Genomic DNA, 57671 nt, shown 5'->3' with positions numbered 1-57671 from the left:
TGACGCAATCCAAAGGCCGTAATTCACCGTGAGAGTACATCAATACAGCAATGCCTTCTCTACATCTCATTGCGCTTTATTGGATTCTATCAATGCAAATCCGCAATCAATGCATTGACACCCCGCAAGTTACCCCGCTGGTTCCAACTTAATGTATCCAGAACGGATGCAACGGATGTTACAAAAAGAAAGTCACAACCATTCATGTGTAAGATTTTGGAAGGAAAAAAAAGCCCCCGAATCGGGGGCATAGCGGGACATCAATTATGAAATAGAACAACTCCAACAATACGAAGCTCTTGCAATACGGGTCTCTTTCGCCACTAGTGGATCCGGCCTTGGGATTGACGGTTGCACAATATCACCATCAAGGCCGGATCAATGTATTAACAATAGCGGGGATGATGCACACACCTAAATGCGATCCTTGCATCACTTATCGGATATCTCATACGCACCACATCATCAAATGTATCTAGGTACGTTTGCAAACCCTATATCCACTAACGTTTCTTCTCTAGAAACTCATTGCGAACCTTAACGATACAAAGTTCCTCACTGGAAAGATGCGTCAGCGCACTATTGTCTTTACGATTGCCAGTGCCAATATCAACCACAGACACTTGACGGCTACCACGCTTCTTGAATGATGCTATCGCCAAATTAGTGTTCTTCAAAAAAGGCACAACGGTATCGTTGTCAGAACCACACAGCAGTGTTGGAGTACGTGGTGCCCAATTCAGCAGATCATTGCGTACTAGATCTACAAAGAATGGATTCTTCCGATTCTTTGGAAAGTCGCTATAGAATCCAGGTTGAAAATACTCTTTGATCTGATCAATCGCCGGCAAATCATCACCTAAGAAAAGATCAGTAGTATCTTTCTTGCCAGGGAACAATGCCTCAACCTGGTTAGCCCAAGGATCCTGGAAAACCTGACTAGGATCAGAGTAGATGTTTCGGTAAGTACGCTGCATCCCAACGATCGCATAAGTGCCTAAAATGATAGCGAAATTGTTTTCACCAACTTCGTTCCGGCCAGTCCAAGTGTCAAGAAACGTTTGACTGAGTGCGTAAGGACCAGAGATGGGCGCGCTGGCAACAAGGCTGAATTCATTTGACAGATGCGCTTCAATTTCACGCTGAGTCGCCATTGCAGTATGACCACCTTGCGAAAAGCCAGACAACATCAGCTTGTTCGATAATGGCGTATTCAAATGCTGTAATACAGTACGAGATGCACGTAAGGCATCAATCAGCGCAGAGGCTTCTGAATTCGCATGCAGATATGGATGATACGGGTAATTAGATCCACCCAATCCAAGATAATCGGTGCTGACAACCACGTAACCTTGGCTCGCTAAACGCGTGACCAACGGATCATCGCCATTGGCAGAAATAATGCCTTAGCCTGTTCGGCACTACGTAACGTCTCTGTCGCACTGCCCCAACCAAGCACAGGATAAGGTCCTGGACACTGTGGCCCGTCTGGAACAAGCACTACCCCAGATGCCCTGGCCGGTTCACCAACCACACCAACCGTTGTATACGTCATTTCAACCACTCGAACGTTGCATTTGGGTTGCTCGGATGGCGGCTCATCAGTAAGCAGAGCAGCAATCTGACGCTGCGTATAGCTACCAATAATTTTTCTGTTAATCACCATCCCACGTGAAGGCCAAGCAGCTGCAACACAGGGGAACAGAGCACAGATAAAAATAAAGTAACTCAGGATAAGAAGCACCGGTTTTCGTTGAGAACCATACATCATTGTCAATCACCTCTTTATCTAACTTATTTTGAATGGAAAGAAATAAAACATGAGATTTAAATTCATTACATGCATCGGATGAATTAATAGCACGATTCCAAATCTGAAAACATGCAGAAACTCTCAAAAAATCATGATAATTAATTTAAAAATTATTCAATGACATCATGATTAAATATTAATATAGAGGTAAGTATTGATAGAAATCACATTAAATACTCATAGATTACTAGCCACTCCAAACTCCGATCTCATTGTATCCACTACATAATCTACTTATTTCGGCTGCTAGCTATATAGTGGATGAATAACCCCACGTACTCCATTTCTCCAGACGTACGCCCCAGCGATCTGCACGCATGGACAGGATGAGATGCAACATCAGTGCATTACGCGATCGTGCATGCACTACGCCTGCCGCTGTGTAACGATATTTTGGCATGGTGGCACTTCTTTAAAAACGTCCTAGATATCGTCAGGCATTGCCAAGCAATAGCTTCATGAACTGACGCGATCCAAAGGTCGTAATTCACCGTGAGAGCACATCAATACAGCAATGCCTTCTCTACATCTCATTGCGCTTTATTGGATTCTATCAATGCAAATCCGCAATCAATGCATTGACACCCCGCAAGTTACCCCGCTGGTTCCAACTTAATGTATCCAGAACGGATGCAACGGATGTTACAAAAAGAAAGTCACAACCATTCATGTGTAAGATTTTGGAAGGAAAAAAAAGCCCCCGAATCGGGGGCATAGCGGGACATCAATTATGAAATAGAACAACTCCAACAATACGAAGCTCTTGCAATACGGGTCTCTTTCGCCACTAGTGGATCCGGCCTTGGGATTGACGGTTGCACAATATCACCATCAAGGCCGGATCAATGTATTAACAATAGCGGGGATGATGCACACACCTAAATGCGATCCTTGCATCACTTATCGGATATCTCATACGCACCACATCATCAAATGTATCTAGGTACGTTTGCAAACCCTATATCCACTAACGTTTCTTCTCTAGAAACTCATTGCGAACCTTAACGATACAAAGTTCCTCACTGGAAAGATGCGTCAGCGCACTATTGTCTTTACGATTGCCAGTGCCAATATCAACCACAGACACTTGACGGCTACCACGCTTCTTGAATGATGCTATCGCCAAATTAGTGTTCTTCAAAAAAGGCACAACGGTATCGTTGTCAGAACCACACAGCAGTGTTGGAGTACGTGGTGCCCAATTCAGCAGATCATTGCGTACTAGATCTACAAAGAATGGATTCTTCCGATTCTTTGGAAAGTCGCTATAGAATCCAGGTTGAAAATACTCTTTGATCTGATCAATCGCCGGCAAATCATCACCTAAGAAAAGATCAGTAGTATCTTTCTTGCCAGGGAACAATGCCTCAACCTGGTTAGCCCAAGGATCCTGGAAAACCTGACTAGGATCAGAGTAGATGTTTCGGTAAGTACGCTGCATCCCAACGATCGCATAAGTGCCTAAAATGATAGCGAAATTGTTTTCACCAACTTCGTTCCGGCCAGTCCAAGTGTCAAGAAACGTTTGACTGAGTGCGTAAGGACCAGAGATGGGCGCGCTGGCAACAAGGCTGAATTCATTTGACAGATGCGCTTCAATTTCACGCTGAGTCGCCATTGCAGTATGACCACCTTGCGAAAAGCCAGACAACATCAGCTTGTTCGATAATGGCGTATTCAAATGCTGTAATACAGTACGAGATGCACGTAAGGCATCAATCAGCGCAGAGGCTTCTGAATTCGCATGCAGATATGGATGATACGGGTAATTAGATCCACCCAATCCAAGATAATCGGTGCCGACAACCACGTAACCTTGGCTCGCTAAACGCGTGACCAACGGATCATCGCCCTTGGCAGAAATAATGCTCTTGGCCTGTTCAGAGCGGCGGAATGTCTGTCCATCACGGCCCCAACCAAGCACAGGATAAGGTCCTGGACACTGTGGCCCGTCTGGAACAAGCACTACCCCAGATGCCCTGGTCGCTTCACCAACCACACCAACCGTTGTATACGTCATTTCAACCACTCGAACGTTGCATTTGGGTTGCTCGGATGGCGGCTCATCAGTAAGCAGAGCAGCAATCTGACGCTGCGTATAGCTACCAATAATTTTTCTGTTAATCACCATCCCACGTGAAGGCCAAGCAGCTGCAACACAGGGGAACAGAGCACAGATAAAAATAAAGTAACTCAGGATAAGAAGCACCGGTTTTCGTTGAGAACCATACATCATTGTCAATCACCAATTTATATTGAATGGAAAGAAATAAAACATGAGATTTAAATTCATTACATGGATCGGATGAATTAATAGCACGATTCTAAATCTGAAAACATGCAGAAACTCTCAAAAAATCATGATAATTAATTTAAAAATTATTCAATGACATCATGATTAAATATTAATATAGAGGTAAGTATTGATAGAAATCACATTAAATACTCATAGATTACTAGCCACTCCAAACTCCGATCTCATTGTATCCACTACATAATCTACTTATTTCGGCTGCTAGCTATATAGTGGATGAATAACCCCACGTACTCCATTTCTCCAGACGTACGCCCCAGCGATCTGCACGCATGGACAGGATGAGATGCAACATCAGTGCATTACGCGATCGTGCATGCACTACGCCTGCCGCTGTGTAACGATATTTTGGCATGGTGGCACTTCTTTAAAAACGTCCTAGATATCGTCAGGCATTGCCAAGCAATAGCTTCATGAACTGACGCGATCCAAAGGTCGTAATTCACCGTGAGAGCACATCAATACAGCAATGCCTTCTCTACATCTCATTGCGCTTTATTGGATTCTATCAATGCAAATCCGCAATCAATGCATTGACACCCCGCAAATTACCCCGCTGGTTCCAACTTAATGTATCCAGATTAGCCAGCCTCAAATGCGGCAGACGCTCCAACAACACGGTCAATGCGCATTCCAACTCAACCAATGCAAGTCGATATCCAAGGCAATGATGAACGCCTGCGCCGAATGACTGGAGGCGTCCTTGCTTGCGTGTGATTTCCAAATGGTCCGGATCCGTGAATTGCGCCGGATCACGGTTAGCAGCACCAAGCATCAAAAACACAATCGTGCCACGAGGCACTACATCACCTTCAATACTCACATCATCCATCGCCGCGCGTATCGTGAACTGTACTGATCCGTCGTAACGTAAACATTCCAATACCGCTTGCGGCATCAGCGACAAATCACTCTTGAGTCGTGCAAGCTGCTTCGGATGACGATGCAACGCAATCAATGCATTGCCAATCATGTTGGATGTGGTCTCGTAGCCACCCAATAACAACAAAATCACATTGGACACGATTTCATCATGCGTCAGTTTCTGGCCCTCCTCCTCAGCACGCAGCAACATGGAAATCAAGTCAGTTCCATGCTGCGCGCGGCGCAGCTCAATCAACCTTGTGAAGTAATGCGCTAGTTCTTCGTAGGCAGCACTTGCGTGCACCAATTCATCGGGCGACATCGGCGCAGGGTCAAATACCTTGGCAAGGTTGCTCACCGCCACACTTAGACTGATAGCGTCGCTGATATCCACATCCATCATCCTGCAAATGATCCGCATGGGAAGTGGAAAGGAAAATTCAGTAACAAGATCGACCGATGATTTCTGCTCAAAATCATCAATCAATCGGTGCGCCGTATCGATCGCAAGAGGGCGCATTGATTCACTCTCACGTCCAGTGAATGCTTGCATTACCAAGCCGCGCAGATGCGTATGCACGGGCGGGTTGAGCATCAGAAACATTCTGTTGAATCCCTGGAACAATGGCATATCAAGCGCATCATCTCCGTACCGTACTCGGATACTCTCCATGTAGCTTTTTCCCATGTTCCGGTTGTGGAGTAGTCCATCAACGATGCTGTAGCGTCCCGTCATCAATGCATTCGGTCCGATGCTCACAAAGGGTCCCTGCCTGCGCAGAGTTTCATACAGTGGATAGGGGTTTTCTAAGAACGCAGGGCTGGATAGGTCGGCGAGTTTCACGAGATGGTGCGGGGGAAGGAGGGACCTGCATTATGACGTTCCAATGAGAGCGTGGATGTCGTGTCATGCATGATTCAAACTGAAACAATTTTTGAACGCGATTTATCAAACATCAGTCACATTTAAATCGGATTAATATCGCGATATTTCACAACTCTGCGGTGCTGTGGCTCCAATCAACAAGGCAGTTGTATGGATTTTGCAAATCGAAAATATTCTTCTCCCGCAACACGTCTAAAGAACTGTGTTGCTCATTGATCCTAGTCAAACTTAACCAAACGTTCGAGTGAACACGCATATGATTTTTTCTGGTGATTGCTCTTTTCAGAAGACGCTAAAACCGCAGTCACCCACCTTGAGCGTTAGCGCCGCAACACAATGCCAGTAAATAACGCAGCAACCAGCCTCTTGTACTCAAGAGCAACAAAACTCTTTAATCTTGCTGCAATAGGTGTATCACTAAGCAAAACAGCAACACCAACAGCATTGAGTGCGGTACCAGGCGACACTCAACGTTGCTAAAAGCAACGAACGTATCCTCTGGGACAGAGAGATCAGTGATACGTGCAATAGATAACAGGCATCAGGCGGATGCATAACGCACCGCACTACCAATCCAGCGCGCAATCACTTGATCAGCTAACTGTGGCGATTCGTCAAGCAACATGTTCGCCAACGAATACACGCGGGGCAGCAGATGGGCATCGCGGGCAAGGTCAGCAACACGAAACGCTGCAAGACCTGTTTGACGTGTCCCCAACAATTCGCCGGGACCACGTAATTCCAGATCTTTTTCAGCAATCGCAAAACCATCGTTCGTCTGGCGCATGATTTGCAGACGCTGACGCGCCAGCATCGACAGTGGGGGCTGATACAACAGAACGCAACTTGACACAACAGAACCACGTCCGACCCGACCACGTAACTGATGGAGTTGCGCTAAACCCAAACGCTCAGCATTTTCGATAATCATGAGCGACGCATTGGGGACATCGACACCCACCTCAATCACCGTGGTAGCAACTAAGACATCAATTTCGTTGCATTTGAACGCACGCATTGTCCGCTGTTTTTCCGCTGCCTTCATGCGCCCATGCACGAGTCCGACACGGACACCAGGCAATTGTGCAGACAGTGCTTCATAGGTGGCCTGTGCCGCCTGTACCTCGCTGCGATGCCCAATATCGTTACTGCTGGGGGGTGCCTGTTCTGCTTCCGTTTGGCTTTCGTCGATCAGCGTACACACCCAATAAACCTGGCGCCCCTGAGCACAAGCCAGACGGATACGTTCCACCAATTCCGGGCGACGCTCAGCACTCAATACATTCGTTTGCACCGGGGTACGGCCAGGCGGCATTTCGTCAATCACCGAAACATCCAAATCAGCATACGCAGCCATCGCTAAGGTGCGTGGAATCGGTGTAGCGGTCATCACTAACTGATGCGGCACAATGCCATCAGTAGCCCCTTTGTCACGAAGCAACAAGCGCTGATGGACGCCAAAACGGTGCTGTTCATCGACAATGGTCAGTGCCAAGTCATGAAACACCACAGACTCTTGCATCAGGGCATGTGTACCGACGACCACCTGCGCATCACCAGAGGCCACATCATTCAGCGCTTGGAGACGGGCCTTGCCGGTCACCTTGGCAGCCAACCAATACACACGCACGCCCAATGGCTCCAGCCAGTCACGCAGGTTGATAAAGTGTTGCTCGGCCAGTAACGCTGTCGGTGCCGCCAGAGCCACCTGCTTGTTTTGCTCAACAGCAAGTAATGCGGCCAATGCTGCAACCACGGTCTTACCGCTGCCAACATCACCCTGCACAAGACGCAGCATTGGGACCGGCTTGGCCACATCAGCAGCAATCTGGGCGAATACCCGTTGCTGCGCAGCAGTGAGGTGAAACGGCAGTGCGTGCAACAAAGAGGCCACCAAAGCCGCTCCATCAGGCAATGCGGGGGCGGAATGACGTTGCAATGCAATGCGCTGGCGACGCAGGCTGAGTTGGTGGGAAAGCAATTCTTCCAACGACAAGCGCTGCTGCGCGGGGTGAGTGCCCACCATCAATCGGGCAATATCCGCATCCAGCGGGGGCCGGTGCATGATAAGTAGGGCTGTACGCAGCGTTGGCAGGCCAAGGTCACTCAACCAAACGTCTGGCAAGAGTTCTAAGGCTGCATCCGTAGGTAAATGTTCCAACGCTTCGCGGATGAGCTGACGCACGATGGCAGGCCCCACGCCATCAATCACCGGATACACAGGGTCCAAGCAGTCATTGAGGCTGACAGCTTCACCAGGGGCAAGAATGCGGTAGCTGGGATGGACAATCTCCCAACCATATTGGCCAAGTTTGGGTACGCCATACGCACGCACCCGTGTGCCGACAGTAAACCGTGCAATCTGTGCGGCGCGAAAATGGAAAAAACGCATCGTCAGTATGTGATGTGCGTCGTCGGACAACACCACGCGTAATAGCGGCCGGTAACGGAAACTACGCTCCACCGCTTCCACTCGGGCCTCAATCTGAACCGCAACCCCATCCTGAAGCTCGGCAATCGGGGTTAGCCGGGTACGGTCCTCATAACGTAATGGGAGCAGTAGCCACAAATCCTGCAAGGTGAAGATGCCACGTGCAGCGCATTTTCCAGCTAATACCGGCCCAACCCGCGGCAGCACCGACAATGGGGCATTGCCAGCTACGTTCAAGTCGATGGCATGCGAACGTGCACGCGGCATAGCAGGGATCAGTCAATCACCATCACTGCATCCACCTCGAAATCCGCGCCCTTGGGTAAACCGGAGACCTGAATGGTGGAGCGTGCTGGGAAGGGGGCCTGAAAGTATTCCTGCATCACCGCATTGACCACAGAAAATTGCTCCAAGTCAGTCAGGTAAAGCCCTAAACGGACGATTTTGGAGAGGGAGCCGTTAGCAGTCTCAGCAACTGCTCTGAGGTTATCGAATGCACGACGGGCTTGGACCGCGAGGTCGCCAGCGACAATGGTACCGGTGGCTGGATCCAATGGAATCTGGCCTGAAAAATACACGGTGTTGCCAACACGCACGGCCTGAGAATACGGGCCGATCGCAGCCGGCGCTTTTTCGGTATGGATGATCTGGAAGGACATTTGAATGTGGAGTCGATGGAAAATAAAAGTGCATTGTATCGGTGCCCGCTCAAGAGCCAGCAATCTCAGCATCTAGGTACGAATCACAAGTCAGTGGTATCAATGCTCCAGTTGCAGAAGAAAGCCAGTGGAGAAAGAGTGCATGAGGTGCAGGTCTCATCTACTAATACCTTAGTCAAAACGCTGGTATCAAGGACGGAAGCTATTGACGATATACGCTCTGTACTGCAGGCAAGCGGCGTAACCGGCGCATCACTTCGGCTAGGTGACGGCGGTCACGCACCTGGATACTGAAGCGCAGTAGGGCTGCATTAAAGTCGCGCTCCAGGTAGTCAACATGTTCAATATTGGAATGGCTCTGCGCGATCGCCGCAGCTAATTGGGCCAGTACGCCAGTGCGATTCTCAGCTTCGACGAGTAACGAGGCATCGTAATCACCAGAAACGTTTAAATCCCAATCGATCGGCACCCAACGCTCAGGTGATTTACGCAATTCATTCAGGTTTGGACAATCCAGGCGATGGACAACAATCCCCTTTCCAGTGGTGTGGTAGCCCATCACATCATCACCAGGAATTGGTTGACAACAGTTTGCAAAGCTGATGACGCCACGCTCGCTACCATTGATCAAAATTTTCTCGCGTGAGTGCTCAATCGGCGTGTTGCCAAGCAATTCCGTGTAAGTCAGCAATGCTTGTGCAGTCTGATTAGGCATCCAGTTACCCAAGGCGATGTCAGCAAGCAAGGCCTCTAAGCGCTGAAAGTGATGTTCAGCCAGGAAGGCATCCAGTCGGCCCTTTGGCAGACGTTCCAACGAGCTGTCCATGGCTTCCAACGCACGATCAAGCATTCGGTGACCCAGTTGTACGGCATCCTCGTGTTGAAGCTGTTTGAGTTGATGGCGGATTGCAGTACGTGCCTTGCTGCTGACTACGAATTCCAACCATTGCGGTTTGGGTAAGGCAGAGCGTGCCGTGATGATTTCCACAGTTTGTCCACTAGAGAGTTTGGTACGCAGTGGCATCAGCTGTTTATCCACCCGAGAGGTCACGGCATGATTGCCAATATCGGTATGTACCGCATAAGCGAAATCAAGAGCAGTGGAATTTTTTGGCAAAGCAAAGATCTTGCCCTTGGGCGTGAATAAATAGATCTCATCTGGAAATAGATCAACCTTGAAGTTATCCAAGAATTCCATTGAGGAAATCGCGGTGCGCTGTGATTCGAGCAATTCGGCAATCCAGGCATGAACGCGGCTCTGCGCGCTATTCGGCGAATCGCTGCCACACTTGTAGGCCCAGTGTGCGGCAATGCCGCGTTCAGCAATCATATCCATCTCTTCGGTACGAATCTGCACTTCGATCGGGGAGCCGTATGGGCCAAATAGAACAGTATGCAGCGACTGGTAGCCATTTGTTTTGGGAATCGCGATGAAATCCCGGAACCGTCCATCTAAAGGTTTTAAAGTGCCATGCACGATACCCAATGCGTGGTAACAATCAGCAACGCTCTTAACAACCAATCGAAATCCGAAGACATCCATCACTTGGTCGAAAGATTTGTTATCGTCGTGCATCTTGTTGTAGATGCTCCACGGAGTCTTGATCCGACTCACTACACGGTGCTGCACTCCCTCTTGTATCAAGCGCCCGGACAACTGCAATTCAACGCGTTCCATCGCCTCACGGCGCACCACGGGTTGGTTGAGAATATGTTTCTCAATGATGGCGTGGCGCCACGGATGCAATGCACGAAATCCAAGGTTTTGAAGCTCGGATTTCATCAGTGCCATGCCAAGACGCTGAGCAATCGGCGCGTAAATCTCCAGCGTCTCACGTGCAATGCGGCTACGCGCCTCAATACTCTGCGCGCCAAGGGTGCGCATATTGTGCAAGCGATCAGCCAATTTGATCATGATCACACGCAAATCACGCGACATCGCTAACAGCATTTTACGGAAGCTCTCAGCGGCTGCTTCCTGACGATTCCGGAACTTCAGTTTGTCTAACTTAGTGACACCATCCACCAAATCCGCAACGGTCTCGCCAAACTCGGCAGCGAGTATTTCACGGGTCACTGAGGTGTCCTCAATGGTGTCGTGAAGGATCGCCGCAATTAATGTCTCTACATCCATACCTAAGTCGGCCAATACACAAGCCACAGCCACAGGATGGGTGATATACGGCTCACCAGATTTACGTGTCTGCCCAGCATGCGCAGCCATACCCATCACCCAGGCGCGACGCAGCGCCATCAATTGCTCATGTGTTAAATGAGCAGCCATGCGCTCCAGCTGCAAGAAGTAATCAGGTAACTTCGTATCAGCCAACGGGAGTGCGGCGTGATCTGTCTGGATCAAGGAAACATGGGTCATATTCGGAAGACTATGCCACCCTATGAGCAACAGCAAATAGCATCTAATGCGACAGGCCGCGACGATAAAGCCTATCCAGGTTCACAATCATAGAGATGCGCGGATCACTTCACAGTTCATGGTTCCCCGCATCAGGAGGGAGGATCGTTTAATCGAAAGAGAATATCAATCGTGTGCATAGATAATGCACATTTCAAATGTTTTTTCGTCACCATTTCGAATAATGAGCTATCGCCTGGATCAGGCGGAACGGTACTCAATTAAGAGATGGTGTTTTTTATGCATCACATTTGCAATGGCATCGTTCGCTGCGCATCGGGTCAAAAGGAATCAGAACTTCTGAGCTAAATTTATATCAATCATCGTGTGTGTAAGAATCACTCAAGCGTACTCATTACCCTCAAGCAGCAATATTCTGCAATCAATGGAAGATAGCGGTGCTCTTCATGACTCCGGATCACCCTATGAATGTATTGCGTAATCGACCCGGAAGACCGTGAGGACACCGTATGGAAGCACTCTTCAAGGAGTTATCAGCACGTAAACACTAGTGTAACTGGACACTGGCATCAATCATATTGAAGCCAGTATTGCGATACGGATCGCGATTCAAATGGAAAAAATCAAGTTGTAATCCCGGCATAGCTTTACCAGAAACCCATGTTGCTATTGCCGAGAAAACGCATCAAGCACCTGTAGATGATGACTGTATGAGCGCTTAATTGATGAGGTAATGCATTCGTTGCAATCAAAGGCGATTTGATAATTGAGGTATTGCATTTTCATGCCTGCTACACATGTACAAGTAAGCGAAGCCAACACAAGATTGCTACTAAGACACTTGTCATCACAGGTCACGATTCAAGGGAAATAGTTGATGCGATCTCAAGAAGTCATACACTCAATGATGTGGTTACATTCCCCTCCCCCAACTGCGGCAACAGTGCAACCTACTGGTGGGAACGTAGCCAGATAACACGCTGTGCATTGCAAGATTTTTACATCCCCCCTGTATAACAAGTGCCGATCTTCTAACACCTATCGGCAATGAGTCGTTTGGCAGGCAGTGGATCAATTCCATCTGATGCTTTACAAATGCCAGGGGCCACATCTGCGATGCGGATCACACCATGCTGTTTTTCATTGAGTTCATCACTCTTTAAATCTCAAAAGCCTACGGACATGCCTGTGCATATGGACAACATATTCGATCCTTTGAATGCAATGGATTGCGAAAATGATTCCACAAAACAGACTCCAATGAATCAGCCTTGCTGCTGGCATGAAATGGATACTCTTTTTTCTAACCACGATGTGTTGCTCTGTTCCTGATGACCACTCAATTGCCCGATGTACTGATCACTACTCTGTCCACTCTCCTGGGCCCGGAAGGCTGGCGCCTTGATGCCATCAGTCGCCGCCAGTACAGCGAAGACGACTCGCAGTGCTTTGCCTGTGCCGATGCAGTGGCGCTGCCACGTGACCTCAACGAGGTAGTGGCAATCGTACGTGCCTGCCATCAACATCGCGTGCCAGTGATCCCACGAGGTACCGGGACTGGCACCGTGGGTGGTGCAGTGCCGCTCCATGGCGGCATCGTTCTGTCATTGGCACGTATGAACCGTATCGTCGCACTGCTGCCAAATGATCGCTGCGCAGTGGTACAGCCTGGGGTGATCAACAATGACTTACAACAAGCACTGGCACCACATGGGCTTTTTTGGCCACCAGATCCGTCCAGTACAGCGATGTGCAGTATCGGCGGCAATCTTGCAACGAATGCCGGTGGCCCGCGTACGGTGAAGTACGGTGCCACACGAGATAACGTGCTTGGCGTCGTCGCAGTGACCGGTGTCGGCGATGTAATCCGCTGTGGCGGTGCTTATACGAAGAACGCCACCGGTTACGATCTGGCACATCTGTTGATTGGCAGTGAAGGCACATTAGCAATCATCGTCGAGGCCACGTTAAAGCTGGCACCACAACCACAAGCTATCGCTGGACTGCGTGCGTTCTATCAAGATACGGCCGCTGCGGCTGCCGCAGTGTCACGACTGATGTCACAACCGGCAATACCAGCAACGCTGGAGTTCATGGACCACAAAGCAATCGAGCTGCTGTATCGCAATGGCAGCAATATTCCTATGGCCGGCGCGATGCTGCTGATTGAAGGAGACGGCAATCACGACACGCTTCCCTATGTATTACAAGCACTGGCGCAGGCCGCTTCGGGTGAGGGGCTGATAGACCTTGACATGGCCATGGATGGAGCCGCACGCGATCAACTATGGGCAGCACGCAAGTCACTATCGCCAATGCTTCGCACGATTAAACCTGGAAAACTAAACGAAGACGTTGTTGTTCCCGTCTCGCGTATTCCTGATTTGGTTGCTGGCATAGAAGTATTGGCTACCGAGAGCGGATTACCCATTGTCACCTTTGGGCACGCCGGTAACGGAAATCTACATGTGAATATCATGTATGACGATCAGGATGCGGAAGACATTATGCGGGCGCAGGCAACGCTACCAAAGCTATTTAAGTTAGTTTTGACTCTTGGAGGCACCCTGTCAGGTGAGCACGGGATTGGCGTAGCCAAACGTGACTTCATGACACAAGCATTCGACACACCAACGCTAGCAGCAATGAGTGCGATCAAGGCCGCATTCGATCCAGACGGTATTCTCAATCCAGGTAAAGTGCTACCCAGAGTCTAAGAAACATATTACCCCCAGAACTCTCCTGAGACGTTTAAACAGGTGAAGACTGAGGCGGTAATGCTTGAGTCTAACGAAATACCACATCACGCATGGAGATCGGGCACATATACGCAATACATTCAAATGAACGTGCGAGAAAATTGCACGTGCCATACACTGCGACAACTATAGCAAGGGCGGTTCGACTTGCGGTTCCAGTAGAACACAATAAAAACCATCGGTAACCGCTACATCAAATCAGCCGCATTCAGCGCGTTCCATGACTGCCCTCTGCGCTTATCGGCAATGGCAGTTTTGACATGTAGATGGTCGATGTGATTTTACGTACCCCAGATGTCCTGGGCTTGTGCTGCGCTGAGAATCAACCATAACCAGCTTACTTGAAACATCTCACTGGCAAATAAATCACTAAAACTTTATAAATCACTAAAGCTTTTTGATGAGATATTCCAAGGCCCAGGCTAAATGCTAATCCATACCCACGATGATCGGAACGATGAAAAAATGTTCGATATCGGTCACCTCTATCATCACAAACGAAATACGTAGCAAGACACTGTGTCATCACCCATCGGGAAGCACGCACAGAAAGCACAAAAAAAAGAATGTGACATGAACCAAGTTCCGTTGACCAGTATGGTTACGGGGATCTAGACGCCCCTTCATCGCATTCATTTAGAGTAGCCTAGGCAGTTCACTGCCGTTGGACATTAGTCACATTTCAAACTCAACACTATCCGTTCAATCTGCTTGCGTACTTCACTTCGTCAGTCATCGGCATCACAAGCATTACGAAGTATTTCGTGCAATAAACCGCATGACAACACATGCACATGCACATGCACATGCAAAAATCACCTAAACAATGCAGATATCGCACCATTGCGATACAACACAGCTTCGATAAATAAATAGTTATCTGACACATTCACGCCACGATAGCCACGGAGCGCTACCCAGCAGAGTTCAATCTGTTCCCATGAGTATTCACAAAAAAATCACAACAACACTAATGCATAACCATATCGGCCAAGAAGTCACCATCACATCGGATGCATTGAATTTTATTACGCCTCCTAAAACAAGAAGTCTGCTATCAACTATATCAGGCTCCACCAATCACATAACATCGCATTGACCAAGCTGATTTCAGATCAGCTCACCTTGGTATACATCGTTGAGTTTTCCAAGAAACAAACCAAGCAACACATGGGCAATGAGTCAGTAACCATAACGACCTTCTTTCGTATTCCTAGACAACTGAAGCAGTCGGGAAAACTCTGTGATATTCGAGCAATCTTCATAATTACAAAAATGCTGGAACAGGGTATGCAGTAATACAGGTAACCTGCTTCAGCCTTAGAAAAACTCTAGGCCTGCCAGATCAATACACTTATAAAAAATAAATTTTCTAAAAACTCAAAAACAGAATTGGATTCCGTCGAAATGACCACGAATATTAGAATGCTGAAATTACCTTCAAGCACCGCAAAACAAAACGAAGGTACAAATAGAAGGAAGTTAGAAGCAATGCTTGGCATGCAATTAATGCTACAATTCCAAAAGCTTTTGCGTAGATTGCGATTATCAGCTTGAAAAAACCTGAACCATCCCTACTTGCTTAAGCCATGGGTGATCCTCTGTAATCTGTAAGTCGAGAAGTTTTTTAAGAAGTAATATGGTTCTCCTTTGATCGATATCCAACTCATGCATATATGAACCCGGGGGAGGCGATTGAGGAGCAAGTTCAATATTGGGGCAGGATATGGATTTACATGTTATATGACTGTTAACATAGTCTTCACGTGGCTGGGCTTACTCTGCGCCGCCAATGGTGTGTGGGACTGCTGTCTGGATGTGACAAGCATCATGTACTAACACAACATGCCCTGCAGTTTTTTATATCCCTTGACTCAAGGAGCTGTTATGAAAAAGAAAATCCTTACTGCTGCGCTGCTGGGTGGTATAGCTATCATCCAAGTTGCTTCTGCACAGGAATTCGATGACCGGTGGTATCTCGCTGGTTCCACCGGGTTTAACTTCCAAGATAAGCGTCGTCTTACTAACGATGCTCCTTTTTTCGCTCTTGGAATTGGTAAGTTCATCAATCCAGTTTGGTCGATCGACGGCACACTGAACTATCAGAACCCGCAGTTCAAAAGAAACAAAGATCTAAACTGGAGCCAATATGGCTTCTCTGTCGATTTTCGTCGCCATTTCATCCAGGATAACCGCGGCTGGAATCCTTACTTATTGTTAGGAGCGGGGTACCAACGTTCAGAGGAGGAATTTGATAACACCCCAAACGTAAACTCCCCTGGCGAACGTAAGAAAGGCGGCTTTGCTGCTAAGGTAGGCGCTGGCTTGCAGACAACATTCAGAAGCCGTGTCGCCGTCCGTGCTGAAGTAGCTTATCGTGGTGACCATGATAAGGATAGCGTGCGTCAGCCGGTGGCTGGTGTTGCGGCACCTTCCAGCAAGAAATGGTTTGGTGATACCTTGGCTTCGATTGGTGTCGTGATCCCATTTGGTCCAGCCGCTTCCTCACCAACGCCACCACCTGCTCCGCCTGCTCCAACACCGCCGCCGCCACCGCCTGCTCCAAGCTGTGCTGAATTGGATAGCGATGGAGATGGAGTCAACGACTGTGACGACAAGTGCCCGAACTCACAACCAGGCCAGACGATCGGACCAGATGGATGTCCGGTGCCAGTGTCGATTGACTTAAAAGGCGTAAACTTCGATTTTGACAAGTCTAAGCTTCGTCCTGACGCCGTTGCGGTTCTTAAGGAGGCTACCGAAATCTTGAGACGCTACCCTGACTTGCACGTAGAGGTGGCTGGCCATACCGATTCGACAGGTCCGGCTGCTTATAACAAAAAGCTATCGGAACGTCGCGCTAAAGTCGTGTATGACTACCTGCGTAACAATGGTATCGACGCATCTCGCCTGATTGGGCCAGTCGGATATGGGGAGACCCATCCAATTGATACAAACAAAACCCCAGCAGGTCGTGCGAAGAACCGCCGTACTGAGTTGAACGTTCAGAATTGATCTGAATTGTAATGTGCTCCATAGCAAAGCCTGGCTTATGCCAGGCTTTGTTTTAGAAAGAAAAAAACGCTGTAACGCATCTTCTATACGGGAATCTTTCCCCATAAGTCATTGATTTTATAGATAACTCGATAAATCTCAGAAGCTTTGGCCCGATCTCGGCGCGCAGTTGCTTGCTTGGATACAACCGTTTCCAATTCACTGTCACCTCACATCGTCAGATTTACCAAAATATTCGCTAAACCAAGACACAAAACAGGGCATATAAACCCGTGTCATGCAGTTCCTGTAGCTACTAGCTATATCCCTAACGTCTGCGACATCTTCTAGAAAACACCTTTATTGCACCAGCCTCAACGTAGATAAGCCATGACTCGTCTGAATAATAAAGGCGCTCATTACTTGAAATATATACCACCAAGTTACCAACCACTGCACCGCAGCTTCAACATCCTCATGTAACTGCACTACCACATCAAACGAAATACTTTCTTTTCTCATGTCATGAACAAAAGAATCCACTGACATTTCCAGGCTTGGTTAGTATCGATCGAAAATGAATCAATGCATATGAGAATATCGCTCTACTCTTCCAGGGAATGGTGATCAAACGAATAACCAGATCCATTCATGGCGTAGCCAAAGTTATAATTCATACACAAACGCTCATGACATTGCTCTATAACATAGAAAAACGTTATCTACTACATCAATGAAATTAATAATAAAAATAAATAATTCATAAAAAATATATAACACCGTATAGACCTAAGCCGCAGTATCACTTAATGTGGCAAAGCTTTACGGTGATTGCAGTCTTTTAGCATCATCAATAGACCTAGCATGACAGAGCCAGTGTAGTACAGGATCATCACCAACTTGACGAATGCATGCAACTTAAGTAATTGCGCGAACAACATCCCATGTATCCACGATACTTTCCGTGAGCAGTAATCAATGAATGCTTTGCAGTGGAGTTTCAGAGCTCAATGCTTAACAGGCTTTTTATTTTGTACCGGATTGCTGGCATACGCGATTTTTCTGCAACTGCATCAAGGTCTGGAACCATGCCCACTATGCATCTTCCAGCGCATCGCCTTTGCCGTGCTGGGTATCCTGTTTCTAATCGCAGGACTGTACAACTCCAGCAACGTATATACGCGCAAAGCATACGGCCTATTGATATTTCTAACAGCAATAATCGGTACAGGCATCGCTGGTCGACATGTTTGGGTACAACTCATGCCACACAATACAATCTCCTCCTGCGGTTCGCCGTTGAGCTTTCTCAGTGAAACGATGGGGCCGTTTGAAGTGTTCCGCACAGTGCTCACAGGTACCAGCAACTGCGGCAATATTGATTGGCGATTTCTGGGACTATCCATGCCAATGTGGAGCATGTTTTGGTTCGTTGCACTGGCCCTGCTCGGGCTATTAGTCGGCTTCAAAGCTGAGCGAAGGAAACCTCTATTCAGCTGAAACAGCTAAATAACAAAGACAAAGTTTTTCTGCAGCCACACTCAAGTGAATCAACCTAACTACTTCCTCACCCCTACATACGCCCTCACAATGCTGCTATTGAACATTAAAAACATCCTACCAATCCCAGATCAAAACTCTGGATACCTATTCCAACAAACTCCTGACAACCTAATCAGTCAAGCATATAGCCGTTTCATAAACTCCATCTAGACTGATGGATCGGACCCCTGCAGTCCACTGAAATACACCCACCTAGGTGTCTCCTACCACTCAACACAGTAGGACTAATGTGCCTTATACACATCGGCACAAAAAACCCCCAGTCTAAATGACCGAGGGGTTTTCGGGTCTAACAAACCACCAATTACTTAAAGGCGTAGCGAGCGCCAACTGTGAAGAAGCGACCAACCGCACCCGCAGAATCCAATGGATTATAGTTCAGTGCCCCACCGGTCAACGGATCAAGTGGAGCGATTCGGTCAAACAGGTTCTGCACTGAACCAAACACTGCCAGTGCTTCAGTGGCCTGCCAATTTGCTGACAAGTCCACGGAGGTAAACGCGTTCAAACGGCAATGATTTGGAGCATCACTTCCATCAGCAAAATGGCTGACGCAAGCACCACCTTTAAACAGCCTATTTTCCATCGGGCCACGGTAATGGCCTAACGCACTCACACTGATGTTGTTCAATTTCCAAGTCGCCCCAAAATTAATCCGGTCCTTCGGAGTACCAATGCAATTGCTTACATCGCAATTACCATGCGTACCGGCATACTCACTGATGTTGCCATTAGCTTCCTCGCGCTGAAACTTAAGCATGCGACTCCACTGCAAATCCAGGATCAAATCACCTAGTCCACCAATGGCAATACGATGCTGTACGTCAGTATCCACACCACGTGCTGTAGTGGCGTTGAGATTGACGTATTTGGCCTTGACCCCAAGCAACTGACCAGTGCCGGCAACACCTTTCAACAGGTTATCGTCACGTATTACATAACCTGCATTGATCGCATCAACTGTGCCGATCTGAGCAATCTCTTTAGTACGCTTGATTTGCCAGCCATCCACCGTCATAGATGTACTGCTAGTCGGCTGGAACACCATGCCAAGCGTATAACTATTTGACTTCTCAGGCTTAAGATCTGGATTCGGGCTAGTGATAACTGAAACGAGACGAGGCGCACATTCAGCGCCACTCCCCCCTGCAGCGGCACAACGCACTGGGTCAGTTATGCCCGCAAACGCAGCTAAACCACCTTTACCGGACTCAGCAGTATTCGGTGCACGGAAACCCTGGGCATAAGTGCCACGTAGCGCAAACCAATCAAAAGGTTTCCACTTCACACCCAACTTCGGAGTAATGGCGGTATTGCCACTACTGTAGTGGTCAACACGACCAGCCACAGTCGCCTCAAAAGCTTTGGTAAACGGCGCGGCTAATTCAGCATACGCAGCACTCACCTTTTCTTCACCACTATAGGCCGAATACCCCGCACCAATGATGTCGCCGATATCGGTATAAGTCATTGGAGTTAACGAAGCTTGATCGCGGCGGTATTCCACACCCATCGCCAAGCCCATAGCACCACCGGATAAGTCAGCCAATGCACGCGAGACCCTTGCATCAAACACATCCAGCTTAGTTTTGGCCTGCGCGCTAAGTACAGGTGAAATGAAATCGTACAGCGACCGCGGGTTAGTTTCGGAGCCATTACCAATATTCCATACACCAGCAGGGCAGGCTAAGTTTCCAAGCACACAACGCACAGAGCTATAGCGCAAGTAACCAGTGAACTTCCTGTCCATTTGTGACTGAGAATGCAAGGCACTGACATCATAATCCCAACTGGCAACACTTCCCTTGATCCCCAACACAACACGCATAAAGTCATTTGTGTTTTCTTTCACACGAGGACCAACGTCAAACGCTGCATAACGCAGGCGCGCAGGTACGTTGTACGGGTTGTCCGGATGCCCGGGGGCCAAGACCGTAGCACCGTCACCACTACTGGCATTGACCGCACCGCCTGGAGAGCCCCAAGCACCTGAAACGGGAGATGGTAAATTACTGAACTCGGACTTTTTCTTAGAGTAGCTCAGCTCGGTATATAACTCAGTGGTATCGAACAGAGTGAAAGTGCCACGAGTGAAGACGTTGGCGTATTTCTCATCCGGAGTCAGGCTACGGAACTGAGCCGCATCCCATAAACAGCCGCCTCCTGGATCCTGTGGCGAAATACTGGAAAATTTTGAACAACCTGGTAGCGAACTGAACTGACTATTAGACGGGTTACGGACTGCCCCTACCGGCGAAGAGTCGGCAATAGTACCTTTGCCAGTGATTGCGCCCCGAAGAAACTGCTGATTGTTTGCGAGGTCGTAGCCCCAGGGACGAGTATCACCAGTACCGATCCACTTACGATCTTTCCGGTCACTCGTCATAATCCCATCACTCTTGCCAACATCCACGCTCACAAGCGCATTCCAGCCATCGGATGCCAAATTACCAACGCCAACGGTCATTGTGGCCTTTGGGGTATGGCCATCCCTATAACCAGAAAGACCATATGAAGCACTCACAAGAGCACCCTGGAAGTCATTACGCAAAATAATATTGACTACACCGGCGATCGCGTCAGATCCGTAAATTGAGGACGCACCGTCCTTCAGAACTTCGACACGCTCAACCGCATCCATCGGGATGCTACTCAAATCAGCGAACAACTTCTGACCATCGTCGGCCAACCCGTAGGAAGCGATACGACGACCGTTAATCAACACCAGAGTGGAGCCGGCACCCAAACCACGCAACGAGATACCACTCCCACCCATTGCGAAACCGTTACCAAAATTCTTGGGTATCGAACCCTGGCCATCAGAAGTTAAAGTCTGTAGATACTCTGCAACTGTGGCACGACCGGAACGCGCGATGTCCTCACGAGTGACAATCTGGACTGGCGACGCGGTCTCGGTATCCGTGCGGGGGATATTAGAACCTGTGACGGTAATACGTTCTAAATTGCTTGCAGCGTTAGTTTCTTGTGCCTGAACGCTGACGGCAGCAACGAGGAGTACACCAGAAATGGATGCACACAGAAGATTGCGGGGAATATACCGATGTGAATCAATAGCGACATGCGTCACATTTTTCTCCTAAAACGGTAAAAATATAGTAAAATCGGCCTTTTTTCTGGCCTGGTAGCGAGCATCGTCGTTAGTGCATTCGTAAATCAAGAGTTAGATGCCTGTTTAGAAATCGTTGTGTTGTTTTCATTCAGACTGAGACATGCAAATGCAACAATCCCGGTATCGGCAACCTAAGTATTAAGATAGAGCGTGAATTAACCCTTAGTCTCAGTGATGAAATGTCTCCTCATTGCAACTGGTCAACATGTTCCAACCTGGGTTGCGCAAGGCTTTGCTGAGTACCACAGACGTCTTTCTTACTGGTTACCGCTTGAGTTGGTTGAAATCGAACCCAGCATGCGCGGCAAAAACCACGATCCGCAACGAGCCATAGAAGACGAAGGACGGCGCGTCATGGCCGCTTTACCTAAACAACCTTATGCCGTCACCTTGGACGTGAAAGGTAAGCCCCTCAATTCAGAACAATTAGCACAGCGCATGGAACACTGGCGTGGATTAGGACGTAATTTAGTATTCTTGATCGGCGGACCTGAAGGGCATAGTCAGGAAGTACTTAATATCTCCAACGAGCGCTGGTCATTAGGGCCACTCACGCTACCACACATGCTGGTAAGGCTGATCGTCGTTGAACAATTATATCGAGCAGCAACGATACTCACTAACCACCCATACCACAGAGGAAAATAAGAAACTCTAAATTAAAAAGATTACATTTTAGAAAAAGATAGACATTTATTATGCCGCTGATTAATAAAATCCCACACTGCAACATTTCACCCTATTAAATCACATTAATAGAAACTTGATAGCATCAGATTAAAATATGTCATCCATCTATATCAATACCATTAATTCAATATAAAAAATAATCACCAAGCTCCCAGAAAATTAAACTAAAATATCCATAAAATATCGTGAAACTCACAAAATGATATATTATTATATACTGCGATAATCAACGCGCTTGCTGTCATGTTTCCTGGAGAATCATCCGAAGAAAGTGGTTGTTGAGATGCGATCTACCCCGCCAATGACTGAATTACGCCAAATTGAAGACTCTTTTTAGCCGCTGTAATAGCGCAAGCGATGATATATAGATCTTTCCAATCGGCATGCAAAGGCTGCACTGTAACGTAGTAGTCCAGCAGCAGTTTCAGGTACGCGCCATCAGCGATCAGCGGCCTGTATCCCACAGATAGTCGCCTGGGTAGAGTTGAAAATAATTCACAGCCTACCTCCGATGTCATCGTGGCAGGCAATGAAAATGAATAGGATATTCAATACATGGGGGTATCGCTTCATTGCAGCACCTTCGATAAACCGATCTGCCAACCAGCGAACGACTTTCCGCACGATGACTCTGATGCCTCGCGTACGTCATCACCAAGGCGCGTGCATAGTTGTTCATTGGGTATTCCCCTCACGAGCGCCCTTACCTTTTGGTAGGTGTGCTCCATGTGTGGCCCAATGGTTTTCTTTTTTATCATCATGAATTTTCTCAAAAAAGGGCGCTCGCACCTTTGAGATAATGGAGTTCTCACACAACAAATCTTTAAAGAAGGGGCGCTCATGACATTAAAAACTATCTAATTTGGCTGTACCATCGCCAGAGTGCACAGTGCGCACGGCCCCGCTGTTATCACTTATTTCCATGACGTACTCCTGAACGCTTTTATAAATCCCCCAAAATGGATCACCCTGCCTTTCTCTACGACTGAATGACTACTCCTCACTCGGAGCAAATAGCTGCGCTCAATTGCGCGTCTTGCTGCGTGTTCTACCGCTTCATCAACACAAGCCAGTCCATAGATTTGTGCGTATTGCTCAAATATTTTTTGAACAGCCGGTGTTAGATCAATCTTCACAGGGCCTCCAAAGGGCCTGGTTTGGCACTTCAAGCTGCGTCTGCTTGCCGCTTATCATTCTTTATCGCAGCAGTTGCTACCGATAACGCCAGTTCACGAACTAACTCCGCCGGTTGCATCCCGTTGTACTGAGCCAACGCATTGATCAAATCGCGTTCGGCATCGTTAAAACGCACCTTCACCGGGTGACTACGAATGTGAGTTGGATCGGCGTACATAGATTCATTACCAAGGGTTATTCAATGTCATTGAAAAGATCGAATACAGCGCATCACACGTCACAGGGATTTCCCCACGACCTCTTGATGGTTCTTAAAAGCTTCTGCTTGATGCTGGATCAGCAAAAGATCTACTTGGGTTTTAAGCACCTCTATTGCCTCGCTGCGTTTTCGTTCTCTGGGAAAAGCAGCTTCTTGACTAGACATAGCTCTAATTTGGAGGTCCGAAATGTGTGTCAACAAGCTTGAAACGATGTCATATAAAAACGAGATTCGACGCTCCAACGCCGCTGCGTTAATGGGTGCTTCTTCTTGCGTTGACGTTGCTTTGGGTTTTTCAGATTTCCCCAACATCCATCGCATCGGCTTGACTGCGAATCCTCGACTCAAATCTAATTCAAGCAATAAGTCTTTCCGGGCTTTCACTTGTGACCGTGGCGGTCGTTTACAGAAAAGTGGCAAGGCGGGCTTGGATGATCGTCCTCCACAAATGGATAAAAGGGTACGTAAAGAAGCACCCCACAGCGAAGTAAAAAAAGTGCCTTTCTCACGCCGCATCGGACACCTCCTGCCTGTGGGCTGTGGGGGGAGCGCCGAAGATGTCTGCACCAGATTTCGATTTCGCTTGGTCTATGGCGGCTGTGCCACGCAGGTATTCCCAATCCACGTCGGGGCGGAGTTCTTCACAGGTCACAGCTCGCACTGTCGCCCGCTCAATCGCCGGACAACGTTCTGGTGGGATGGGCTTTTTTCCAGAAATCCAGTTGGCTACGGTCGTCGTAGCTTACAGAAAGCATCCGTGCCAATTGGGATGCGCGCCCGCGTTCTTGGCTTGTCCACTTGGTTAGGTTCATTACATCATTTAGCTATAGGCTAAATAATAATGCAAGCCTAAAGCGAATTCACGTTATTAGCCTTAGGCAATCTAATTGCCTCGTGAAACTTATAGATGACATTCGCCGAGAAAACTTAGCAAAGTTGGCCGAAGAACTAGGCTCAATCACTGCGCTTGCAAAGCAGCTTGACCGTTCTGATTCGCAAGTCAGCCAGTGGATACATGGGTCAGCCCATTCCGCTACTGGAAAGCCCCGCGGAATGCGTACGGACACAGCTAGGTTCGTCGAAATCCAATGTGGAAAGCCGCTTGGCTGGCTGGACGTTGACCACAGCTCCGAAAAGTCGAGTTTGTCAGCCGATAACACCAGCGCCGTACCATGGGCCGCATATCAACAAGCCACGGCAGCAACTCGTGCGGCGATTGACCTACTCTTGCTTCCCACGCGGGAGCGTGCGGCAGTGCTTTCCGCTGCACCACCAGCACTAGCGGGGGGAGTGGACTTAATTGAACAGTACGCAGAGTCGGCGCTGGAATTTCGGAAAAGAGCATGAACAGTTGCTGCTGCGCTTGCTCTGGTCAGATGGTGAATGTGTAGATTAATTGCGACCGCTCACCATCGCTTAAAAAGATGGAGACAGTTCATGTGATTGGCCGCGTGATCGGCAAGACCAGCACCATAGCGCTATGCTATTGGACATGGACGCCAAAAATACCGAATTGCATACCATGCGATGGGAACTCCTGTGGGGGGCCCAGAAGTCACAGCGCTATCATTCCTGCCGTATGGCGTTCTTTGACCGCTGTAACACGCTGAGTTCTTTTATCGGTCTATTGGGCGCTTCCGCCGTCGTTGCTTCGTTCGGCAAGTACACAGCAGAGTGGATGGCTGTTGCCGGAGCAGTCACCGTCACCATCGCCACCAGTATTAATCTGGTGGCTGGAACGGCACAGATGGCCCGTATCCATAGCGACCTACGCCGCCGCTTCTCTCAACTTGAGTCCGACATCGTCAAGCATCCACACGCAACGCAAGAACAAGTTTCTGCCTGGACTGCACAGCGTCTGGAGATAGAAAGCGATGAGCCGCCTATCTTTGTTGCCTTGGATATTTTGTGTGAAAACCAGGTGACGCGATCTTATGCCCATCTAAAGGACCACCCATCGCGCAAACTGCCCTGGTTCAAGCGTTTTACGGCTCAGTGGTTGACGTGGGGGAATGCATAACTTGCGATGAGGAAAGATCACCATGCGCCCCTCTGCTGCACTTGAGATGAAGCGCACCGCAGTGCGTGAAGCGGTAGGCCGCTTCCGCGCCGCTAACCCGCGTGTTTTCGGTTCGGTGCTACATGGCACTGACCACGACGGCAGCGACATTGATCTGCTGGTGGATGCATTGCCTGGTGCGACACTGTTCGACCTAGGCAATCTTGAAGAAGAACTGAAATCGTTACTCGGCGTTGACGTCGATGTACTAACGTCAGGTGATCTGCCACTTAAGTTCCGGGCGAAGGTGCTCGCGGAAGCGCAGCCAATATGAGTGGGAATAGACTTCCCGATTACCTTGAGCACATGCAGCAGGCCGCCACAGATGCGTGTAGTTTTGTGGAAGGTTTGGCCAAAGAGGATTTTCTTGAGGACAAACGAACCCAGCAAGCCGTCATCATGAGCCTTATTATCATTGGTGAAGCCGTCACAAAGGTGATGGATCGCTATGCCGAGTTTACCCAGGCACATGATCAAGTACCTTGGCGGAGTATGCGCGGCATGCGTAATCGCATCGCTCATGGCTACTTTGAAATCAACCTTGACGTGGTGTGGGATACCGTGCAATCAGCCCTCCCAGAGTTACTCAAGCAATTGGCCGCTGCGCGTCAAGATGCCAATGACCAATCACTTTTATAAGAGTCTAGAAGTTTTTTTATGGGAAACGTGAGGTATAGAAAACATGAACAATCCTCTAAGGTGAGAAGGGCGGTGCTTGGCCTTGTCTCTGAAGTTGTTGAAGTCAAGGAAAGAAATTCACGCCAGATAACCCGCATTAAAAACGGTATGAAGCATGGTGCTGCGGAAGGAAGCAAAAAATTCCGTATTTGACGCGGGAAAGTCCATCATTTGCGGGCGACTGCAATCTGTCCCATGATTGCCAGCATGGAAGCACGTATAGTTCAACTTGAAACTATCATCTCCATGCTTGCCACCAAGGCTGATGTTGAAAGTTTGCGGGCTGACTTAAACAAGTCGGCAGGTGAGTTGCGTGCTGATTTCGAGAAGGCTCAAAAAGAAAACCGGACATGGATGCTTGCTACGGTCATCGCCCTTTTCGCAGGCATTCTTGGTGTTGGTGGCTTCGTGGTCAGCAGCATCAAGGGGAGCTATCAAGCGTTACCGGCTCAGTCCGCTCCCATCATCATCCAACTTCCTGCTCAGGCATTGCAGCCACCGCCACAAGCGGCTAAGCAGCCTTAATCATCAATTGCCCTTGAAAACACAAACCCCGCTAGCGCGGGGTTTCTCATTATTTAGCTGAAAATTAGGCCCACCCTAATTGTTCACCTATAAGCATTGCCTAATAGTAAATAGCGGTCAGTGGGATTTTCTTATTTTATTTATACGATCATTCACACTCCATTATTTAGCCTTTAGCTATTGACGTAAATTTAGCTTTAGGCTTAATACCCCCATCGCCCCACGACACCCGCAACCGGCGGCAGGGGCCAGGAGATACCGAAATGACATTAAACGTTAGCGAGCAAGCCCAGCCCCAGGCCCGCCCACCCGTATCAGAAACTAAAAAAGAGATTGCTGCTGCTTGGGCTGTATGCGAAGCCGCTAGAAAAGAAGTGCGTGATGCTTTATATGACTGCGAAGACGCTGCTAGGGACGCGTATGAGGCACGCGAAGCCGCTGAAGAAGGAGCGCGTGATGCTGCTTTTGCTTTATACGACGCTGATAAAAAACAAGAAGCGTTTGGTGCTGCTATGGCTGTTGCGCGTGCCGCTTGGGCCTCCTACGAAGCCGCCGAAGAAGAAGCGTTTGATGAGGTTCGTAGTGAATCCGGAGCGGCTATAACAGAATCACATGCTGCGTACATAGCCGCTAGAGAAAAAGCCAGTGCTGCCTTTGCGGCTTACTACGCCGTTAAAGACGAAAAAGCGCGTGATACCAATATTGTTATTAATGCTATTCGTGATGCTTTTTATGCCGCCGACCTTGCTGCATACGAAGCCACTGAAGCTGCCGCTAGTAACGGGGTGGCCGCATGACTGCCACGACCGCATCTGAAACTAAAAAAGCGCCGTTGTTTTATTGGAACGGCATTAAGGATGACGAAGACGCACCGCTACAGGAAGCTTTTTACGCAAAGTGCCTGGACGGGATAGCCATCTTCGGACGTTGCGCCTGCAAATTCAGCCCACTCGTGCGCTCATGGTTCGAACGCTCCCCCTACAGCGGTGTTAGAGGGATTCTTTATCAGGGAAGAATCGTTAGCTACCGCATCGACTTAAGACAAGCGCACCCGCTATATCCGCAGGTGAAGGCGGCTTATGGAACGCAGGAAGTCTACAGCAATTCCATAGTGGAAGATGCGGAAGAATGGAAACATGACGCTGGTAAAGAGGTGGCCGCATGAGCACCGCACCCCTCGAAAACGCCCCCACCCCAGGGGGCGCTAGGTTCACCAAAATCTACGACGAAGACGGCGAGCACATCATTACGCGTGATGAACATAAAGGGCTTGAGTGGACAGCACACGCCCTTGATAGCCGCCACGCCGCAGGATTCGGGAACCTGCTTAGAAGATCAGGAGCGAAAAAGGTTTGCCGCGAGTTAACCCTCGGTGGGCACACAGATTGGCGGGTGCCTGAGATTGAAGAGGCGATGTCTATTGGCCTCGTAGATACCTGTTGGCCTGCTAATGAAACGTGGTTCTGGACCTGCACCCCGTGCGAACAAGAACCGGAAAACAAAGCATGGGCTTTTGAGTTCGGTACTGGCAATAAAAGAATAGAAGACCGCCGTATATGGCTTCACGTCCGTGCTGTCCGTGGCCAGATGCGTACTGATGCCACTGCTACACCAAAGGCAGGTGAGTCATGACTGGCATTGGCTACAGCAGTTATAGCGACCCACGCCTACAACCACCGCAAGACGATGCTAAAGAGTATTTCGCAGAACGGGTTAATGCTCGCGTTCAAGACTATTTAAGCGACCCAGAAAGAATCGAAGAAGCCGATGAATGGGTGGACGGTACGTTATCGGAGGCCCATTACAAAGAGATGGAAATCGTTTTAGCGGATTTACATGCCCTGCCTTCGGATCAGTTAAGCGACAGCGATGTATTAGCCCGTCTTTACGCACTGGCCGAAGTGCAAGGACTCGCACGCCTGGAACAACTGCGCATCCTTGCTGAGCAGGACGTCAAGGAAGAAATGCGCCACGAATCAGAATGCTTTCACGCGATGTGGGGCGATGCCATGCAGGAGGAATACGCATGATTCCTTGCACCATCACCGCACGCACCAAGCAGGGTGTGTACACCTATACCGGCCTGTTTCATAAAACTGTTGAGGCCAAGTCTGACGCCTACCGGCGCTTTGGGTTCCCAGCCGTTATTGCCGTCACAGCCATCCACCGCAAATCAATGCGAAACAACACGCATCCCAGCCCGCCACGTGCGGCGTGATTTGACACAGGAAAAACCCACCGATGAACCGCTATCGCACACCGAAAGAACAACACACAGCGCGTTGCAATGACTACGCACACCCTGGGTTAGCCAGCTGCATTTTGCGCGATACCCGAGCAATGCCCAATGCACTACGCATCGCCAATTACCGCGTTCGCCGCGCGCACTACGAAGCCGCTAAAACGCTTTCATCGTTATTGATTAAACACTAATCCCGAACGTTTTTCTGGAAGGAGTTTTTATATGTCGCCTCCCATGCCGACAGAAATATTCATGCGTTCGATGAGCGATAGCGAACTTGTGAATGACCTAACAACCAGGCAAGCCGTGGAGCGTTTTACGCCTGTGGAAAGGGAGTTGTTATCGCGTCTTAAAGGCTTGCTAGAAGACTACGAAGAGGTGCGTGACGCACTGGAGCAAGACGGCGATGCGCTGTGGTGACAACGGACAACACATCGGAACGGAACACCCCACACACGAGAGAAAAAAGCCCATGTTTCCTATCACCGTCACGATTACCGATCAGGCCCAATTAAACGCTGTGTTAGCGGTGCTTAACCCGCCCCGCAACACGAGCAGCCCCGCGCAACCTGTGCTTGACAATACACCGCGCAGCGATAACACCCCTAGCCCTCCACCGGCGGCACCTCCTCCCCCAACGGATACAACGCCGCGCACTGCCAACGATGCACCGCGCACCGCAGAACCCTCTGTTACTGAGGTGACAACGGAGCCTGCTCCTGCACTGACCTATCTTGATGTAGCAAAGGCGCTAACGCGCCTGTCTAAGGATTTTAAGCGTAGATACGCCGACGATATTTTGAAGTCATTTGGCGTGGCTGGCCTCTCTCAAATCCCTCCGGAGTTGTACCCAACGCTGATGGAGCGCATCGAAGGATTTTACATCGCCCACGAACGCGGTTTGCCCTTAGAGGCTGAGACATGAGCCAGCACGCCATGTTATCCCCGAGCAGTGCGCATCGTTGGTTGCACTGTCCGGCAAGCGTTCCGTTAACGCGCACCTGCAAAGACGACTCCAGCCCATTTGCCGATGAAGGCACCGTGGCCCATACGGTGGCTGCCGACGCATTACGCACCGGCTCCGATGCCAGCGCGTACGTGGGGGCATGCCATGAGGTCAACGGCCACCGCTGGGAAGTCACCGCAGAGATGGCGGCGTACGTGCAGGAGTATGTGGACTATGTACGCGCCATTGCGGGGGTGCGCCTGGTCGAGCAGCCCCTACGCATTGCCTCCATCACTGGGGAGCAAGACGCTAAAGGCACCGCTGATGTGGTGATTTTAGCGGGGGATGAGCTAACCATCGTTGATCTCAAATACGGCAGAGGCGTCAAAGTCTTCGCCGAAGGCAATGAGCAATTGCAGCTGTATGCGCTGGCAGCGCTGAGTGAATTTGGAGGGGTGGAAGCCTTTCAGCACGTGCGGCTAGTGATCGTGCAACCACGGCTTGGGCATGCCGATGAGTGGGTGCGCACCCTCCCCCAGATGGAGGATTTTAGGCGGAAAGTTGCGCAAGGCGCAGCGCGGTGTAGGGCTGCGATGTGGCACTACAACAACGTAGGCGAATTGCCTTCAGAGTATTTCGGCCCCGCAGAAACGCCCTGCCGGTTTTGCAAGGCCAAAGCGAGCTGCCCTGCGTTGGCCACGCATGTACTGAACACGGTGGCAGATGATTTTGTCGACCTCACAAAGCCCATTGTCCCGCAGCTCAGCTACGCGCAGCTGCGCACGTTTGACAACACCACACTGGCCTGCCTGTTTGGCGCAACAGAGTTAATCGAATCCTGGTGCAAATCTATTCGCGACAGGGCAGCAGCGGAGTTGCTTTCAGGTCAGCCCGTGCCTGGATACAAGGTGGTTCAAGGCCGACAGGGGCCGCGCCGTTGGGCGGACATGACCGCCGCTGAAGCCATGCTCAAACAGCTGCGCATCAAATTCAAAGACATGTACGACGTGTCTCTCATCAGCCCCACGCGTGCCGAGAAACTCCACCAGGTCGGAGTCATTGGTGATCGCCAGTGGCCAAAGCTCCAACCGCTCATTCATAGGTCAACAGGGGCGCCCATTGTTGTTCCCACATCGGATAAACGCCCCGCGCTCGCCCTTCAGGACGCGACGGATTTCCAGGACTTGAGCGATATGCCCATCCCCCCACTCCCAGACACAGCACCCTCACTTCAATCTCAGGAGACACCGTAATGAAACTCACCCTAAAAAACGTGCGCTTAGCCTTCCCCGTGTTGTTTGAACCCAAGAAAGTCAATGGCGAAGGCGAGGCCGCCTTCTCGGCCTGCTTCCTCATCGACCCTGCTGACCCGCAAGTCAAAGCCCTTAACCAGGCCATTGACAAGATGGCCAATGACAAATGGGGCGCTAAGGCGGCGGCCCAGCTTAAACAGATGCGTATGGGCGACAGAGTCGCCTTGCATGATGGCGACCTGAAAGCCAGCTATGACGGGTTTGCAGGGCACCTATACGTCTCTGCGCGTAACAAGGCACGGCCACTGGTGATCGACCGTGACAGGACCCCGCTCGCCGCGCAGGACGGCAGGCCGTATGCCGGATGCTACGTCAACGCCAACATAGAACTCTGGGCGCAGGACAACAACTACGGCAAGCGGATTAACGCCTCGCTGGGGGGCGTGCAGTTCTTGCGTGATGGTGAGGCGTTCGCTGGAGGCGGTGTGGCCAGCGTGGAGGACTTCGAGGACCTGAGCAACGTCGCCGAGCTGGAGGATGTTGAAGGAGCCATGCCGTGGGGGTGAATCGGATTCACACCACTGGCAGCACACGAAACGGCAGGGCCGAGAAACGCGCACCCTCCACCGGCTTGCATCGTAAGGACAACATCATGAATGCACCCTCTGAATTCCATCTCCAGTTTGAATCCCACGCCGTGCGTGTCCAGCTCGACGAACACAAGCGGCGATGGTTCAACGCCAATGACATTTGCGCGGCGTTGGAGTTGTTAAATCCGCGTGCTGCACTTGCTCAGCATGTGGATGCGGAGAACGTATCGAAACGCGCCGCCATCGACACTATCGGGCGGACCAAACACGTTAACTATCTTAATGAGTCAGGGGTGTACGCCTTGCTCATCGGCAGCACCAAAGAGGCGGCTAAACGCTTTAGACAGTGGCTCATCAGTGAAGCACTGCCCGCAGCCGCAGCTCGAAAAGCGGGCCAACACATTGTCCCGCTGCATCACGCGCCTTCCATCCCAAGCCCCTTCCAACCCACAGAGGACCACGCAATGAATGCAATCACCCCATTCCAATTTGAATCGCACGCCGTGCGTACCGTGGTTGATGATCACGGTGAAGTGTGGTTTGTCGGCAAAGACGTTGCCGATGTACTCGGTTACACCAACCATAACAAAGCTTTGGGCGATCATTGCAGGGGGGTGCCGAAGCGTTACCCCCTTCAGACGTCAGGCGGAGTTCAAGAAATCCGGATCATCTCCGAGCCTGACATGCTCCGCTTGATTGTGAGCAGCAAACTCCCTGCCGCAGAGCGGTTCGAGCGTTGGGTATTTGAGGAAGTCCTGCCCACCCTGCGCAAGACAGGCAACCGTCCCGCGCTTGACCACTCCACTCATTCCGCCAACGCAATCACTCCATTCCAATTTGAATCAAAAGATGTGCGTATTCAACTCGACGAGGCCAATGCGCCTTGGTTCAACGCCAACGATGTTTGTGCCGTTCTGGAGTTTGGTAATCCACATCAAGCCATTGAATCCCACGTGGATGTAGATGACCTCCAGAAGTTGGAGGTCACCGACGCGCTGGGGCGAACTCAACGCGTTAACCACATCAACGAATCCGGTTTGTACTCCCTGATCATGGGCAGCACAAAACCTGCGGCCAAGCGTTTTAAGCGTTGGGTGACGAGCGAAGTTCTGCCCACCCTGCGCAAGACAGGCACCTACTCCACACCAGGAGCACTGCCCACCTTGCCTGGGCCGACACAGGATCGCGTTGCCGCACTCCTGTTAATCGGCCAATTCGTTTCCAAAGTGACTGGCGTAAAACCAGGAATTGCTGCCGCCGCGACATTGGCCTGTATCAAAAGCAATACGAATTTAACGACCGAAGAAATACGCCGCGCATTGCCTGCGTTACAGGAACCGCTTTGCCTGCTCAACGCCACGCAACTAGGCAAGCAGCTGCATTGCTCGGCCAAGGCGGTGAACCAATTATTAGCCTCCAGTGGCCTGCAATTCCGTAATGAACGCGACGACTGGGAATTAACCGAAGCCGGTCGCGTATGGGGCGAAGCCATTCCGTACTCACGCAACGGGCATAGCAGCTACCAAATTCTCTGGAATCCGACGGTGGTTGACTCGCTGAAGGTCGCCGCCTGAGATGGCCACCGCGCAGCCACCCGCACCGATCCTATGGGGGGACCTAGAGACGTACTCCCCCGTCCCGATTGCCCATGGCGTGCATGCGTATGCCGAGCAAGCACAACTGTTGCTGTTTGCTTACGCCTTGGGTGAGGGGCCGGTGCAGGTGTGGGACTGCACCGCCACGGCAACGATGCCTGAGGAGCTGTCGGCTGCGCTGCACAACCCCGCGGTGCTGCTGTATTTCCACAACTCCCATTTTGACCGAACCGTACTACGCCATTGCGGCATCAGCATCCCCTTGGAGCGCTGGCGCGATTCAATGGCCCAGGCCTTGGCCCATGCGCTGCCTGGGGCGCTGGGTACGCTATGCGAGCTGCTGCGCGTTCCTGTGGAGCAAGCCAAGGCCAAGGACGGCAAACGGCTCGTTGCACTGTTTTGCAAACCACGCCCGACCCACTGCACGTTGCGCCGTGCCACACGTGACACCCATCCGACCGAATGGGCACAGTTTGTGGAGTACGCCAGGCGCGATGTGACGGCCATGCGGGACGTGGTGAAGCGCTTGCCGTCCCACAACTACACGGGGGCGGAGCTGGCGCTGTGGTTTCTGGACCAAACTATTAATGACCGAGGCGTTCTGGTCGATACGGACTTAGCGCAGGCCGCCATCGGCGCTGTGGAACGCGCCAAGCAAGCATTGGCCGAGCGCACCAGTGACCTCACAGCAGGAGTGGTGCAGGCGGCAACCCAGCGCGATGCACTGTTACACCACCTGAGCACCGCGCACGGCGTGGCGTTGCCGGACATGCAGCAACACACGGTAGAGCGTTGCCTTGACGATCCGCTGTTGCCAGAGACGGTGCGGGAACTGCTGTCCATCCGCAGGCAAGCCAGCACCACCAGCACCGCTAAGTATCAGGCGCTGCTGAACTGCACCAGCCGCGATGGCCGCCTGCGCGGCACGCTGCAATTCAACGGGGCCAGTCGCACCGGACGGTGGGCGGGGCGGCTGTTTCAGCCGCACAACCTGCCCCGCCCCACGCTCAGCCAAGAAGCGATCACGGTTGGCATTGATGCCATGAAAGCCGGTTGTGTGGATTTAGTATTTGACGATGTCATGGCGCTGACCAGCAGCGCGCTGCGCAGCTGTCTGATTGCACCAACCCATAAAAAGCTGGTCGTGGCCGATCTGTCCAACATTGAAGGCCGCGTATTGGCGTGGCTGGCCGGTGAAACCCCCAAGCTGCACGCGTTTGGTGAGTTTGATACCTGCCAAGGGGTGGATGGTACATGGCACAGCGGCGAGGCCATCACTCACGGCGCACTGCGCGGGGCACCGATCGCCTTGCAATGGAATGCCGAGCACGCGCCTATTCGCAAAGGGGACGACATTTACAAGCGCGCCTACGCCCATTCGTTCGGGATAGCGCCCCAGGCCGTGACCAAGCAGCAACGCCAAATCGGCAAAGTGCAGGAATTGGCCTTGGGGTATGGCGGCGGTGTCGGGGCCTTTGCCGCCTTTGCGGCCATGTATCACATTGATTTGGAGGCGATGGCCGCGCAGGCCGCCTTACCGCCGCTGCTACTTCAGGAGGCAACGGAACTGCTTGAATGGACCAAGGCCAACCACCGTCCCACCTTCGGCCTCTCAGATCGCGCATGGTTGGCCTGCGATGTGTTTAAGCGCGCATGGCGCAACGCGCATCCGGCCATTGCCGCGTTTTGGCAGGCGTTGCAGTGCGCAGTCACAGACGCCATCGGCCACCCCGAAACGGCGCACACCTGCTGCGGTATCACAGTGCAGTACAGCCGTGCATGGCTGCGTCTGCGTCTGCCGTCGGGGCGGGTGCTTTACTACGCCGCTCCCAGAGTCGATGAGCACGGCGCGCTGTCCTACATGGGCACGCATCCGGTAACGCGCAAATGGACGCGCATCACCACCTACGGCGGCAAGCTGGTCGAGAACATCACCCAAGCTGTCAGCCGCGACGTGTTGGCCGCCTGCATGCCTGCGATTGAAGCCGCCGGATACAGCATCGTGCTTACCGTGCACGACGAAATCATTACCGAAGCCGATGACAACGCCGCTTTCAATGCCGCGCACTTGGCCGCACTCATGGCCACACCGCCCCCCTGGGCACAAGGGTTGCCCTTAGCGGCGGAAGGCTTTGAAACCCACCGGTATAGGAAGCAATGATGACCATTCCCCGTGAGCGGACAATCGAACGTTATTTAGTGGCCCAGGTCAGGGCCAAGGGCGGTGAAATCCGCAAGGTGAAATGGGGGGGCCGCCACGGTGCGCCGGACCGTATCGCCATGCTGCCCAACGGGCGCACCCTGTGGGTGGAACTCAAAGCCCCAGGCCAGCAGTGCACACCGCATCAAGTCCGTGAGCATGAGCGCATGCGCGGCATGGGCCAGCGCGTGGTCGTGGTCGATTCCTTAAAAGGCGTGGATGAGGTGCTGGCGTGACTCAGAAAAACGCTTTGATGATCAGTGCAGCAACGCCCGCCACGAGCACGCCTAGCATCCACTTGAGTAGGAGCATTTCGCCTTTTATCTCAGCAAAGCGCGTATCCACCTGCGCAAAGCGCTGGTCAATGTTCTTTTCCATCTGCACAAAGCGCTGGTCAATGTTCTTTTCCATCTGCACAAAGCGCTGGTCCACCTGCGCAAAGCCTTCCTTCATATCCGCTTCAAGACGCGCTAATGCCTTGCCGTTTTTAGATTCAGACTCAGCAAGGTCTTGCAAATTCGTTTCTAGCACTTCGGCCAAGGCTTCGGCTTCGGCCTCTGCGTGCGCCGCAGGAACCCCTGCCGTTTTCAGCCGGTTCGCAAATTTAAGCGTATCGAACGCTACGGATGTCACACAGTCCCCCGCTTTAGCTCCATGTGATGGCGAGTATAGCAGTACGCCGCCTCACCATCCTGAAGCGCTGCACGGAGCGTTGGCATGAACCTGCGCCCCTACCAACACACCATCGTTGATTTCATCCTGACGCACCCACGCTGCAATTTGTTTGTGCCCATGGGTTTGGGGAAGACAGTAGCCACGCTGACGGCGTTAGATGTGCTTCTGGTGGTGGAAGACATTGCGCCTATTTTGGTGATTGCTCCGCTGCGCGTTGCGGCCACGACATGGCCGGATGAGGTGGCCAAGTTCCCCCATTTGCGCCATCTGCGGGTGTCCGTGGTCGTGGGTAGTGCGGCAGCACGTCGCCACGCCTTGGAGCAGGAGGCGGATATCTACTGCATTAATTACGACACTCTGAAATGGTTAGTGGAGTTTTACAAGGACCGTTGGCCGTTCCGTATGGTGGTCGCCGATGAGTGCTCCAAGTTGAAAGGGTTCCGGCTGCGGCAAGGAACACGGCGCGCCCGCGCACTGGCCACGCATGTGCATACCAAGGTGGAGCGCTACGTTGGGTTGACCGGCACGCCCGCGCCCAATGGGCTACAGGACCTGTGGGCGCTGATGTGGATGGTGGATCGTGGGGCACGGCTTGGGACGCATTTTAAAGCGTTTATCGATCGCTGGTTCCGTGCGATGCAGATCGGCAGTGATCCGCATGCGGTGCGCTTTGTGCCCACGCCACATGCATCTCAAGAGATTCAAGACAAGATACGCGATATCTGTTTATCACTTGATCCACATGCGTACTTCGATTTATGCCAGCCGATTGTCAATACGATTCGCGTTGCGTTGCCAGCACATGCGCAACGTCTGTACAAGGCGATGGAACAAGATATGTTCATCGCCTTGGAATGCGGTGCTGAAGTAGAAGCCTTTAACGCCGCCAGCAAGACAATTAAATGCCTGCAACTGGCCAATGGTGCGCTGTACACCGATGACACACGTCAGGCCTGGGAAGTCGTGCACGATGCGAAATTAGAGGCGCTGCACGACATTATCGAAGAAGCCGCCGGTATGCCGGTGTTGGTGGCGTATCACTTTAAAAGTGATGTCGCACGGTTGCAGCGTGCCTTCCCCAAGGGGCGTGCTTTGGACAAACACCCCGACACGATCCGCGATTGGAATGCGGGGAACATTCCCGTGCTATTTGCCCATCCGGCCAGTGCCGGTCATGGCTTAAATCTGCAAGACGGCGGAAATATTTTGGCCTTCTTTGGCCACTGGTGGGACCTGGAGCAGTACCAGCAGATCATCGAACGCATTGGGCCGACACGTCAGGCGCAAGCCGGACATACGCGGCCTGTATTTATTCACCACATCGTGGCGGCGGGCACGGTGGATGAATTGGTGATGGCCCGCCGTGAATCCAAACGCGAAGTTCAAGATTTACTGCTAGAGGCAGTGAGAAGAAAACAAAAGGCGATACAGCCATGAACGAAACAGAATTTTTAGACGGCGAAGAACTGTTTGAAATGACAGGTTATAAAAATCTCGCCCACCAACGCGACTGGTTGGATCGGAACGGATGGGTGTACGTGGTCAACGCTTCCGGACGCCCGATTGTGGGCCGCTGGTTTGCACGCTTACGTCTAGCCGGTGTGCATCCGCATAAGGAAGGAATGAACCTACACCAAGGTAACCGCCCTAATTTTGCGGCGCTAGATTAGGACTTTTAACAATGCGTCCTAAATCAAGCCACCGCGATTTACCACCCAGAATGCTACGTCGTATCCGTCTCATGAAAAGCGGCAAGGTGTGGGAGTCGTTTTACTACAACGGACGCACGCCGGAAGGACGCCGTATCGAAATCCCACTGGGACGTGATTTGAATGAAGCCAAACGCAAATGGGCTGCGTTGGAATGCAAAGAGGCCCCCGCGGAAACGGGATTGCTGCGTTTTATATTCGAGCGTTATGAGCGTGAAATCATTCCGCTTAAGGCACCTGTAACCCAACGAGTGAATAGGGGTTTTCTCACCACACTACGCAAGGTGTTTGATGTAGTAAATATCGATAATGTAACGCCACAACACATTGCACAGTACCGTGATAAACGAAGACTCCGCACACCAGTACAAGCCAATCGGGAAATATCCCTGTTTTCCCACATATGGAATATGGCGCGTGAGTGGGGCTACACCGAAAAAGAAAACCCTGTTAAAGGGGTGCGCAAAAACAAGGAAACCCCCCGCGACTTTTACGCGGACGATGCCGTGTGGATGGCGGTATACGCCAAGGCAAGCGAAGAACTGAGAGATGCTATGGACTTAAGTTACCTGACGGGGCAACGGCCTGCCGATATCCTCAAGATGCGCTTTACCGATATCAAAGACGGCGCGCTTGAAGTACAGCAGAATAAAACCGGAAAGAAACTGCGTATCCTTCTGGAGCGTAGCGGCATACGCACAGAATTAGGAAAAGTGATCGACCGTATCAAGGCGCGTGAACGTAAGGTGTTTAGTGTATTTCTAGTTGCTACGCCAAACGGCACCCCCCTAAACAAGCAGACACTGCCTTCTAGATTCAACAGCGCACGAGCACGTGCGGCAAAAGTCGCCTATGGAACAGGGGCTGCGGATTTAGCGAAAAGAATTAGCGCCTTTCAATTTCGCGATATCCGCCCCAAGGCAGCCAGTGAGTTGCCGTTAGAACACGCGAGCAAACTGCTAGGTCATACCAAGCAGGATATTACCGAGAAGGTGTACCGCCGCATAGGTGAAGTGGTAGAGCCGACCAAGTGAGACTGCTTACGTTGCGGAAACTATTTTAAAAATTGCGGAAACATTACAGAAAAAATCTTTATAAATCAAAGATTAAATTAAATACGGTGATGTATTGAAAACAACGTACAACTCACTTAAAAGGCCCCTGATCATTTGGGGCCTTTTTTAATGCTCATCAATAATTAACATCGCCAAAAAGCATTACGTCATCATCCACGCTACAGCACAAGCTCAACAACCATGAGGAGTGAATCGGCTTCCATCAATCCCACCTCATGGATCTGGGACAAAAAACAATGGCCTCCCCATTGCGGCCACGTACTTAGCTGATCCAATGTTGAAAAGACGATGTTATCCATCATGGCTCATGGACCAAAGAGCATGAAAAATTCCAAAGCGTAGTAGCAGATATGCAATAAAGAGTGAAACCCATTGCTTGACCCGCTGCTTTCAGAGATTGATCCGCAAACCACCAATATATCGAAAGGATGACAACAATGCCCCCAAGACAACAACGCAAAGCGTTTTTATCGACACATATCTGATTCAGATCAAAACACCTGGCTTGCATTGCAACAAGGTCAGCAACGGGATGCATCCTCCTCAATCAGATCCTGGATTTCAGAATCCCCTTTCTCTTTGTAGGCCTCTACCGGAATACAGGCACACATCACGTGCTTATCACCGTAAACGTTATCCACACGCGCTACCGGAGGCCAGTATTTGGCATGGTGCAACACGCCCAATGGGAAGGCAGCCAACTCACGCGAATACGCATGCCCCCATTGCGAAGCCATGACCTGTACCGCCGTATGTGGCGCCTGCTTGAGCGGATTATCCTCAGGATCAAGATGCCCCTTCTCAATCGCCGCAATCTCCCCACGGATCTGAATCATTGCATCGACAAAACGATCCAACTCTTGCTGCGACTCACTCTCGGTCGGCTCCACCATCAGCGTACCCGCCACGGGAAAACTCAATGTCGGCGCATGGAAACCAAAATCGATCAACCGTTTAGCAATATCTTCGGCACTGACACCACTCACCTTCTCCAACGAACGCACATCAAGAATGCATTCATGTGCAACCAGACCATGGCGGCCGGTATACAACGTCTTATAGTGAGGTGCCAAGCGCTTAGCAATGTAATTTGCGTTGAGTAACGCAACCTGGGTCGCCTTACGCAACCCCGCCGCCCCCATCATGGTGATATACATCCAACTCACCGGCAGGATCGACGCTGAACCAAAATTGGCCGCACTCACCATACCGACCTTGGCTTCTTGCGTGCCCTGAACCGGCAATCCCGCTGCGTCTCCCGGCAATGGCAACGTTTTAGGTAAAAAAGGAGCCAAATGCGCTTTCACAGCACATGGGCCTACACCCGGACCACCGCCGCCATGCGGGATACAAAACGTCTTATGAAGATTCAGGTGGGACACGTCCGAACCCCATCGCCCCGGTTTCGCCACACCAACCAACGCATTCATATTGGCGCCGTCCGTATACACCTGGCCCCCATGCGCATGGACAATCTCACAAATCTCAGTAATCGCCTCCTCGAACACCCCATGCGTGGACGGATAGGTCACCATGAGCGCGGCGAGAGTGTCTGAATATTTCTCCGCCTTCATCCGCAAATCATCGACATCGACATTACCGCTTCTGTCGCATTTGATAATGACCACCTGCATCCCACACAGCTGCGCCGACGCCGGATTAGTCCCATGCGCCGACTCAGGAATCAGGCACACATTGCGCCGTTCCTCACCACGTGAACGGTGATACGCACGGATCGCCAACAAACCCGCATACTCACCCTGTGCACCAGAATTCGGCTGCAAACTGATCGCATCGTAACCAGTGCATTCGACCAACATCGCCTCCAACTCATCAATCAACTGGCGATAGCCGCTCCATTGCACCACCGGAGCCAATGGATGAATGCAAGCAAATTCCTGCCACGTCACTGGAATCATCTCAGCAGTGGCATTGAGCTTCATCGTGCACGACCCCAACGGGATCATGGTCCGATCCATTGCCAAATCCTTATCGGCCAACATGCGCAAATAACGTAGCAACTCATGCTCACTGTGATGCGTATTGAACACGGGATGCGTCAAAAATGCGCTGCTGCGCAACAACCCCGCTGGCAACGCATCGGCAGTGATCGCATCAAGCGCCTCCACATCGACCTGCACACCAAATACCTGCCCTAAAGCCACCACGTCAGAACGGGTGACCGTCTCATCCAGACTGATCCCAATCTGCGCATTATCAATCATGCGCAGATTCATCCAAGCCGCCGCCGCCGCACAATGGATCGCCAAGGCATCAATACCGACAATATGGAGCGTATCGAAGAAATACTCACCGACAGTCAGACCGGCACCACGCAACGCCGCCGCCAGAATCGCCGCCATGCGGTGAGTACGCCACGCAATACGGAGCAATCCTTGAGGGCCGTGATAGACCGCATACATAGAGGCCATCACCGCCAGCAACACTTGCGCAGTACAGATGTTGGACGTTGCCTTCTCACGGCGAATATGCTGCTCACGCGTCTGCAAAGCCAAACGGTACGCCGGATGACCGGCAGCATCGACCGAGACACCAATCAAACGCCCTGGTATAGAGCGCTTATATATATCGCGACATGCCATGAACCCAGCATGCGGCCCACCAAAGCCAAACGGCACGCCAAAGCGCTGACTATTGCCTACAACAATATCCGCCCCCCATTCGCCTGGTGGCGTAATCAACGTCAGCGCCAACAGATCGCTGGCCACCGCAACCAACCCACCCCGTGCATGCACAGCATCCGCCAAGACCCTGTGATCACCGATGCGACCGAAGGTATCTGGATATTGCAACAATATTCCGAACACATCGGCCTGCAACGCCTCCTCCGGCGTGCCCACACGCAACACAATGCCCAACGGCTCGGCACGGGTACGCAGTAACTCCAACGTCTGCGGATGCACCGCATCGTGCACAAAAAACAGATCCGAGCGCGATTTCGCCGAACGCTTGGCCAAGCTCATCGCTTCGGCCGCAGCTGTCGCCTCATCCAACAAAGACGCATTGGCGATCTCCATCCCTGTTAGATCGGCGCACATGGTCTGAAAGTTGATCAGCGCTTCCATTCGTCCCTGCGAAATCTCCGCCTGGTAAGGGGTATAAGCCGTGTACCACGCCGGATTCTCAAGGATATTTCGCAAAATCACCTTCGGCGTATGCGTGCCGTAGTAGCCCTGACCAATGAAGCTGCGAAACACTCGATTTTTATTGGCAATCACCCGAATCTTGGCAAGCGCTTCCTCTTCCGTGATCCCCTTAGGCAAATCCAACGCAACGGTTGACCTGATCTTCTCCGGCACAATGGCATCCGTCAGCGACTCCAACGAATCGTAGCCAACGACACGCAACATCTGCGCGATCTCAACATCATTAGGGCCGATATGGCGCTCAACAAACGCACCGTGATATTCAAGATCACGCAGAGAAGACAGGGGGTGAGACATCATGAGACTTCCTGAACAAAAGTGGGAGGCTGAAAACACATGAACACCTTGTCATGGCACCCGCACACCACAGCAACGGGCCATACCGAGGCAATCTTCATATCCATCTCTCCTTTTGCCTGAGCGTTTAAAAAACCAAGTGACCACCACCAGAGCTGCGTCCCACGCCTATTGGGTGCCGGACAGAATCAGTCTCCCCAGAAATGCGTTGCTGCTGGCATCAAGCCTTGTCAATGACGGAGATGACGCATTCGGCAACGACAGTGCCGCTTCCAGAGAGAGCATGAAACGGCAATTATAGCCTCAGCAAGGCACCCACCAGGATGCAATCAGACCACCCAAGCACCTTTACAAACGATACTGCCCTCAGCACCTTGCCTGACCCTCCATGAGCACCGAACATATCAACGCAACGCAGCCAAACGTTGCGCCAATTTCTTGACAGAAATCCCCGAGCGCACCCCCAATTCCTGGGCAAACAGTGAAACCCGCAACTCCTCCACATCCCAACGCAATGTCTCCCACCCCGGTGTGTCGGAAACACCCTGCGCCATTGCCACTTCCAGAGCATCCAAAAATGGCTTGAGTTCCAGCATACGCGCCTGATCACGCGACGGGTCGCGCTTAGCGCGCTCGCTGCGCATCATCATCGCTTTCAGATAGCGCGGATACTGCGTCAACACATCGGCGGGTGTTTGACGCAAAAAACCTGGATACACCAACTGCGCCAACTGCCGTTCCATGTCATCCAGATTGCCACGCGCCCACCCCATCAATGGTGCTTCCAGCAACGGCTTCAGCTCAGCCACGGCAGCCAAAATCTCCTCGGCCAAACTGAGTCGCGCCATCGCCTCAGAAAAAAGCTGCTGCGCCGCCACATCACGGCACTGCGCAAACGCAACAGGATCACGGATCGACTCCAAGCCATGAGCCAACACCGCATTCAATGCCGCCTTGACAAGGTCATCACGCAAACATTCTTTTGACTCAATGGCCGCATATAACAGCCCACTCTTGGAAGACACCGGCAACTGCTTGCGCGCCTGCTTGATCTTGTTGGCCAAGGCGATCTCCAAGAGCCGCCGTACGCCATGGGGATGCACCTGTGCGGCCTCAGTGGGATCAGCAAAAATCCGTAACGCCGCCATCTCACCATCGTCAACCAACGCAGGGTACATCGGAACCCCAGCCTCACCGGTAAGCTGAAGCGGAATCGACACAGCAGGAAACTCGCGTAGCTCCTCCATGATGAGCGTGCGCCCGGCACGGGCTACGAACGCCTCGCCCGAGTAGCTACCAAAACGGGCACGCAACGCATCAAAATCGCGCGACTCCGCCAAAACCTGACCAGACTCATCATACAAACGCACACGCAGATGCAGATAAGGTTCCAATGTCTGTTCATCAAAATCAATCGCAGCCACCCGTACCCCGGTAATACGCGACAAAAAGCGTGCCAACTCACCACGCATCTCATCGGCCGAAGGCTGCTGGAACGCTTGAGCAAACGCACGGGCAAAATCTGGAGCCGGCACATAACTGCGGCGTAGCGCCTTGGGCAGCGAACGGATCAGCGCCGCCGCTTTATCGGCAACAAAACCAGGCACCAGCCACGACAACCGTACCGGATCCAACGCATTAAGCAGATGCAAAGGCACCTCCAAAGTGACACCGTCATCCACTGCACCTGGATCAAACGAATAGTGCAGCGGCAACCTCACATCCCCGAGTGCAAAATACTTCGGATAACGATCCTCCTCCCCCCCTTCGCCAGGCAACAAGTCGATCAATGACCAATACAGACCGTGCCGCTTCTCCACTGGCAGCCCCTTCCACCAGGAATCCAGTGCATCGGCTGTATGGATGTCACTCGGCACCCGGTCAAAATACCAACGCGCCTGCCAATCCTCATCGGCCACAATACCGGCACGACGCAACTTAGCCTCCTCCTCGTGCGCCTGCTCCAACACCTTGAGATTGTCAGCAACAAAACCGGCACGCGTGTTGATCTCCCCCGTCACCAACCCTTGGCGTACAAAAAGATCATGCGCTGCCACCGGATCAATGCGGCCATAGTGCATCGGCTTCTTCGGCGCCAACAGCAACCCAAACAAACTAATCTGCTCAGACACCAACACTCGGCCCTGGGTACGGGACCAATGCGGATTGAAATGCTTGCGCATCAACAAATGCGGCAATTCAGCAATCACCCAATCAGGCTCAATCGCAGCATTCGTCAAGCCCCACACCTTCTGTGTATCCAGCAAGTTCGCTGCGAGCACCCACGGTGGCGGCTTCTTCGCCAACATCGAACCAGGAAACAACATAAAACGGCGCTGGCGCGGCGCCTGAAAATCTCCCTTCTCGGTACGATGGCCAATCTGGATCGGCAACCCAGTCAGCAACGCACGATGCAACGCCTGATAGGCAGCCGCACGCTCACGCTCACCGATATGCGGTGCATCATTAGGTGGCACCGCAAACTGCGCCTGCATACCGGCATGAGAAACACTCTGCCCTGCAACCGCCTTCACACTCTGGGTGTTGTGAGTAACCTTGAGAACCGCGCTACGCTCACGCGCCAAGCGCGCCGCACGATGCAGCTGACCACGACTCGGTGTATTACCACGATGTTCACTCTGAGTAGAGGTCCCCTGCCCCGCTAACAGTGCCTGCAACACGGTCGCACTTGAAGGTAACTCGTTGCCCTTCCCTACCTCGGCCCCTGGCTTTGATCGCTGAGACGGTAAGCATCCCTCCTTCGGAAAGGCCGCCGCCGCTCGCCCCTTGCGTGGCTGCTCCGCCTGCTCCCCCGCACACAACAGCGACAATTGCAGCTGCAACTCGCACCACTCGCGCATGTGAAGAAAGCCCAGAAAATGACGCTGGCACCACTGGCGTAACTTGGACTGAGTCATATGCCCACGAATCTGGCGGTAAGCCTCCCATAAACGCAAGATACCAACGAACTCCGAACGTGCATCGGCAAACTTCGCATGTGCATTGTCGGCCGCTTCACGCGCCTCCGGAGGACGCTCGCGTGGATCCTGGACCCCCAGAAAAGCGGCGATCACCGTCATTTCATGCACACAGCCGTGCTGGCGCGCAGCAACCAGCATGCGCGCCGACTTCACGTCCACCGGCAACCGTGCCATCTCGCGGCCGATCGCAGTCAATACATGCTGACTATCCACCGCCCCCAATTCGACCAATTGTTGCCAGCCATCGGCAACCGCACGTTCATCCGGCGGCTCCAGAAACGAGAAACTTTCAATGATCCAGGAGGTGCGCTGCTGCTCCGGCCCTGAAACAGGCTCGCTCAAGGAAGCAGCACTCCCACCAATCCGTCCCAGGCCCAACTGCAACATGCGCAAAATCACCCCGGCCAGGGAGGAGCGCCGAATTTCAGGATCGGTGAATGCCGACCGTGCAAGAAAGTCTTCCTCACTATAGAGCCGGTAACAAACACCATCGGCAATGCGGCCGCAACGACCGGCACGCTGGTTGGCACTGGCCTGACTGATCGGCTCAATGTATAACCTGTCCAACTTCTGGCGCGCACTGTAGCGCTTCACGCGCGCATAGCCCGGATCGATCACATAGCGGATCCGTGGCACCGTCAATGATGTTTCAGCAACGTTGGTCGTCAGCACCAGGCGACGCCCAGAGCCGGGGTTGAACACCCGATCTTGATCGCGAGCCGACAACCGCGCGTATAACGGCAGCAGTTCCGTCTCACGATACTTACGCCGCTCCAGTACCCGATACAGCTCACGAATCTCACGCTCACCGGGCAGAAACACCAATACATCACCGTGCGGGTCCTCACGGGTGATCTCGTCGATCACTGCCACAATCGCATCATTGACAGTACGCTGATCCTCTTGAGGCAGCGCCACGATGGGCTTTGACAGCGCGCCGTCACCTTCAGATCCTCCCGCCCAACGATTCACAGCCAGGGACTCAGTTCCGCCGTAGGCTTCCCCAAGGCGATCATCAGAAGCCCACATCGCATCCAACGGACGGTAACGCACCTCCACCGGGTAGGTGCGTCCAGCCACATGAATCACCGGCGCATCATCAAAATGCTTGGAAAAGCGTGCCGTGTCGATCGTCGCCGAGGTCACGATCACCTTCAAATCAGCACGCTTTTTCAGTAACTGCTTGAGATAACCGAGTAAAAAATCAATATTGAGACTGCGCTCATGGGCTTCATCAATAATGATCGTGTCATAGGCTGACAACCAACGGTCACTGGCAACCTCCGCCAGCAAAATACCGTCGGTCATGAACTTGATCCTTGAGGCATCACTGACCTTCTCGGTAAAACGCACCTGAAAGCCCACCACCATTCCCAAGGGCGTTTGAAGCTCCTCAGCCACCCGCGTTGCCACCGCACGCGCTGCAATACGCCGTGGTTGCGTACACCCGATCGTACCGGCAATGCCACGTCCAGCGGACAGACACAATTTCGGTAATTGCGTGGTCTTTCCCGAACCAGTTTCACCAGCAATGATTACCACAGGATGCGCCCGGATCAGCGCGACAATGCGCTCTGCTTCCTGTGCAATAGGTAAACGGGTATCCACCGTGACCACTGGCTGATTATTCTCACGGACCTGACGCTGTGCCCGTGATGCAGATAACACCCGCTGGAAGTTAGCACGCGCCTCATGATCATGTGGCTGACTCTGCCAACGCGACCATAGGCCCAGCAACCTGCCACGATCACGGGTCATCGCATCGTCAATCGCACGACGATGCTGACGCAATTGGCCCAAAATATTCTGTTCGATAACGCTCATCAATCGTAAATTGCAGAAGATCGCATGACAGTACATGCTTTAGCTTGTTTATTGCGACAATGCGCCACCCCTTAATCTAAGGAAGATATTTCCATGTCGAAAAAACAACAGAACAGTAAATCCGAGAACAAAACCGAATTGGCATCTGCCATCTCAATGCCAGACGTCAATATCGGGATCAAGAATAGCGACCGCAAGTCCATCGCCGAAGGGCTGTCCCACTATATGGCGGACGCTTTCACACTGTACTTGAAGACCCACACCTTCCATTGGAACGTCACCGGACCTATGTTCAACTCGCTACATAGCATGTTCGAAACGCAATACACAGAACAATGGGCCGCACTGGATGAGATCGCAGAACGTATCCGTGCCCTGGGCTATAACGCACCGGGTTCCTACAAAGACTATCTAGAACTAACCTCAATCAAGGAAGAACCAGGATTGAACGACAACACCGACTGGCGCGAAATGGTTCGCCAATTGGTCATCGGTAACGAAGCGGTCTGTCGTACCGCACGCAAGGTACTGGACACCGCTGAAGATGGCAGTGACGACCCAACCGCCGATTTATTGACCCAACGCCTGCAAATCCATGAAAAATACGCGTGGATGTTGCGTTCGCTATTGCAATAATTGCTGCAATGTAGCGTCAAGGCGGCTGGCCTTGCATTGCAGCAATGCCACACTCCATGCAGACCACCATCCGCTCACTTGGGAGTGTGCAGCACAACCGCACACTCTGCTGTGTTGAGCTTCCCGGCACCAGGGCAGTTCCGCAGAAATGCTATCTCCCCCCAACCGGCAAGAAGCCTAATGAGCACGTCTTCCGCCACCCAGACCGTTCTACAACGCGTCTTCGGCTACGACACCTTCCGTGGGCCCCAGCAAGCCATCATTGAGCATGTCGCTGCCGGCCACGATGCCTTGGTCCTGATGCCCACCGGGGGCGGCAAATCATTGTGCTACCAAGTGCCTGCGCTGCTGCGCAAAGGCATCGGCGTCGTCATCTCGCCGCTGATTGCACTGATGCAAGACCAAGTCGAGACCCTACGTCAGCTTGGCGTACGCGCCGCCTATCTCAACTCGACCCTAGATGCAACGCAGGCACAACGGATCGAACACGCTCTAGTCACCGCAGATCTAGACCTGCTGTATATCGCTCCGGAACGGTTACTCACTGCACACTTCTTATCGCTGCTGGAACGTAGCCAGATCGCTTTGTTCGCAATAGACGAAGCTCACTGCGTCTCACAGTGGGGACATGATTTCCGTCCCGAATACCGCCAACTCACCGTACTTCATGAACGTTGGCCACACGTGCCTCGGATTGCACTGACCGCAACCGCCGACCCACCCACGCAACGCGAAATTGCTGAGCGCCTTGACCTAAGCGATGCGCATCACTTCATCAGCTCATTCGACCGCCCCAACATCCGCTACACGGTCGTGCAGAAAAACAATATGCGGCGCCAACTACAAGAATTCCTCAGCCGCCATCGCAACACCGCAGGCATTGTCTACGCCATGTCACGGCGCAAAACCGAAGAAATCGCCGCCTATCTGTGTACACAAGGCTACAACGCACTGCCTTACCATGCCGGCCTACCAGCCGAAACACGGGCCAAGCACCAACGCTGCTTTCTGCGTGAAGAAGGGATTGTGATGTGTGCCACCATCGCCTTCGGCATGGGCATCAACAAACCTGATGTCCGCTTTGTCGCCCACATCGACCTCCCCAAATCACTGGAGGGTTATTACCAGGAAACCGGCCGCGCCGGCCGCGATGGCGAAGCTGCAGAAGCATGGATGTGCTATAGCCTGGGAGACGTCGTACTGCTGAAACAAATGATCGAACAAAGCGAAGCCAGCGAAGCACGCAAGTGCGTAGAACGCGCCAAACTCGATCACCTGCTGGGCTACTGCGAATCAATGCAATGCCGCCGCCAACTCTTACTGTCCAGCTTCGGGGAAACGTATCCAAACCCCTGTGGCAACTGTGACAACTGCCTGACCCCAGCCACCGCCTGGGATGCCACCGTGCTCTCCCAAAAGGCGTTAAGTTGCGTCTACCGCACTGGCCAGCGCTTCGGGGTTGGTCACCTCATCGACATACTACGTGGCAGTAAGAGCCAAAGAATATTGCAACTGGGTCATGACCAACTCAGCACCTACGGCATCGGCCGTGACGTGGATGAACGCAGCTGGCGCAGTGTCTTTCGCCAACTCGTCGCCACACACCTGTTGGAGGTCGACAACGAAGGCTACGGCGGCTTACGCCTGACCCCAAGCAGTCGTCCAGTCCTCAAAGGCGAACGCCAAGTCATGATGCGTCGTGATCAGTTCATCCGTGAACGCGACCGTACCGGCCAACGTCACGGACTATCGGTCCTCCCGGAAGATCTGGGACTCTTCAATGCCCTGCATCGCTTACGTGCACAACTCGCCAAAGAACAAAACGTGCCGGCATTCGTGATCTTCCATGACAGCACCTTGCGCCATATTGCCGAGCAACGCCCTACCAACATCAATGCACTGAGCAAAATCAACGGGATCGGCAGCAACAAACTGACACGCTATGGCCATCAGTTAATTGAACTCGTACTTGCGCAAGGATGAATCAATCCATGTATTCTCCGTGAAGGATGCAGAGCGCTGGCCGATGCCACTCCATGTTCCATAGCCAACATTGCTCAATGACTCGATAGGGATCGCCATCCTCCACTCCATCCCCCAAGATCATGAAAACCCATACCGTCCTTCTTTTCAGTCTCATCTTTACTGGCCCTGCCTTGGCGCAACCCGAAACAAGCGCCGCTACTGCACCCACCAACGCGACTTCAACGTCAAATCTCGACCTGACGCCACCGGAGTTACCCACCCAATACCGTGCTGATCCCACCGCAAGCAACACCGTTCCTCCTGGAACCTACTATGGCGACACCAGCGGCATCCCTGCCGCAATCACTGACAAAAAAAACATTGGCTTGGTCGGTCAACACACTTGCGAAGGTAAATTATCCGGCGCAGTCAGTACCGGCGTGGGCTATTCCAACCGCTGGGGCAACAATCATTGGCAAGCAGCCAACCTCAACACCTGCAAAACCTATTACGACGATACAGGCGCCGCTCACCGGGTCGGAATCAGTCTCTCGGTTGGCCAAACTAAAGGCTCGCATTACTACAGCCCATGGTTCCACAGACCCCATCCTGCATGGTAGCTGTGCTTAGTAGGAATGAACCGCACGCAGCCATTCATGACGCTGCGCTTCAATCAGGCAACCAACAGAGGAGATGAGCCTTTCCCAATCTACACACTACTGGACCAAACGAATACGCTGAAGGCGTCATCAGCATGCCGTGACCGTCCCCCCAGTCCATGCATCTGCATCCGAACAACCGTGTAGCTAAACGTCGGCGACATCAAATTGATGCGGACTGCAATGCAGGAATGACATATTCGCCGAATAAATCACAAGACGTGCGTACCGCGTCAGGATCGCAACGATGACCAGCGAAGAAACCAACGATATTTGCAGCGCCAGTCCGTCCAAGTTGCAACAAAATCTGCTCAGTCACCTGCGTCGGCGTACCAGCAATAATGTCATCATCCACAATTGATGGCATCTGCGCTTGGGCCGCCCGGGCATGTTCGTGTGCTTGTGCTTCAGTCTTGGCGACAAAGATGCAACGGCGAATCGCCAAGCGTTCCGCAGTATGCATGTGCTCTGTCGCCTCACGATACACATCAAACAAACGCACAATCGCATCCGTGTGCAAAAAACCGGTACACAGGCGATGGCCACGCTTTGCAGCTTCTACCGCGGCATCGGTACTACGTACCGTCGTCCAAATCGGTGGGGAAGGATACTGTAATGGCCTCGGTACCATACCGAGCTGCTCAAATGACCAGTAGCGGCCACAGTGCGACAGATACGGACTCAGCCAGGCCTGTTCGAGAATATCCAATGCCTCACGATACATCGGCACGATGTCCACCTCGGCAATACCGACCGCAGCCGCCTCATCCACAGAGGAACCACGCGCCACCCCGATCTCAACACGCCCTTGACTGAGTTGATCAAGGACAGCCACCTCCTCAAGAAAGCGCCACGGCTGCCACAGCGGCAACACCCAGCCGAGCACCCCGATACGCAGATTCTGGGAGCGCGCCGCCACCCACGCTGCAAGTACCCCTGGCGAAGGAGAGGCACGCAAACCGCTGAAATGATGCTCGCTGAAAAAAATGCCATGGAACCCCAGCGTCTCAAGCTGCGCCCATAATTCGCTGCGCCACGCATATTCTTTAGAACAAGCCACAACATCGAAATACGCCGGATCTGCATCGCATGAAATATTAAGCTGCTCAAACATCCAGGATTTAATCATTGGGAGAAATCCTTAAGTGACTCAGTAACCACAGCGATTAGGAACCCACATCTCTTGATAAATCAAGAGAAAAATGCCTCATATTTAATTAATTTTCTTAGGAGTTAATTTTAGTAACCAGCAATGACTGCATCCACATAGCGCGTGTAGGCATGCCAACCTATGCTGCATGTCGACCGATCACGAGGAAGAACACATGACCAAAAACGCCGCAAGCAAAGCCAGGATTGCCTATGTCTGCACTGAATGCGGCACCGAATACAGCAAATGGCAGGGACAGTGCACCGAATGCGGCACCTGGAATTGCTTAAGCCAAATCACCCTCGGACATGCAGGATCTGTCAAAAACCCAACCATGAAGCACGGCAATTGGACCGGTCAGCTCGACCCACCCAAGATCACCGCATTGAAGGACGTGCAACACAGCGAACAAGCACGCATCTCCACCGGCATTGGCGAGTTTGACCGCGTCCTAGGAGGCGGCCTGGTGGCAGGCGCGGTAGTCCTGATTGGTGGCGATCCAGGCATCGGCAAATCCACATTGCTACTGCAAGCACTAGCACGGATGGCAAGCACCCTACCCACACTGTATGTGACGGGTGAAGAATCGCTGGCACAGGTCGCCGGACGTGCGGTGCGCCTGGATCTGTCCCTGGAGGGCTTAAACGCACTCGCAGAAACCGGTATTGAATCAATCCTGCAACACGCCAGCAGCGCACGGCCACGACTGATTGTCGCCGACTCAGTACAGACCCTATGGACCGAAACACTGACCGCAGCACCCGGTTCAGTCAGCCAAGTACGAGAAAGCGCCGCACAGCTAGTGCGCTACGCCAAAGAAACCGGCACAACCGTGTTCCTGGTTGGCCATGTCACCAAAGAAGGCGGCATCGCCGGCCCACGCGTACTGGAGCACATGGTAGATGCCGTGCTGTATTTTGAAGGCGAAAGCGGTAGCCGTTTCCGTCTCCTGCGGGCATTCAAAAACCGCTTTGGAGCAGTCAACGAACTAGGCGTCTTTGCGATGAGCGAAAAAGGCTTGAAAGAGGTCGCCAATCCATCAGCCATTTTTTTATCCGGCAGAAACAGCGACCAACCAGGCAGCTGTGTGATGGTCACCCGTGAAGGTACACGCCCCCTGATGGTCGAAGTACAAGCACTCGTCGATACCTCGCCACTGTCCAACCCACGCCGGGTGACCGTCGGGCTGGAACAAAATCGGCTGGCAATGCTGTTAGCCGTGTTGCATCGTCACGGTAACGTCCTGGTTGGTGACCAAGACGTATTCATCAACATCGTTGGCGGCATCCGCGTTCAAGAGACAGCCGCAGATCTACCTGTACTACTGGCGGTCCGGTCCTCGTTATGCAACCGGGCGCTGCCAGAAAAGACCATCGCCTTTGGCGAAGTGGGTTTATCCGGTGAAATCCGCCCGGTCCCCAACGGCGAAGAGCGCCTCAGAGAAGCGGCAACACACGGCTTTAAGCGCGCCATTGTGCCAAAAGCCAACGCACCCAAGAGTGCCATCAAGGACATGCAGATCATCGCCGTAGAACGCCTGGATCAGGCGCTGGAAGCAAGCTATTGAAGATCACGTCTATAAAGACTGTCCTAAGGTAAGGCATCCCCATTGCGGAAACGCCTTCTTACTCGGACATACCGCTTAACCATGGACAACGCAACATCACCCACGCCTACGCCCCCACGTGCTGCGCTATTCATTGCGTACTGCCCTCCCCATACACACAGTCAGAGAAAACTCGGCACATCCCCAAGCCCAGCCCGACAATCAAATCCAACCGCACCCGGATTGAAACCAACCACCTACTTCACCGCATCCAACGCCTGACGCAACGGTGCCAAAAACGCATCAGCACGCCGGCAGGCGGTGTCCACATCCGGAGCATCACTTAAGGCCGTCACCAAGGCACTGCCAACCACCACCCCATCCGCATCCACAGCCATCACCGCAGCACTGGCCGCATCCCTGATACCAAAGCCAACCACCACCGGGACTTGAGTCTGCGCACGTAATCCACGCAAGCGATCACCGGCTGACTGCGCATCAAGCCGATCAGCGCCAGTCACGCCAGCAAAACTCACGTAATACAAGTACCCCTGGGCAACCCCACTCAACGTGGCCAGACGGGAGGCAGAGGTCGTCGGAGATGCCAAAACGATGAGTGCCAAACCAGCCGCCGAAAAGATCGCGCGGATCTCGTCCGCCTCTTCCGGAGGAAGATCCACAAGCAGCACCCCATCCACTCCAGAAGCCAGTGCCTGCTGTGTAAAACGCGCGATGCCATAGATTTCCAAAGGATTGAGGTAGCCCATCAAAACCACCGGCGTCACTGCATCGCTCTGACGGAACACATCGACTGTCTGCAACACATAGGCCAAACCCACACCACGCTGCAACGCGCGCTCGGAACTGTGCTGAATCACCGGACCATCCGCCATCGGGTCCGAAAACGGCACACCCAACTCAATCACATCCGCACCCGCACGGACCAAAGCATGCATCACCGGAACAGCCGCCTCCAAAGAGGGGTCGCCAGCAGTGATGAAAGGGATCAACGCCTTGCGCGATTGCGCCCTTAAACGGCGGAATGTTTCGTCTATACGATGCATTGAAATCTCGGAAAATTTTGCAATTCAGAAAATCATTGGCATCACGGCAACATCACCTGGTCTCCGCCAGACAATGGCCACAGTGCTATCACCGCACCCTACCGCAGTGACACATCCCCATACACTCAGACACGTACACCTTCGCGCGCCGCGATCGTGTGCACATCCTTATCACCGCGACCGGACAAGTTACACAGTACCAATGCATCTTTGGGAAGATCGCGCGCCAACGTCATGGTATGGGCCACAGCGTGACTGGATTCCAATGCAGCCAAGATGCCTTCAGTATGTGCAAGCAAGTGGAATGCAGCCAACGCTTCTTCATCCCGAATCCCCACATACTGCACCCGGCCACTGTCAGCCAAAAAAGCGTGCTCAGGACCAACCCCCGGATAATCCAAACCGGCTGATACAGAATGGGTTTCCAAAATCTGTCCATCATCATCACACACCACGTAGGTGCGATTCCCATGCAACACTCCCGGACGACCGGCAACAATTGAGGCCGCGTGACGGCCCGTCGCAATGCCGTCTCCAGCCGCCTCAGCACCATAGATCCTGACCGAAGCATCATTGAGGAAGGCATGGAACAAACCAATGGCATTACTCCCACCGCCAACACAAGCAGTCATCGCATCCGGTAAACGCCCATAATCTTCAATCATCTGCGCACGTGCCTCACGGCCAACAATTGCGTTGAAGTCGCGCACCATACGCGGATACGGATCTGGGCCAGCAACAGTGCCAATGATATAAAACGTATGCCCCACATGCGTCACCCAATCACGCATCGCTTCGTTAAGCGCATCCTTGAGTGTGGCTGAACCGGAAGTCACGGGCACCACCGTCGCACCCAACAACTTCATCCGATACACGTTGATCTGCTGCCGCTGGATATCCGTAGCCCCCATATACACCACACACTCCAAACCCAAACGCGCAGCGACAGTAGCACTGGCGACACCATGCTGACCGGCTCCAGTCTCGGCAATGATGCGTGTCTTGCCCATACGTGCTGCCAGCAAGGCCTGGCCAATGGTGTTATTGATTTTGTGCGCACCGGTGTGATTAAGATCCTCACGCTTCAACAGAATTTGAGCGCCACCCACCTTACGGCTCAGCCGTTCAGCATGGTAGATCGGACTGGGGCGACCCACATAATCCTTGAGATCCTTGTTATAAGCGGCGATGAAATCGGGATCATGGCGCGCCGCATCATAGGCCTGTGCAAGCTCCTGCAACGGTCCGATCAACGTTTCAGCAACAAAACGACCACCGTAACGCCCAAAATGGCCGCGAGCATCAGGGAAAGCATGATAGTTAGCAACAGTAATATCAGACATGACGGGCACCAGCAAAAACACGCCGTCACTGTAACGCACCCCAGCACTCAAAGAATCAATATTCTCCACGCTGATCGAATTCAAAGAAGCACACAGTACCCTACTGAACCCGTCGTGCATCATATGCGGCAGTGACACAGTACTCCATTTACAGACGAGCGACTGCATACCAAGATCGCATCATCCATCACGCAGCCGGTCACCATGAGTGGCGAATGGGAGGATGGGTTGGCTAATCGAAGATGAAGACAAGATGTGCCGCCATCAAGCAGCAATGAAAGGCTAACCGGGCCACGCTCTATAAGTACATCTAATGCACGGACCTGTACTTCTTTCACACCAAGATACGCTGCCCTAGATTGGCAGCAACGATCGCAAGATGCTTTAACCAGCAACGCTACTTAACCGCTTCATGACGTGTCAACGAACCGGCAACCAAGACAGTGTCATCCCATGAAGCAAGATAAGGCAATGGTGACACATGGCACTGCGGTATCCCCATCAGGGCACTCCAAGCAGCCTGCGTCCGTCGGCACGCCGTACTTCTTCGACAAATTGACGCATTTTGTCGCCATCCTTGATGCCCGGCTGCAATTCGATACCACTAGAAACATCAACGCCCCAAGGGACCGTAGCAGCAATCGCATCAAACACGTTTTCCGGAGTAATACCACCGGCAAGTAGAAAGGGATGGTGCAGATCGATAGGGAGACGCGACCAATCGAACGTCTGGCCGGTACCACCCTTGAGATGACTGTCGAAAATGAAACCAGCAGCATTCGGGTACTTCAAATATAAGGTCCGCGTACAGATTCGCTTTGCTTCAGCACCCGCCATTGGGATTGCCTTTAGGTAGGGCACGTTGAAGGTACGACAGAATGCGTCTTCCTCCTTACCGTGGAACTGGAGCAAGGTCGGACGTACCGTGCGCACCACAGTGTGGATCTCATCTGCGCTGTTATTTTGGAAGAGGGCAACCACATCGACCATCGGCGCAACGGTTCGGCGTATCGCACATGCCGCGGAAACTGTCAGCAGACGCGAGCTGCCCGATGCAAAAATGAGTCCCACCGCATCGACACCAAGCTCGCTGGCTAACCTCACATCTCCAACGCGGGTCATACCACAAAACTTGATACGGGTACGGTAAGGGGGGATGTTCATACACTCACTTCCATAGGCAAGTGCCACTTTTCCGGATACAAAGGTCCGACAAAGACCAGCCCACGCGCTGAGGCAGTCGGTCCAGCCATGGTCCGGTCACGCCCCGCAAGCAGCTCTGCAATCCATTCCATCGGACGTTCACCGGTACCCACCATAAGCAACGATCCCACGATATTGCGCACCATGTGATGAAGAAAGGCATTGGCTTGGACACATATTTCGATGACCTCGGCATCGCGCCGTACCGAAATCGCTTGAAGCTCACGGCGCGCATGTAGCGCCTGACACTGCGCGCTGCGAAACGCACTGAAATCGTTTTCTCCAAGCAACATCTGCGCAGCAACATGCATCGCCTGGGCATCCAACGGATGCCGCTCCCAGCTCAAAAATTGATGCTGCAACGCAGGTCTCACCTGACGGTTTAACAACCGATAACGATAACGGCGTGCGCACG

The 57671-nt window shown here is 52.2% G+C and carries 48 protein-coding genes and 2 pseudogenes (1 of these 50 cut by a window edge); 30 read left to right on the top strand and 20 right to left on the bottom strand.

Annotation, left to right across the window (positions count from 1 at the left end; genetic code table 11):
• Positions 1 to 503: 503 nt before the first annotated feature.
• The 7 genes and pseudogenes from F7G16_RS03460 to F7G16_RS03430 all read right to left on the bottom strand — a co-directional run bounded on the left by F7G16_RS03460 (position 504) and on the right by F7G16_RS03430 (position 11341).
• Positions 504 to 1771: pseudogene (locus F7G16_RS03460) on the bottom strand (lipase family protein).
• 1009 nt (positions 1772 to 2780) lie between these two features.
• Entirely contained in the window at positions 2781 to 4046 is a 1266-nt protein-coding gene (locus F7G16_RS03455) for a lipase family protein (RefSeq protein ID WP_425527304.1), read from the bottom strand.
• A 589-nt stretch (positions 4047 to 4635) separates the two neighbouring features.
• Positions 4636 to 5835, bottom strand: coding sequence for a cytochrome P450 (locus F7G16_RS03450; protein WP_011098220.1), 1200 nt, complete (start codon positions 5833 to 5835; stop codon positions 4636 to 4638).
• A 362-nt stretch (positions 5836 to 6197) separates the two neighbouring features.
• Entirely contained in the window at positions 6198 to 6344 is a 147-nt protein-coding gene (locus F7G16_RS03445; RefSeq protein WP_012338047.1) for a hypothetical protein, read from the bottom strand.
• Between the two features lie 74 nt (positions 6345 to 6418).
• Complete coding sequence (recG, locus tag F7G16_RS03440) at positions 6419 to 8575, bottom strand: ATP-dependent DNA helicase RecG (protein WP_004089924.1); 2157 nt, start codon at positions 8573 to 8575, stop codon at positions 6419 to 6421.
• A gap of 8 nt (positions 8576 to 8583) precedes the next feature.
• Positions 8584 to 8967, bottom strand: coding sequence for a RidA family protein (locus F7G16_RS03435; protein ID WP_004089926.1), 384 nt, complete (start codon positions 8965 to 8967; stop codon positions 8584 to 8586).
• A 202-nt stretch (positions 8968 to 9169) separates the two neighbouring features.
• Positions 9170 to 11341: a RelA/SpoT family protein gene (locus F7G16_RS03430; protein ID WP_004089929.1), complete on the bottom strand. Its 2172-nt coding sequence runs from the start codon at positions 11339 to 11341 to the stop codon at positions 9170 to 9172.
• A gap of 1331 nt (positions 11342 to 12672) precedes the next feature.
• On the opposite strand from F7G16_RS03430, the gene F7G16_RS03425 reads away from it, so the two are divergent.
• The 3 genes from F7G16_RS03425 to F7G16_RS03415 all read left to right on the top strand — a co-directional run bounded on the left by F7G16_RS03425 (position 12673) and on the right by F7G16_RS03415 (position 18594).
• A complete protein-coding gene (locus F7G16_RS03425; RefSeq protein ID WP_004089932.1) occupies positions 12673 to 14058 on the top strand; it encodes an FAD-binding oxidoreductase in 1386 nt (461 codons plus the stop codon).
• Positions 14059 to 15987: 1929 nt separating this feature from the next.
• Positions 15988 to 17115 carry an OmpA family protein gene (locus F7G16_RS03420; protein WP_004089934.1) on the top strand — a complete coding sequence of 376 codons (1128 nt, stop codon included), beginning with the start codon at positions 15988 to 15990 and terminating at the stop codon, positions 17113 to 17115.
• 957 nt (positions 17116 to 18072) lie between these two features.
• The gene (locus F7G16_RS03415; protein ID WP_004089936.1) at positions 18073 to 18594 is read left to right on the top strand and encodes a disulfide bond formation protein B; all 522 of its coding nucleotides are present in this window, start codon (positions 18073 to 18075) and stop codon (positions 18592 to 18594) included.
• 367 nt (positions 18595 to 18961) lie between these two features.
• Here F7G16_RS03415 and F7G16_RS03410 read toward each other — a convergent pair whose 3' ends face one another.
• Complete coding sequence (locus F7G16_RS03410; protein ID WP_004089937.1) at positions 18962 to 21745, bottom strand: TonB-dependent receptor; 2784 nt, start codon at positions 21743 to 21745, stop codon at positions 18962 to 18964.
• A 216-nt stretch (positions 21746 to 21961) separates the two neighbouring features.
• Here F7G16_RS03410 and rlmH point away from each other — a divergent pair, with 216 nt between their 5' ends.
• Positions 21962 to 22435: a 23S rRNA (pseudouridine(1915)-N(3))-methyltransferase RlmH gene (gene rlmH, locus F7G16_RS03405; protein WP_004089938.1), complete on the top strand. Its 474-nt coding sequence runs from the start codon at positions 21962 to 21964 to the stop codon at positions 22433 to 22435.
• Between the two features lie 1207 nt (positions 22436 to 23642).
• On the opposite strand, the gene F7G16_RS03400 is transcribed toward rlmH, so the two are convergent.
• From F7G16_RS03400 to F7G16_RS12495, 4 genes are read right to left on the bottom strand one after another with little or no spacing between them, the layout of a single operon-like run.
• Positions 23643 to 23831, bottom strand: a complete 189-nt coding sequence (locus tag F7G16_RS03400) for a plasmid mobilization protein (protein WP_004089940.1) — start codon at positions 23829 to 23831, stop codon at positions 23643 to 23645.
• A 60-nt stretch (positions 23832 to 23891) separates the two neighbouring features.
• Complete coding sequence (locus tag F7G16_RS03395) at positions 23892 to 24389, bottom strand: hypothetical protein (RefSeq protein WP_155274703.1); 498 nt, start codon at positions 24387 to 24389, stop codon at positions 23892 to 23894.
• A complete protein-coding gene (locus F7G16_RS12500; protein ID WP_272126854.1) occupies positions 24379 to 24549 on the bottom strand; it encodes a YdaS family helix-turn-helix protein in 171 nt (56 codons plus the stop codon). Before F7G16_RS12500 ends, F7G16_RS03395 begins: the two co-directional genes overlap by 11 nt.
• Positions 24545 to 24685 carry a hypothetical protein gene (locus tag F7G16_RS12495; RefSeq protein WP_272126824.1) on the bottom strand — a complete coding sequence of 47 codons (141 nt, stop codon included), beginning with the start codon at positions 24683 to 24685 and terminating at the stop codon, positions 24545 to 24547. The genes F7G16_RS12500 and F7G16_RS12495 overlap by 5 nt, the downstream gene beginning before the upstream one ends.
• 82 nt (positions 24686 to 24767) lie before the next feature.
• Between F7G16_RS12495 and F7G16_RS03385 the strand changes: the two genes are divergently transcribed.
• The 19 genes and pseudogenes from F7G16_RS03385 to F7G16_RS03300 all read left to right on the top strand — a co-directional run bounded on the left by F7G16_RS03385 (position 24768) and on the right by F7G16_RS03300 (position 36197).
• Positions 24768 to 25220 carry a helix-turn-helix domain-containing protein gene (locus F7G16_RS03385; RefSeq protein WP_011098226.1) on the top strand — a complete coding sequence of 151 codons (453 nt, stop codon included), beginning with the start codon at positions 24768 to 24770 and terminating at the stop codon, positions 25218 to 25220.
• A gap of 133 nt (positions 25221 to 25353) precedes the next feature.
• The gene (locus F7G16_RS03380; RefSeq protein WP_004089945.1) at positions 25354 to 25893 is read left to right on the top strand and encodes a hypothetical protein; all 540 of its coding nucleotides are present in this window, start codon (positions 25354 to 25356) and stop codon (positions 25891 to 25893) included.
• A 22-nt stretch (positions 25894 to 25915) separates the two neighbouring features.
• Complete coding sequence (locus tag F7G16_RS03375; protein WP_004089947.1) at positions 25916 to 26206, top strand: nucleotidyltransferase family protein; 291 nt, start codon at positions 25916 to 25918, stop codon at positions 26204 to 26206.
• A complete protein-coding gene (locus tag F7G16_RS03370) occupies positions 26203 to 26571 on the top strand; it encodes a HepT-like ribonuclease domain-containing protein (protein WP_012382731.1) in 369 nt (122 codons plus the stop codon). Before F7G16_RS03375 ends, F7G16_RS03370 begins: the two co-directional genes overlap by 4 nt.
• 246 nt (positions 26572 to 26817) lie before the next feature.
• Positions 26818 to 27135, top strand: a complete 318-nt coding sequence (locus F7G16_RS03365) for a hypothetical protein (RefSeq protein WP_172632663.1) — start codon at positions 26818 to 26820, stop codon at positions 27133 to 27135.
• 263 nt (positions 27136 to 27398) lie between these two features.
• Entirely contained in the window at positions 27399 to 27932 is a 534-nt protein-coding gene (locus F7G16_RS03360; protein ID WP_011098228.1) for a hypothetical protein, read from the top strand.
• Positions 27929 to 28300 (top strand): hypothetical protein, encoded by a 372-nt coding sequence (locus tag F7G16_RS03355; protein WP_004087238.1) that lies wholly within the window; start codon positions 27929 to 27931, stop codon positions 28298 to 28300. The genes F7G16_RS03360 and F7G16_RS03355 overlap by 4 nt, the downstream gene beginning before the upstream one ends.
• Positions 28297 to 28767: an Lcl C-terminal domain-containing protein gene (locus tag F7G16_RS03350; RefSeq protein ID WP_004087236.1), complete on the top strand. Its 471-nt coding sequence runs from the start codon at positions 28297 to 28299 to the stop codon at positions 28765 to 28767. The genes F7G16_RS03355 and F7G16_RS03350 overlap by 4 nt, the downstream gene beginning before the upstream one ends.
• The gene (locus F7G16_RS03345) at positions 28764 to 29165 is read left to right on the top strand and encodes a hypothetical protein (protein WP_004087234.1); all 402 of its coding nucleotides are present in this window, start codon (positions 28764 to 28766) and stop codon (positions 29163 to 29165) included. The genes F7G16_RS03350 and F7G16_RS03345 overlap by 4 nt, the downstream gene beginning before the upstream one ends.
• Positions 29162 to 29353 carry a hypothetical protein gene (locus F7G16_RS03340; RefSeq protein ID WP_004087232.1) on the top strand — a complete coding sequence of 64 codons (192 nt, stop codon included), beginning with the start codon at positions 29162 to 29164 and terminating at the stop codon, positions 29351 to 29353. Before F7G16_RS03345 ends, F7G16_RS03340 begins: the two co-directional genes overlap by 4 nt.
• A gap of 23 nt (positions 29354 to 29376) precedes the next feature.
• Positions 29377 to 29568 (top strand): hypothetical protein, encoded by a 192-nt coding sequence (locus F7G16_RS03335; RefSeq protein ID WP_012382635.1) that lies wholly within the window; start codon positions 29377 to 29379, stop codon positions 29566 to 29568.
• 31 nt (positions 29569 to 29599) lie between these two features.
• Positions 29600 to 29797: a hypothetical protein gene (locus F7G16_RS03330; RefSeq protein ID WP_004090711.1), complete on the top strand. Its 198-nt coding sequence runs from the start codon at positions 29600 to 29602 to the stop codon at positions 29795 to 29797.
• Positions 29784 to 30302 carry a hypothetical protein gene (locus F7G16_RS03325; RefSeq protein WP_038232209.1) on the top strand — a complete coding sequence of 173 codons (519 nt, stop codon included), beginning with the start codon at positions 29784 to 29786 and terminating at the stop codon, positions 30300 to 30302. Before F7G16_RS03330 ends, F7G16_RS03325 begins: the two co-directional genes overlap by 14 nt.
• Positions 30299 to 31576, top strand: coding sequence for a DUF2800 domain-containing protein (locus F7G16_RS03320; RefSeq protein ID WP_012382637.1), 1278 nt, complete (start codon positions 30299 to 30301; stop codon positions 31574 to 31576). Before F7G16_RS03325 ends, F7G16_RS03320 begins: the two co-directional genes overlap by 4 nt.
• Positions 31576 to 32142 carry a DUF2815 family protein gene (locus F7G16_RS03315; RefSeq protein WP_004090881.1) on the top strand — a complete coding sequence of 189 codons (567 nt, stop codon included), beginning with the start codon at positions 31576 to 31578 and terminating at the stop codon, positions 32140 to 32142. The genes F7G16_RS03320 and F7G16_RS03315 overlap by 1 nt, the downstream gene beginning before the upstream one ends.
• An 86-nt stretch (positions 32143 to 32228) precedes the next feature.
• A pseudogene (locus tag F7G16_RS12700) lies at positions 32229 to 32525 on the top strand (BRO-N domain-containing protein); the annotation flags it as partial.
• Positions 32526 to 32630: 105 nt separating this feature from the next.
• On the top strand, positions 32631 to 33740 hold the full coding sequence (locus F7G16_RS03310) for a BRO-N domain-containing protein (protein ID WP_004088917.1): 1110 nt from the start codon (positions 32631 to 32633) through the stop codon (positions 33738 to 33740).
• A 1-nt stretch (position 33741) separates the two neighbouring features.
• Positions 33742 to 35922, top strand: a complete 2181-nt coding sequence (locus tag F7G16_RS03305) for a DNA polymerase (protein WP_011097961.1) — start codon at positions 33742 to 33744, stop codon at positions 35920 to 35922.
• Positions 35919 to 36197, top strand: coding sequence for a PDDEXK family nuclease (locus F7G16_RS03300; protein ID WP_011097962.1), 279 nt, complete (start codon positions 35919 to 35921; stop codon positions 36195 to 36197). Before F7G16_RS03305 ends, F7G16_RS03300 begins: the two co-directional genes overlap by 4 nt.
• Position 36198: 1 nt before the next feature.
• On the opposite strand, the gene F7G16_RS03295 is transcribed toward F7G16_RS03300, so the two are convergent.
• A complete protein-coding gene (locus F7G16_RS03295) occupies positions 36199 to 36594 on the bottom strand; it encodes a DUF1640 domain-containing protein (protein WP_167405107.1) in 396 nt (131 codons plus the stop codon).
• Positions 36595 to 36678: 84 nt separating this feature from the next.
• On the opposite strand from F7G16_RS03295, the gene F7G16_RS03290 reads away from it, so the two are divergent.
• The 3 genes from F7G16_RS03290 to F7G16_RS03280 are packed head-to-tail and all read left to right on the top strand — an operon-like array spanning position 36679 to position 39379.
• Positions 36679 to 38073 (top strand): DEAD/DEAH box helicase, encoded by a 1395-nt coding sequence (locus tag F7G16_RS03290; protein ID WP_167405106.1) that lies wholly within the window; start codon positions 36679 to 36681, stop codon positions 38071 to 38073.
• Positions 38070 to 38306, top strand: a complete 237-nt coding sequence (locus F7G16_RS03285; protein WP_004090683.1) for a DUF4224 domain-containing protein — start codon at positions 38070 to 38072, stop codon at positions 38304 to 38306. The genes F7G16_RS03290 and F7G16_RS03285 overlap by 4 nt, the downstream gene beginning before the upstream one ends.
• A gap of 11 nt (positions 38307 to 38317) precedes the next feature.
• Positions 38318 to 39379: a tyrosine-type recombinase/integrase gene (locus F7G16_RS03280; RefSeq protein WP_004090681.1), complete on the top strand. Its 1062-nt coding sequence runs from the start codon at positions 38318 to 38320 to the stop codon at positions 39377 to 39379.
• Between the two features lie 563 nt (positions 39380 to 39942).
• On the opposite strand, the gene gcvP is transcribed toward F7G16_RS03280, so the two are convergent.
• Positions 39943 to 42885, bottom strand: coding sequence for an aminomethyl-transferring glycine dehydrogenase (gene gcvP, locus F7G16_RS03275; protein WP_038232855.1), 2943 nt, complete (start codon positions 42883 to 42885; stop codon positions 39943 to 39945).
• Positions 42886 to 43289: 404 nt separating this feature from the next.
• Entirely contained in the window at positions 43290 to 47690 is a 4401-nt protein-coding gene (locus F7G16_RS03270) for a DUF3418 domain-containing protein (RefSeq protein ID WP_004090678.1), read from the bottom strand.
• Between the two features lie 93 nt (positions 47691 to 47783).
• On the opposite strand from F7G16_RS03270, the gene F7G16_RS03265 reads away from it, so the two are divergent.
• The 3 genes from F7G16_RS03265 (at position 47784) to F7G16_RS03255 (ending at position 50911) form a co-directional block, all read left to right on the top strand.
• Complete coding sequence (locus F7G16_RS03265; protein ID WP_004090677.1) at positions 47784 to 48326, top strand: Dps family protein; 543 nt, start codon at positions 47784 to 47786, stop codon at positions 48324 to 48326.
• Between the two features lie 180 nt (positions 48327 to 48506).
• Positions 48507 to 50309, top strand: a complete 1803-nt coding sequence (gene recQ, locus F7G16_RS03260) for a DNA helicase RecQ (RefSeq protein WP_004090674.1) — start codon at positions 48507 to 48509, stop codon at positions 50307 to 50309.
• Positions 50310 to 50431: 122 nt separating this feature from the next.
• Positions 50432 to 50911, top strand: a complete 480-nt coding sequence (locus tag F7G16_RS03255) for a hypothetical protein (RefSeq protein WP_004090673.1) — start codon at positions 50432 to 50434, stop codon at positions 50909 to 50911.
• Positions 50912 to 51113: 202 nt separating this feature from the next.
• Here F7G16_RS03255 and F7G16_RS03250 read toward each other — a convergent pair whose 3' ends face one another.
• Positions 51114 to 52079, bottom strand: coding sequence for an LLM class flavin-dependent oxidoreductase (locus F7G16_RS03250; protein ID WP_004090672.1), 966 nt, complete (start codon positions 52077 to 52079; stop codon positions 51114 to 51116).
• Positions 52080 to 52275: 196 nt separating this feature from the next.
• On the opposite strand from F7G16_RS03250, the gene radA reads away from it, so the two are divergent.
• Entirely contained in the window at positions 52276 to 53667 is a 1392-nt protein-coding gene (gene radA, locus F7G16_RS03245; RefSeq protein WP_004090670.1) for a DNA repair protein RadA, read from the top strand.
• Between the two features lie 236 nt (positions 53668 to 53903).
• Here the strand turns inward: radA and trpA are convergent, their stop codons facing one another.
• From trpA to truA, 4 genes are all read right to left on the bottom strand, one after another.
• Positions 53904 to 54710 (bottom strand): tryptophan synthase subunit alpha, encoded by an 807-nt coding sequence (gene trpA / locus F7G16_RS03240; RefSeq protein ID WP_004090667.1) that lies wholly within the window; start codon positions 54708 to 54710, stop codon positions 53904 to 53906.
• 125 nt (positions 54711 to 54835) lie between these two features.
• The gene (gene trpB, locus F7G16_RS03235; protein ID WP_011097720.1) at positions 54836 to 56053 is read right to left on the bottom strand and encodes a tryptophan synthase subunit beta; all 1218 of its coding nucleotides are present in this window, start codon (positions 56051 to 56053) and stop codon (positions 54836 to 54838) included.
• Between the two features lie 501 nt (positions 56054 to 56554).
• Positions 56555 to 57217: a phosphoribosylanthranilate isomerase gene (locus tag F7G16_RS03230; RefSeq protein ID WP_004090663.1), complete on the bottom strand. Its 663-nt coding sequence runs from the start codon at positions 57215 to 57217 to the stop codon at positions 56555 to 56557.
• Positions 57214 to 57671, bottom strand: partial view of a tRNA pseudouridine(38-40) synthase TruA gene (gene truA / locus F7G16_RS03225; protein WP_004090661.1) — the 3' portion only. The gene runs 313 nt beyond the window's last position; 458 of the gene's 771 nt are visible here — the last part of the coding sequence; its start codon lies beyond the right edge, outside the window; it ends in the stop codon at positions 57214 to 57216. The genes F7G16_RS03230 and truA overlap by 4 nt, the downstream gene beginning before the upstream one ends.

Source organism: Xylella fastidiosa (genome assembly GCF_011801475.1).
GTDB lineage: Bacteria > Pseudomonadota > Gammaproteobacteria > Xanthomonadales > Xanthomonadaceae > Xylella > Xylella fastidiosa.
The sequence above is the reverse complement of the archived record's forward strand: the minus strand, read 5'-3'. Positions and strand labels throughout refer to the sequence as shown.

Excerpts from the sequence above, each read along its gene's own strand:
- F7G16_RS03455 (WP_425527304.1), bottom strand. The coding sequence starts at position 4,046 with ATGTATGGTTCTCAACGAAAACCGGTGCTTCTTATCCTGAGTTACTTT.
- recG (WP_004089924.1), bottom strand. The coding sequence starts at position 8,575 with ATGCCGCGTGCACGTTCGCATGCCATCGACTTGAACGTAGCTGGCAAT.
- F7G16_RS03435 (WP_004089926.1), bottom strand. The coding sequence starts at position 8,967 with ATGTCCTTCCAGATCATCCATACCGAAAAAGCGCCGGCTGCGATCGGC.
- F7G16_RS03430 (WP_004089929.1), bottom strand. The coding sequence starts at position 11,341 with ATGACCCATGTTTCCTTGATCCAGACAGATCACGCCGCACTCCCGTTG.
- F7G16_RS03425 (WP_004089932.1), top strand. The coding sequence starts at position 12,673 with ATGACCACTCAATTGCCCGATGTACTGATCACTACTCTGTCCACTCTC.
- F7G16_RS03420 (WP_004089934.1), top strand. The coding sequence starts at position 15,988 with ATGAAAAAGAAAATCCTTACTGCTGCGCTGCTGGGTGGTATAGCTATC.
- F7G16_RS03415 (WP_004089936.1), top strand. The coding sequence starts at position 18,073 with ATGAATGCTTTGCAGTGGAGTTTCAGAGCTCAATGCTTAACAGGCTTT.
- rlmH (WP_004089938.1), top strand. The coding sequence starts at position 21,962 with ATGAAATGTCTCCTCATTGCAACTGGTCAACATGTTCCAACCTGGGTT.
- F7G16_RS03400 (WP_004089940.1), bottom strand. The coding sequence starts at position 23,831 with ATGTACGCCGATCCAACTCACATTCGTAGTCACCCGGTGAAGGTGCGT.
- F7G16_RS03395 (WP_155274703.1), bottom strand. The coding sequence starts at position 24,389 with ATGCGGCGTGAGAAAGGCACTTTTTTTACTTCGCTGTGGGGTGCTTCT.
- F7G16_RS12495 (WP_272126824.1), bottom strand. The coding sequence starts at position 24,685 with ATGAACCTAACCAAGTGGACAAGCCAAGAACGCGGGCGCGCATCCCAA.
- F7G16_RS03380 (WP_004089945.1), top strand. The coding sequence starts at position 25,354 with ATGCTATTGGACATGGACGCCAAAAATACCGAATTGCATACCATGCGA.
- F7G16_RS03375 (WP_004089947.1), top strand. The coding sequence starts at position 25,916 with ATGCGCCCCTCTGCTGCACTTGAGATGAAGCGCACCGCAGTGCGTGAA.
- F7G16_RS03370 (WP_012382731.1), top strand. The coding sequence starts at position 26,203 with ATGAGTGGGAATAGACTTCCCGATTACCTTGAGCACATGCAGCAGGCC.
- F7G16_RS03365 (WP_172632663.1), top strand. The coding sequence starts at position 26,818 with ATGGAAGCACGTATAGTTCAACTTGAAACTATCATCTCCATGCTTGCC.
- F7G16_RS03360 (WP_011098228.1), top strand. The coding sequence starts at position 27,399 with ATGACATTAAACGTTAGCGAGCAAGCCCAGCCCCAGGCCCGCCCACCC.
- F7G16_RS03355 (WP_004087238.1), top strand. The coding sequence starts at position 27,929 with ATGACTGCCACGACCGCATCTGAAACTAAAAAAGCGCCGTTGTTTTAT.
- F7G16_RS03350 (WP_004087236.1), top strand. The coding sequence starts at position 28,297 with ATGAGCACCGCACCCCTCGAAAACGCCCCCACCCCAGGGGGCGCTAGG.
- F7G16_RS03345 (WP_004087234.1), top strand. The coding sequence starts at position 28,764 with ATGACTGGCATTGGCTACAGCAGTTATAGCGACCCACGCCTACAACCA.
- F7G16_RS03340 (WP_004087232.1), top strand. The coding sequence starts at position 29,162 with ATGATTCCTTGCACCATCACCGCACGCACCAAGCAGGGTGTGTACACC.
- F7G16_RS03335 (WP_012382635.1), top strand. The coding sequence starts at position 29,377 with ATGAACCGCTATCGCACACCGAAAGAACAACACACAGCGCGTTGCAAT.
- F7G16_RS03330 (WP_004090711.1), top strand. The coding sequence starts at position 29,600 with ATGTCGCCTCCCATGCCGACAGAAATATTCATGCGTTCGATGAGCGAT.
- F7G16_RS03325 (WP_038232209.1), top strand. The coding sequence starts at position 29,784 with ATGCGCTGTGGTGACAACGGACAACACATCGGAACGGAACACCCCACA.
- F7G16_RS03320 (WP_012382637.1), top strand. The coding sequence starts at position 30,299 with ATGAGCCAGCACGCCATGTTATCCCCGAGCAGTGCGCATCGTTGGTTG.
- F7G16_RS03315 (WP_004090881.1), top strand. The coding sequence starts at position 31,576 with ATGAAACTCACCCTAAAAAACGTGCGCTTAGCCTTCCCCGTGTTGTTT.
- F7G16_RS03310 (WP_004088917.1), top strand. The coding sequence starts at position 32,631 with ATGAATGCAATCACCCCATTCCAATTTGAATCGCACGCCGTGCGTACC.
- F7G16_RS03305 (WP_011097961.1), top strand. The coding sequence starts at position 33,742 with ATGGCCACCGCGCAGCCACCCGCACCGATCCTATGGGGGGACCTAGAG.
- F7G16_RS03300 (WP_011097962.1), top strand. The coding sequence starts at position 35,919 with ATGATGACCATTCCCCGTGAGCGGACAATCGAACGTTATTTAGTGGCC.
- F7G16_RS03290 (WP_167405106.1), top strand. The coding sequence starts at position 36,679 with ATGAACCTGCGCCCCTACCAACACACCATCGTTGATTTCATCCTGACG.
- F7G16_RS03285 (WP_004090683.1), top strand. The coding sequence starts at position 38,070 with ATGAACGAAACAGAATTTTTAGACGGCGAAGAACTGTTTGAAATGACA.
- F7G16_RS03280 (WP_004090681.1), top strand. The coding sequence starts at position 38,318 with ATGCGTCCTAAATCAAGCCACCGCGATTTACCACCCAGAATGCTACGT.
- gcvP (WP_038232855.1), bottom strand. The coding sequence starts at position 42,885 with ATGTCTCACCCCCTGTCTTCTCTGCGTGATCTTGAATATCACGGTGCG.
- F7G16_RS03270 (WP_004090678.1), bottom strand. The coding sequence starts at position 47,690 with ATGAGCGTTATCGAACAGAATATTTTGGGCCAATTGCGTCAGCATCGT.
- F7G16_RS03265 (WP_004090677.1), top strand. The coding sequence starts at position 47,784 with ATGTCGAAAAAACAACAGAACAGTAAATCCGAGAACAAAACCGAATTG.
- recQ (WP_004090674.1), top strand. The coding sequence starts at position 48,507 with ATGAGCACGTCTTCCGCCACCCAGACCGTTCTACAACGCGTCTTCGGC.
- F7G16_RS03255 (WP_004090673.1), top strand. The coding sequence starts at position 50,432 with ATGAAAACCCATACCGTCCTTCTTTTCAGTCTCATCTTTACTGGCCCT.
- F7G16_RS03250 (WP_004090672.1), bottom strand. The coding sequence starts at position 52,079 with ATGATTAAATCCTGGATGTTTGAGCAGCTTAATATTTCATGCGATGCA.
- radA (WP_004090670.1), top strand. The coding sequence starts at position 52,276 with ATGACCAAAAACGCCGCAAGCAAAGCCAGGATTGCCTATGTCTGCACT.
- trpA (WP_004090667.1), bottom strand. The coding sequence starts at position 54,710 with ATGCATCGTATAGACGAAACATTCCGCCGTTTAAGGGCGCAATCGCGC.
- trpB (WP_011097720.1), bottom strand. The coding sequence starts at position 56,053 with ATGTCTGATATTACTGTTGCTAACTATCATGCTTTCCCTGATGCTCGC.
- F7G16_RS03230 (WP_004090663.1), bottom strand. The coding sequence starts at position 57,217 with ATGAACATCCCCCCTTACCGTACCCGTATCAAGTTTTGTGGTATGACC.